Here is a 57,671-nt window from a genome sequence, read left to right as displayed (position 1 = left end):
AGCAGTGAATTATGTCGGGGTTTTTATCAACCGATGTCAGTTGGCTGTCAGGGTAGGTGTGCTGTAAGTAATTACGAATAGCACCACCGCCTAGCCCTAGTTCTAAAATCTTTTTAGGTTCCTCTAAGTCTTGCCAAAGCTTTGCAAGGTATTGTAAATGCGGGAAAAGTAATCTGGCAGGTCGGCGTTTTTCAATGACCGATTGTAGAGTTTCATTGATCAATAACCAGCGTAATTGGTTAAGTTGCCTAACTTGAATACTGTAATTGCCTTGTTTATGCCAATAGATGAGTTGCCCTAATCGGTGGCAGTCCTCAATAAAACTATGTTTTACTGCGCCACTGGGTTCAAGAAAATGTTCCATATTTCGGGCCTTTAGCTATTTATTTATTAAAATAATACAATTATTTCAGCATAGACCAGCAGGCTTAAAGTGCAATTGTGCATTAGTTTTTACAGCCAAGAATAATAATTTAGGTTGGGTCACCAAAGTATTATTCCAACTTGTTAGAAGATCGCGTATCGTAATTCGCATTGCAAAGGCCACGACAGAAAAACAACAGACAGTGGCTGAATTATCACAGGAGTTTTTATGTTTAAAGTGACCACCCCACAAAGCAGCGAAGATTGGCAAGCGTACTATTCATTACGTTGGCAGGTTTTAAGAGCACCCTGGGGCGAGCCGCGTGGTTCTGAGCAAGATGACTTAGAACAAGACGCAGAGCACCGCTTTATCAAAAATAATGACGGCGAAGTATTAGGCGTAGCGCGCCTGCATTTTAATAATCATCAGCAAGCGCAAGTTCGTTATATGGCGGTTGCTGAAGGTAATCGTAACCAGCATATTGGTAGTCGTTTATTACATGAATTAGAAAAAATCGCATGGACTCAAGATGCTGACGAGCTGGTATTGTTTGCTCGTGAGCGAGCCCTTGATTTCTATAAGCGTCATGGCTACGAATTAAAAGAAAAAGCGCACCTTGCCTATGACGATGTACAGCATTGGAAAATGGTAAAACAAAAACCCTCTGAGCCGGGTTGGTTCCGTCATCCAAACTGGACACAAGTACTGCAAAACACGTGGCGTGAGTCGATCCCAATCAGTGATGCGATGGGCATTAAAGTTGAAAGCTATACCGATTGGCAGTTTACTACCCGCGCTGATTTAGATGCGAACTTAAACCTTCATAACACTATGTTTGCGGGTTCAATTTATAGTTTAGCAACCTTAACAGGGTGGGGCGCAACTTACCTTGCGCTGAAAGAAGCAGGCCTTGAAGGAAATATCGTGTTAGCTGATGCCAACATTAAATACCTTAAACCACTCAATAACGACCCTCGTGGTAGTGTTGAGCTGGCTGGCTGTAAAGGCAAATTAGCTGATTTAGAAGAAAGTGGTAAAGCAAGCTACCACGTGCCAGTAAATGTATACGATGGCGATGTGTTAGTAGCAGAATTTGAAGGTCACTTCATCGTTAAAAAATAACGACTATTTAGAGCGAGCTAACTAAAGCTCGCTCTTCTTACAGTTAAAGTAAGTCAGTTAACAGAATACCCACACCAAAACGTTCAATATCGGCGTTGTAATCAATCAAGCTCTCACCATAACCATTAAAATATTGTGCGTAGCCACGTAATCGGCCCCAAAGAGGAAAAGACCAATCTAATTGGATTGCACCACGGTTATCTGAATTTAAGTTATTACGGGTCATAAAGCTAAATTCATGCTCGTTGTAACGATATGCACCTGAAAACTCAAAGTAACCCATGTATTTGTAGATATCTGGATTATCATCGCCACGGGCTTCTAGCTCATCGTCCTTTTTATCTTCAGGAATGCGATACCAAGGCTTAAAGCTAAAAACAAAGCCATCTTTTTCCCATAGGAAATCGGCATAGATACGGTTCCATGAACGTGAATTAGGCTGGCTGCGGCCATTCGATTGATGTGAGGCACCAATTGCAATTGCCATTTCATCGCCCCAAAGCACATGCTCAGGATCAAGGTAGTTCACCCAGAAGATCTCTGGTTCGTAATTTGTTTCACGAAACGGTGATGAAATATCTTTGTTGTAAAACTGCCAAAACGATTGCATGGTAAACGCAAAGAATACGCCCTGATCTTTATCTGAAAAGCCTTCGAAGATAGGCACTTTAATTGAAAGTTGATATTTCACTTCAAGATTATCAAGTGGCTCGCCATCAGTTTGCTCAGCAAGATCTTTTAAACCATCAAAAGGACGTTCATTCGGGTTAGATACGTATGAAAGCGGTAATATGTAGTTACGCTTATGCGGGGTGATCACATTACGGTTTTTCTTGCTTACTTCTTCACGGGCTTTACGTTTGTCTAAAGCGGTGAGCTTTTTACTCTCGTCTAAGTCTGAGCATTTTTTACGAAGTTCTTCGAGTGTTTGTTTACCGTCACCGCCAATCGCTTCGTTCAAAATACACTGCTTTACGAGTTCTAGCGCGTCATCTTGTTCGTTAGTTTGTGGTTGTTCAGTTTGAGCAAATACAGGTACAGAAAATAAGCCAGCTGCTGCCAGCCAAATGCGCCATCCCATTGCAGTTCCCTTTCAGTAGACTTGTAAGTAGGTATAATTATAACGATTTTTACATAAGTAACCGTGAACTTGTACTGAATTGTTAAAATTTTAGGTAAATAGAGAGCCCCAAGCTAAGCTTGGAGCCCTGCTGTAACGGCCTAAGGGCATAAGCCGTTGACTCTCACGCAATGAGAAGGGATGAGCTTATAGCTCAAATACGGTGGTAAAAAACTTATAAAGTTCGGTACCTTGATTCACGCTTGCTGAAGCAAAATGCAAAATAGCAATGGCGTCTTTATCAAAACTTAATGTTTGTAGCGGCTGCTCAGAAAGGTAGCGCTCCATTCTTAAAATGCGGGCGATAGGCTCACCAGCTTTAATATGGCCACCCAGTGGGGCAAGATACTCGACCATGCCACCCATAGGTGCGTAATAAGCTACATAATCTTCAAGCATGCAGGCATAACGTGTCATCGCTTTTGGATGATACGCAGCATCAACTAATACCTCTTTTTGATTGAGGTAACTTAAAATGCTATTTGCATCTTCAAGTGCCGCACTTAAATCGATTTTTTCTTGGCTACCAAGTTCAACAGTGAATGCTTCGACTTGAACAGCAAATTCACGGCCTTGTTTGGCAAGCTCTTCAGATAGTGACCACCATGGGCAGAAACTCGCTTCATCCATCGCGCCATCAAAATCACTTGGGATCAATAACACATGCTCGATGTTGAAGTAACTTGCGCTGTCTTTGGCGTATTCAGGGCAATATAAGTGCTTACTTGAGATAGGCCCTGTGTGAAGGTCTAAAACGATATCAGCCTGATGCGCAAGCTTTTGTAAGTTAAGGGCAATACGCTTACCCGTTGTTAGGCTGTAATCAGGACCCGTTAATTGACAGTCGATGTCAGCAACGAGTGCCTGTTTAAACGCCGCTTTAAGGGTCGTATCATCACTGTCTTTATGCTGTTCAGCAATCTGTGACGGTAACGCTTTATTAAAGCGGTACATGCGGTTCCAGTTGGTGCCAGTAATTGGATCGAAGCGACCTAAAGTAAACTCACCTGATTTTTGGTTGCAACCAATAGGGTTAGCATAAGGAACTAGGGTAATATCGCCACGCAGATTGAGTGATTTTAGCTGCTCAAGCAATTGATAAATTACTGCATTACCTTGTACTTCAGCACCATGCATATTGGCTTGTATATACACGTTTGGTCCCGTGCCATCGCCTTTTAAGCGATACACAGGAATTGTCAGTGGTAGGCCGTTGGCAATCTCGCCAACCACAATATTCTCTTGGCTGATTAACTCTTTACTCATGGCGATTACCTTAAATAATAGCTGGCATCTTCAGCGCTACGGATACACTCAATATTGCCTTGTTCAAGGATGTATTCAGCCGCTAATTCGTGGCATAAAAAGTACGGCATGCTTTCGGTAAAGCCGTATGCACCACATTGGCTGAATACCAACCAGTCTTGATCATTTAAATCGCTCGCTAATTGGTGCTCACCTAAGCAATCAAGGGCGGTGCAAAGCGGGCCGTATAAAGTCATTGCCGCAGGCTCAGCCGTTGACTCGCGTAGTAATGCCGCAGGAAAATCTTGGTTTGTTACAGCAGGGCGAAGTAAATGGTTAATACCGCCTGATAAAATCACTTGTTGTTGATTGTAATTCTCTTTGCGCTCAACAACCGGCGTTGCGTAATGGCCGCATTCGCCCACCGCATAGCGGCCAAGTTCCATCCAAAGCTCTTTGACACCTGCATCTGCTTTAATAGCCGCCAGAGTCTCGATAAGTGCAGACCAATCGAGTCGGTTAGCATCTTGCGTATAAGGAATACCTAAGCCACCCCCTAAATCGAGAATATTAAGGTTAATATTTATTGAGCTTGCTAGCTGTTGTAATGGCGCAATCATCGCACGCCATAGCTCGGCGAGCTTGTCAGTACTTAGCATATTGCCCCATTGGAAAATATGCAGGCCATCAAAGTTAAGAGCTGGGTAATCACTTACAGTCAGTGCTTGCCACTCATCACAGCCCAAACCAAAAGGAGTAAGGCTATCACCACCAAGAGGGTTCTTTTCGCCGTCTGGCCAACGAAGTTGTACGCGCAATAGAACTTGCAGCTGGCAATTTGCTTTTGTTGCTTGTTCGTTTAACCAGCGAACTTGGTTAATGCTCTCGGCCACGAAGGTACGTACGCCGCGAGCAATAAAATGTGAAATTTGTTTAGGGCTCTTTGCAGGCCCTGTGTTGAGCACGCGCTCGCTATCGATGCCTTGAGCAAGCACTTGCTCAAGTTCACCTTTACTTGCAACATCAAAGTTAAACCCTGCGCTGTCTAAACATTGAATAATGCGAGACAGCGGGTTGGCCTTTACGGCATACCAAAGCTTCACATCGGTTTGCGCAGTCAGTTGATTTAAATGTGCAGTTAATTTATCTAAATCATAGATAAAAAATGGCGTATCAAGATGTGTTGAAACTTGTTCAACAGCTTGCTTGATGGGCGTGCTCAAAAAGCTCATTAACGTAAAACCTCTTCTAACAGTAATGATGCATCGCTTTGTTCATCACGGTATTTCACGATCAATGCACAAGACATGCTTAGGCCTTGCTCGCGAGCCCATGCATTTGAAGCTGGGCGAGAGCCTGGGATCACAATCGCGTTTTCTGGGATGGCTTCACCTTTGTCTAGCTGGCGTTCGTTAACGCAATCGTAAACAGGAATAGTTGCCGATAAACGAACACCTGGCGCAAGTACAGCACCTTTTTTCACAACCACACCTTCAACAATAACGCAGCCTGCGCCGATGAATGCGTCATCTTCAATAACCACAGGGCTAGCACCAATTGGCTCAAGTACACCACCTAATTGTACTGCAGCACTTAGGTGAACATTTTTACCCACTTGTGCGCATGAACCCACTAATGCGTGGCTGTCGACCATAGTGCCTTCGTCGATGAACGCGCCAATATTCACATATGCTGGTGGCATGATAATGGTGCCTTTGGCAACGTGTGCGCCACGGCGAACACTGCTACCACCTGGTACCATACGCACGCCAGCATCGGCTGCAAAGCCTTGTGGTGCTAAGTTGTGCTTATCAACAAAACCACCTGGGAACTCAGTATTAGTGCCGTTTTTAAAGGCTTCTAAAATGCCTTGTTTAACTTCAACATTGGCGTGCCAGTTGCCGTTCTCGTCTTGTGTTGCTGCGCGAACTGCGCCTGATTCTAAGTTGTTTAATAATTCTAACCAGCTCATGATAAAACCTGTTTTTAGTTCCAAGATAAAATAGTGTTGTTTGCGTGGGTGATGCTGTCTGTTTGCTCAAGCTCTAAATGCGTAAGCGGCGGACGTAAATGCGGGGTATTTATTTTACCTTGCAGGTGCATCAGTACTTTTACGGGGATTGGGTTTGCCACAGCGAATAAACTTTGGATTGCTTGCGACCAATCGGTGAATAGATTTGGGTATTGACCACTTAAACTGCGTTTAACAAACTCATGGGTTTGACTCGGCCAAGCATTCGCGGCAACCGAAACTAAACCTTTTGCACCCGCTTGAGCAAAATATGGCATAAGTGCATCATCGCCACTGAAAATAGCCAGTGTTGGTGATGCCGTTCTAAAGCCTTCAAATTTGCTAATGTCGCCACTGGCTTCTTTTAAGGCCCAAAGATTTTTGTGCTCAGCAAGGTTTGTGATCACCTGCGGTGAAATCTCAACTGCACTGCGTCCTGGTACGTTATACAACATACAAGGGTGGTTACTTGCGTCTAGTAGGCTTTTAAACCAATGTGTTTGGCCAACAACCCCAGGTTTTGCATACAGAGGTGAACCTAACAGGTAGCCATGAATAGGTAGTTGGTTGCAGTATTCAACCCAAGCAATTTGTTGCTTAAGGTTCATGCCGCCCACAGCAACCATGAGTGGGACACTTGGTGCTAATTGACAAACATGTTCAACAATGGCTTGTTGCTCTTTGAGTGAAAGCGCCAGTCCTTCACCGGTACTGCCAAGCAATAAAATGCCGTTATTTGCATCTTGCTGCTCCGTAACCAGTTGTTCAAGGGCCGTGTAATCGACCTCGCCAGATTCAGAAAATGGCGTGACAAGCGCTGTCCACAATGGATAGTCGTTTAAATCAAAATTGTTGATCATCTCTCACGAACTTATAAGGTATTCGAAGAGTTTATGCGGGAACATTTGAATGGAGCCGCATGTCGTCGTTCGAACAAGGTATAATTCGAAGAGCGAATGGGCTTAAAATAATAAAGACGCGAAGGCCTTATTATACTAAGACCAGAAGCTCTCCACCAAACTAATCAATAGCGCTTTGCTATTGTTGGTGACAGTCGCTGGGATTCAGCCCAGTCGCCCGAAATAAGCACCTCACAAACGGTGTTACTTCTCGGCGTTAATTCCCCTCACGTATGATCAACAGAGTCTGTGCTCTTCCCATACGCTACCTGAATAACGCACCTCTTCCAGCCCTTTATGCTCGCTTTAAAGGTTAAAGCCAACATAGTTAAATAGGGTATTGGCGGCGATTAAAGCATTTTAGCCATCTAGGTGTCAAGGCGAAGGATTTGTTTTTTAGTGACCGATTTTGCAACATGGTTACGTATAAGCGTGTTTTTACGTACACTTAGCGTTAACCAAATAAATTGGAAAAATGATGGAAAAATTTAACGATATTTATCAGCGAGCCGTATCTCGAAAAGGCAGCGAAGAAATGCTGCATGCATTGTTATCAAACCCGCTCGATGATACTGATATTGCCAAAATGCATGACGATTTATGGTTAGAAGAGTTTACGCGTAAAGTCTTTCAAAGCGGTTTTTATTGGTCTGTTATCAATAATAAATGGGCTGGTTTTCGTGATGTGTTTTGGGATTTCAGCGTAGAAAAGTTGTTGATGATGCCGCCAGATATGCTTGAGCAAAAAGCCAGTGATGAGCGAATTGTTCGTAATTTTAAAAAAGTACAAACGATCCCAGAAAATGCGTACATGATCCACGAAGTTGCCGAGAAACATGGTAGTTTTAGCCAATTTATTGCAGATTGGCCAACTGACAATATTATTGGTTTGTGGGCCTATCTTAAAAAGCATGGTGCGCGTTTAGGGGGAAATACTGGCCCATACGCTTTGCGAGCGCTTGGTAAAGATACCTTTTTGCTCTCTCGCGATGTAGAAGCTTATTTGCGTGCCCATGAGTTGATTGATGGCGGCTTACAAACTAAAAAATCGTTACAAGCAGCACAAAATTTTTTCAATGAATTACAACAGCAAAGCGGTTACAGCCTGCAGGCACTAAGCCAACTAGTGGCCTATGGTGTAGGCGATAATCGTGTAGGTGTAGCAACACGTTAAGGACAGTTATGAAACTGCAAACCCGATACACAGATATTAGTGAACTGCTTGCTATTAAAGATATGCCGAGTGCCGTTGCTAAGCCGCAATTACTGCTATTTAATGACAAACTCGCTGATAATTTTGAAATTAAACACGACAGCGAATTTTTAGCTAAATTACTATCTGGTTCAACAATAGATAAAGATGTTGCACCGGTTGCACTTGGTTACTCAGGTCATCAATTTGGTCATTTTTCACCGCGTCTTGGTGATGGTAGAGCGCATTTGCTTGGTGCTATTGCAGATCACAATGGCACGCAGTGGGACTTACAGTTAAAAGGTGCAGGAGCAACGGTATTCTCACGTGGTGGTGATGGTCGCTGTGCCATTGGTCCAGCTGTACGAGAGTACATTATGAGTGAGGCACTTCATGCGTTAGGTATCGCTACTACGCGTTGTTTAGCTGTGGTTACAACTGGCGAAACGGTATATCGCCAGCCACCTCGCCCGGGTGCAGTTGTCACTCGCTTAGCTAAGAGTCATATCCGTGTTGGCTCATTTCAATACTTAGCTACACAAGGTGATATAGAAGGGCTAGAAAAGCTAGTCGATTACGCAGTTGATTGTCACTTTCCTGACATCAGCAGTAATGGTGAGCAGCGTTATATTGAATTTTTAACCGCCGTGTTAGATAAGCAAATAGAGCTGGTTATCAGCTGGATGCGAATTGGCTTTATACATGGCGTTATGAATACAGATAATACTTTGATTAGTGGTGAAACCATTGACTATGGCCCCTGCGCGATGATGAATCAGTTTGACTTAGACACGGTGTTTAGTTCGATTGACCATCAAGGGCGCTACGCATTTGGTAATCAGCCGAATATTGCCAATTGGAATATTGCGCGTTTAGCTGAAAGCTTAATTCCTTTATTTACTGATCAAGATGCTGCCGTTGAGCAACTCTCACCGGTTGTGAATGGTTTTGCTGCTAAATTTAATGATGCATTTAATACTATGTGGCAGCAGAAATTAGGATTAGCAGGTCAGCAAGAAGGCGATCACGCTTTAGTTTCAGAGTTACTGGGGTTAATGAAGCAACACCAACTTGATTACACCAACACTTTCAATGCACTTACTGAATCTTTAGTGACAGACTTTGTTATAGATTCTAATTTAAAAGGATGGGTTTCAAAATGGAGGCTCAGAACATCAGCTGAAAGTTACAACACAATGCGAGCCGTTAATCCTGCAGTCATTCCGCGTAATCATAATATTGAAATGATCTTGGCTGAGTATGAAAAGGCAGGATCTAGTTCATCAATCAATGAGTTTTTAAAAGTCATTCAAAAACCATATGAGTATGAGGAAGAATTTGCCGCATGGTATCAACCTCCGAAGGAAGGGGATTGTAATTACCAAACTTTTTGTGGTACTTAAGGGTTAATCTTTATGGTTGATAACAATTGTAAATGCTCATTTTTTTAAATCTGAGTGTTCGTTGATTGAGCAAGTTAGCTGCCAGTGTTATGATTTATATCAATAAAATAGCACTAAAGTTTTGCTTTTTAACGAAAATTTACAAATAAAGTTGCTTTCAACTTGTTGATTTAAAAATAACCAATATAATAATGTAATTGGGAATGGACTTTTATCGGTTTTGAAGTCAGTAGATTAGGCTGAATCGACTTTCACCTAATCATAACAAAGCGATCTAAAGGCATTGTTACGCAAAGTTATTTAGATAACCTATTATTTGGGTAATTGACTGAAATTACTCGGCAAGATTTTTGTTCTGTACCGAGTTCGTTAAGTTTTGATTAACTATTAGTCGACTACTCTGTTTAAACTGATTGAGCTGGTTTGACTTAGCTACAATTTTAATTGTGAAAATGGGAAGGAAACAATGAAATTAAAATCACTTACTATTGCTTTAGCACTTGCTGCAACTAGTGCTTCAAGCTTCGCTGCCGAAAAGCAAGGTTTCTACATCGGCGCATTTGGCGACTACTATGATAATTCTTGGGAAAATGTCCGCGACTACACTCCAGGTGGCCTTGATGTTGATGACTCTACAGGTTGGGGTTTAGAGCTAGGTTACCGTTTTAGTGATTACTGGAGTGCTCGTTTAGAATATGCTGACATGGACTTCGATTGGAAAGCTGATCTAAATGACGGTACTTCTGTTAGCGGTACTGAAAGTGGCAAACGTTACGGTATTGACGCTTTATATCACTTAGGTGGTGGTCCATTCTACGGTATTTTCGGTCTTAAAAATCTTGATGCGGTTGACGAAGATCTAATGTTCGCAAACGTAGGTGCTGGTTACCAACACTACTTCACAGATAACTTCGCGTTTAACGCTGAAACATCTTTATACCAAGGTCTTGACCGTGGTTACACAGATGTTGGCGCTAAATTAGGCCTAAGCTATATCTTCGGTGCGCAAAGCTCAGCTTCTGAGCCAGTTGAACCTGCTCCAACAGTTGTTCCTGTTGCGGTTGAGCCAGTTGATAGCGATGGCGATAACATTCCTGATGCTGATGACCAATGTGCAAACACGCCAATGACTGACGCTGTTGATGGTACTGGCTGTACATTATATGAAGATCGTGAAGTAACTAAGAGCTTACTAATCACGTTCCCTAACAACACGTCTAAAGTATCTCAACAATACTTAGATGATATTGACCGCGCTGCTAAGTTCTTAAAAGAGCACCCAGGTACTGACGTAGTACTTGAAGGTCACACTTCATCAGTAGGTAAAGCTGACTACAACAAGTGGTTATCTAAGAAACGTGCTGATGCTGTTGCTAAGAAACTAATCGAAGACGGTATTGACCCAATGCGTCTTACTACTGTTGGTTTAGGTGAAGAGCGCCTTAAAAACCCAGCAAATACGCCAGAAGCTCATGCTGAAAACCGTCGTGTTGAAGCGAAAGTAACTGTAATTGAGCGTGTAAAAGTAGAGCGTTAATCTAACCCTTTACGCAAATTTGAAAACCCAGCCTAGTGCTGGGTTTTTTCATTTCTAACACCTCTAAAGTAAGTAGATAGGAATGATTCTTAATAAATATTCATTTGAATAGCGTTTTTTTCTAGTACTATTCATGCTATTTATAGTGAATATTAAACTCCTTACTTACAGCATGGATTTTCATCTATACTTAAAAGCTTTATAATTAACCGTCAGAATACTATAAGTACTGGGTCTTAATTGGTATTTAGCTTAATACTACCGAGTACTTTCACGTCACCAAGAGGGCAATATTGTGCTACAAGAATATCGTAAACACGTAGAAGAACGTGCCGCGTTAGGTATCGTACCAGCGCCATTAGATGCTCAGCAAACGGCTGATCTTATTGAATTAATCAAAAACCCACCGGCAGGCGAAGAAGAGTTTATCGTTGATCTTCTAGTTAACCGCGTACCACCGGGTGTTGATGATGCTGCTTACATCAAAGCTGGTTTCTTAGCTGCAGTTGCAAAAGGTGAAGCGAGCTCTCCACTTGTATCAAAAGAAAAAGCAGCTGAGCTACTTGGTACTATGCTAGGTGGTTACAACATCGCACCTATGATTGATCTTCTAGATGACGAAGCGTTAGCGCCGATCGTTGTTAAAGGTTTATCAAACACATTATTAATGTTCGATGCTTTCTATGATGTAGAAGAAAAAGCGAAAGCAGGTAACGAATTTGCTAAGCAAGTAATCGAATCGTGGGCAAATGCAGAATGGTTTGTAAACAAGCCTGCAGTTGCTGAAAAAATCTCAGTTACCGTATTCAAAGTAACTGGCGAAACAAATACAGATGACCTTTCTCCTGCACCAGATGCATGGTCTCGCCCTGATATTCCACTGCACGCTTTAGCAATGCTGAAGAACGAACGTGATGGTATCAATCCTGAAAAACCAGGTGAAGTTGGTCCAATCTCACAACTAGAAGAGCTTAAAACGAAAGGTTTACCTCTTGCATACGTTGGTGATGTAGTTGGTACGGGTTCTTCTCGTAAATCTGCAACTAACTCAGTACTTTGGTTCATGGGTGATGATATTCCTCACGTACCAAACAAACGCGTTGGTGGTGTATGTTTAGGCGGTAAAATCGCTCCTATCTTCTTCAACACAATGGAAGACTCTGGTGCATTACCAATCGAACTTCCTGTTGATGAGCTAAACATGGGTGACCAAATCGATATCTTCCCATACGAAGGTGTTGTTAAGCGTCACGGTACTGATGAAGTAATCTCTACTTTCTCTCTTAAATCAGACGTAATTCTTGATGAAGTGCGTGCTGGTGGTCGTATTCCACTAATCATCGGTCGTGGTTTAACTGATAAAGCGCGTGCATCACTAGGTATGGAAGCTGAAGATATCTTCCGCAAGCCTGCTCTTGTAACAGATTCTGGTAAAGGCTTCACATTAGCTCAGAAGATGGTTGGTAAAGCATGTAACATGCCTGGCGTACGTCCTGGCCAATACTGTGAGCCGAAAATGACAACTGTTGGTTCTCAAGATACAACAGGTCCTATGACGCGTGACGAACTTAAAGATCTAGCATGTTTAGGCTTCTCTGCAGATTTAACAATGCAGTCTTTCTGTCATACATCAGCTTATCCTAAGCCAATCGACGTAAACACTCACCACACACTTCCTGATTTCATCATGAACCGTGGCGGTGTATCACTTCGTCCAGGTGACGGTGTAATCCACTCATGGTTAAACCGTATGTTATTACCAGATACAGTAGGTACTGGTGGTGACTCGCATACTCGTTTCCCTCTAGGTATTTCATTCCCAGCGGGTTCAGGTGCGGTAGCATTCGCAGCAGCAACTGGTGTAATGCCTCTTGATATGCCTGAGTCAATCTTAGTACGTTTCAAAGGTGAAATGCAGCCAGGTATCACATTACGTGATCTAGTACATGCTATCCCTTACTACGGTATTAAAGAAGGTCTTCTTACTGTTGAGAAGAAAGGTAAGATCAACGAATTCTCTGGTCGTGTACTAGAAATCGAAGGTGTTGAGCACCTAACAGTTGAGCAAGCTTTCGAGCTTTCTGATGCGTCAGCTGAGCGTTCAGCGGCAGGTTGTACAGTTAAACTTTCTAAAGAGTCTATCGCTGAATACCTAGAGTCAAACATCGTAATGCTTAAATGGATGATCTCTGAAGGTTACGGTGATGTTCGTACTATTGAGCGTCGTATCAATGCAATGCAAGAGTGGTTAGCTAACCCTGAACTTATGGAAGCTGATGCTGATGCAGAGTACAAACACGTACTTGAAATCGACCTAGCTGATATCAAAGAGCCAATCCTTTGTGCTCCAAATGACCCAGATGATGCACGTCTTCTTTCTGACGTAACAGGCGAGAAAATCGATGAAGTATTCATCGGTTCTTGTATGACTAACATCGGTCACTTCCGTGCTGCAGGTAAACTACTAGATGGTTTCAGTGGTCGTATCCCAACTCAACTTTGGGTTGCACCACCAACGAAGATGGATAAAGACCAGCTTACTGATGAAGGTTACTACGGTATCTTTGGTCGCGTAGGTGCACGTATCGAAACTCCAGGGTGTTCACTATGTATGGGTAACCAAGCACGTGTTGCTGATAAAGCAACTGTTGTTTCTACCTCTACGCGTAACTTCCCTAACCGTCTAGGTACTGGCGCTAACGTATTCTTAGCATCAGCAGAGCTTGCAGCAGTAGCGGCAATCTTAGGTAAATTACCTACACCTGCTGAGTACCAAGAGTATGCAGATAAGATCAATGCAACTGCAGCTGATACTTATCGTTACCTGAACTTCCACCGTATGCCTCAATACACTAAAAAGGCAGACCAAGTGATCGTTCAGCAAGCTGTATAATTAGTAATAATTAAATTTACTAGTATAAAAGCCCGCACCTAGCGGGCTTTTTTATTAAGTTTTTGTTCAGTTTGGTTTGTAAAATTAATACATTTGTCTACACTGATTATTGTTAAAAGTTAACAGTTGTAACTTTGTGTTTAATGTTGTAACCAAGGAAGGCGGGCATCATTTCTTGGCTGCATAGATTTTGCAAATCAAGGAATTGAACAATGAAAGCACTTCTTCTTTTACTCCCCCTCAGTGGTTCGGCTCTTGCTGTTAACCCCTCTTTTAGTGAAGTCCGACTCGGTTTTGAAACGATTAGCTATAGTGAGACTCTCAATGATGTAGCAGGGTTTGGCAAGTTGAGCCAGTCAATTGATGTGACCAATCCCGCAATACGACAGATATCATACACAGGGATTGATGATGATTGGGGATTCTATATTGAAAGTGCTGCAACAATTTCTACTGAAATTGAAACTGAAACTTGGCATTTGGCAGAGTTTGGCGATATTCAAGAAAATGCATTTAAAACAAAAGCGAATGAGATCGGTTTTAAAGGTGCTTATAATTTTTCAAAAGCCATACAGTTTACTTTAGGCACTAAGTTTTTTACTTCTAGTTTTACACGCTCAAATTTTGCTTTTGTGCAACCAGGTGCGGCTGCATTTGATGAGGCACTGATTGCTATCTCAGATGATCCAGATAACCCCGCTCGTTTTACCTTACCGGGTATGAATAACGCGAACAATGTGGGCGACCAACAAGATTATAACTCCCAGCTACGCCCCGTGGTCTCTGTGTCAGAAGATCAAATGGGTATCTTGCTTACTTTAGGTGCCCGTTACGATAGTCGTTTAAAAGACAGTTTTAATAAGTACAGCTGGTATGCAGAAGCTGAATTGAGTACACCCATGTACTCTGAAATTCAAAATACTCAATTTGAAACAACTACATTAACCGACAGTTTTAATGGCTGGGGTGTGTTAGGACGAGTCGGGCTACGTTATCAAATAATGTCACATATTGCGTTAATGGGCGGTATTGATGCGCAATACAAATCTCGCGATATAGTGACTAAGAATCTTGAAAATGGTCAACGTCTGCGCGTACCTGAAGTCGAATATAGTAATGTGTCTTTTGCAGTTGGTTTGCAGTGGAGCTATTAATGAACAAGTTCGCCATAATTAGCTCATTACTTTTATTCTCTTTATCAGGGTGTAAAACCATTGATTCTGTTCAGCAAGATTTAGGTTCTCTTGCGAGTAGTATTACAGGAGAAGAACAGGCGACCCCCGAACAAATACAGGCAGCCTATGAAAAAGCCCAAAGTGTTTTCCAAGAAGCACTTACAGCTTATAACCAAATAGATACGGAGAACTTAGCGCAATTTGATGAGGAGCGTGTAGCTAAGGCTCGTAAAGTATGGGCGGTGCTTGAGCCTGAGTTTAATGAACTGCGTTTAGCTCCTGAACATGCTTTAAAAAGTGCGTCACTGTTCTCATCTGACACGGTTGCAGATGAAGTCATGTCTCAAAGTCAGGAGGTCATTTCCTTGGTTACTGAAGCGCAGCTTGCCAAGCAAAGGATCACATCGGTTTTACAGCCAATTAGAGATGAGTTTGCCATTTTAGATCAATTGGATGCTGAAACATCTTATGAAAAGCGTTATCGAGAGCTCGATAAGCAACATCAACAATTAAAGGAAATGCTCATTGACGGGCAAGAGCAGCAAGTTGCTGAGTATGTACCTAAGCTATTAGAGCAACTCATTGATTTAGAAAAAGACGCCGTTGTACAGTTTTATTTCTCTCAGTATATCGAAAAAATTTATGGGCTAGCTAACTCAAAAAAAGTCGATATATTTCCGACAGTTTATCAGGACGTTCGAAAACAATTAGAGCAAGGTGAAACATTTAGTAAAGCTAACTATCGTGAGTACGAGCAAATTAAACAACACGCTGCTTTATTGTCATTACAAATCGATCGTATTAATAGTCTCTATGCTGAGTACTTAGCCCAAAAATCGGCTATTGATAAAGACACTGTTGAAGCGCACATGCTGAGTCTAGAAAGTGAAATTTATGCATTGACCATGGCTGCTGGTTTGGGTGATCTGAGAGGCCTCTCTTTTCAGGAACAGCTTCAACAAGTAAGAAAAGCAATTAATTGAGTAAACCAAGAGCCACAGTTCGCTGTGGCTTTTTATAAAGTTTCCCTTTCTATGAGCAATTAAACTTGTCGTAAATTGTGCAACCTAAAACAGCCACATTTGTGGCTGTTTTTATTTTTTAGATTAAATATTCTAAAAAATGTCTATAACGATCTTAAAATTATCCAATATATCTTGCTGGTTTACATAAAAACGCAAATATTCCCTGCTAATTGGATTAAAATCCTCGCCAATATTCTCAACGTATTAAGGCGAGATTGAAATGACTACATTAAACAACCAGAACCTTCTACAACTTCGTTTTGTAAGCCAAGCGCACATTGACGCAGTTAAGCCTTCTTTTGCTAACCTACCTGCTAACCCATACGCAGATGGTGAATTTCGTAAGCGTCGTTATTCAGTAATCAAAGTTGTTGATGGTGAATTAAAACTACAACCAACAAAAGCATTCGTGCAAGATGACTCAATCAATACCTTCCAAGGTAATGTTGAGCGTACCTATGAAAATCTAGAAGATAGCTTATTAGCGACTGATGGCATGAAGCAAATCGTTAATCAGTTCCGCGATATGACAGGTATCAGCGATGATCGCGATATTGAAATTCACCAATTCAGAATGCTTGCGATCGACAGTGATACACCCGCTGCTCCAGAAGGTGTTCACCAAGATGGTTTTGATCACGTATGTGTGTGTGGTGTATCACACGAAAACCTAGAGGGCGGTGAGCTGCTTGTTTATGAACACCAACAAGCTGAGCCATGTTTCAAAATGGAAATCAAAGACGGCATGTTCGCACTGATTAATGACCGTGAAGTATGGCACAACGCTACACCAATGAATAAATTAGATGCAAGCAAAGAAGGTTACCTTGATTGCTTCGTACTAACTGCGTAAGGGTAAATCATGAACTTAACGCAATTACGTCGCCAGTTCCCTGCACTTATGCAACAAGTTGCAGGTCAGTCACCGATTTTCCTTGATGGTCCGGGAGGCTCGCAAGTACCACAGTCAGTGCTAAGCGCTATGAGTGCATATTTGGGTTACTACAACTCAAACTTAGGCGGCGCATTTTTCTCAAGTGATAAAACGGTAGAGTTAATGGCAAATGCTCGCCAAGCTGCAGCCGATTTATTAAATGCGCCATCTAAAGAGCAAATCGTGTTTGGTGCAAACATGACAAGCTTAACGTTTAGCTTTAGCCGTGCCATCTCGCGTGATTGGACTGCTGATGATGAAATTATCGTCACCAATGCAGATCACTTCTCAAACGTATCATCTTGGCAGCAAGCTGCTGAAGATAAAGGCGCGACAGTAAAAACTACCCTTATCAACGAAGCTGATTGCAGCCTAGATATGGCACACTTTGAAAGCCTTTTATCTAGCAAAACAAAGCTTGTTGCTGTGACATATGCGTCGAACACGACAGGCTCAATTAATGACATTAAACGCATCGTTGAGCTTGCACATGCTGTTGGTGCGCTAGTTTATGTTGATGCCGTACATTACGCACCTCATGAGCTTGTAGACGTACAAGCACTTGATTGTGACTTCTTGGCCTGCTCTGCATATAAGTTCTTTGGTCCTCATCTTGGTATCGTCTATGGTAAACGTGAGCACCTTGAAGGTTTCACACCATATAAAGTTGAACCTGCAAAAGATGTTGCGCCAGGTCGCTGGGAAACGGGTACACAAAGCTTTGAAGCACTAGCTGGATTAATTGCTGCTGTTGATTACATTGCTGCAATTAGTGAGCTTGATGATACTTATTCACGCCGAGAAAAATTAGCTGCTGCATTTGCTATGACTAAACAGCACGAAATGACATTGAGTAAGCATTTCTTAACTCGTTTAGCTGATTACCCACGCATCAAGTTATTTGGAATTGATGATCTAGAGCGTGTAGCTTACCGCACACCGACTTTTGCTTTAACGTTTGAAGGCATCGAGCCACGTGTTGTGTCTGAGTTTTTAGGTAAGCAGCATATTTGTGTGTGGGATGGTAACTTCTACGCCCAAGGCTTATGTAAGCAGCTAGGTGTATTAGAAACAGGCGGCGTAGTACGCATTGGTTGTATGCATTACAACACAATTGAAGAGCTTGATAAGGTTTTTGATTTATTTGATCAATTACTAGCAGATTAAAGCTGAGCTTTAATTAAGCTATAAGCAGCCCGAGTGGGCTGCTTATTACCGCTAGGATTGTGGTTGGCCATATATTTGTTCCGCGCGGTTGAATAAGACCCACGAGGTTAAAATATACTTATCATTTGAAATAGGCTTATTACCACGGTGCGTGTGGGTAAAATAGCCCGGTGCTACGACCATAGAACCCTGTTTAGGCGATATTTTTCGTTGTTGATAGTAAAACTCTGTTTCACCACCTTCTTCTACATCATTTAAATAGAACATAAATAACAGCACACGATGCAGAGCTTCGTTGTGGCCAGCTTGCGGGTATACCTCGCTATGCCAATAAGGGTAGCCACCTTTATTGATATCGTATTTCTGTGCTTGAATTGGACCCATGCGGAAAATTTGCTGCACGAGTAATGGCAATTGTGGTTTGCCGACTTCTTCAAAGTTATCCTGTGTTAAGTCAACAGGTTTGCCCGTTTGCGGATGGTAAACCTTTAAACCAAAGGCACCAATCATCATAAAAATATGCTCTTCAAGGTATTTGAAGACGTAACCCGCAGTCGTTTGTTGAATATGCTTTAGTTGCTCAGCGTATTCGGGGTGGTTATTAAGGTATAAATCGCGGCTGTCTTTTTTCGCTAAATCTACTCCGCCTGAGGTAATGCCTTGTTTTAAATGCGGGCTTTGTTCAAATACCGTGATAAAGTTGTCGCAAAATTCTTTGCTGAGGGCGTTTTCGTATACGCGAATAAAGTCCGTCATGAGCTACCTTTAGTTTATATTTTTTATAGGGTTACTATGTTTACTGAAATTATCACACCACGCTTTAGCGAAACAGATGTGCTAGGGCACATCAACAATACCGTACTCCCTGTATGGTTTGAAGCCGCCCGAGCGCCTATTTTCAGGTTTTTTACGCCCGATTTAAACCCTTATGAGTGGAAACTGATCATTGCTAAGGTTGAAGTAAGCTTTGTGGGTGAGTTGTTTTATGGTCACGATGTCACAGTGAAAACCAGTGTTGAGCACATCGGCTCTAGTTCATTTGTACTGCGCCAAGAGGCTTGGCAGCAAGATAACTGCTGTGCCGTTGGTAAAACTGTACTAGTACGTTATGACTTTGCAAATAAATGTTCGCAAAAACTTAATGAGCAAGAAAGGGCTGACCTTACAGCGCATTTAATCGCTGAGTAATACCCCATTTTTTGCCGACATTTATGAACGCTTGGGGTAAAATGCGCCTTCATTATTTTGACTGAGTAATTTTGGGTTACACGCAATGCTGTTAATGATCGACAATTATGATTCGTTTACATACAACCTAGTGCAATATTTTCAGCGCTTAGACCAAGATGTATTAGTTAAACGAAATGATGAGATCAGCATTGCTGAGATTAAACAACTTAACCCAGAGCACATTGTACTATCGCCTGGGCCATGTTCACCAAACGAAGCGGGTATTTCTTTGCAAGTGGTTGAACAACTAAAAGGCCAGTTGCCAATTCTTGGTATTTGCTTAGGTCACCAAACTATTGCTCAGGCTCTAGGTGCTGATGTTATTCGTGCAAAGCAAGTGATGCATGGTAAAACCTCGTTAGTTAAGCATACCAATCAAGGTGTGTTTAACGGTTTGGCAAATCCACTGACGGTATGCCGGTACCATTCTTTAGTGGTGGATAAACAAAGCCTGCCTAGTGACTTCACTATTACCGCATGGACAGAACAAAATTCTGATTTTGATGAAATTATGGGGATCATGCATAATGATTTAGCACTTGAAGGAGTGCAATTTCACCCCGAAGCAATTTTGACCCAACAAGGGCTTGAATTACTTGCTAACTTTTTAACTCGCTTCTAACCTTAGGCTAGTGAATTAACAAATATGACCGACAATACGCCTGTGCAAATGACCGAAGAAAACCGACAACAAAGGACTGCGATGGTGCTTAATGAGCGCGCGCACGATCTTTTGCTTGGTCACAGTTTTGCACAGCGTCAAATTGGCTATATTCACACCCTCGAAATTGATTATGGCGAATCAATGGAACAGCGAACTCTATTAGAAGTAGAAGTTGCTGCTGAGAAAAAACGTCAAAAGAGCAGTACAGCTCACCATAAATACCGTGCACAGGCGAGCAAGCAATTACACCAAGTGATTGAGGCTGCCATGCATAAGCAGCTTGAAGACATTGATTCAGTAATTCATGAAACTATAGGGATTCAAGATAGCGTACCTGCTATTTTAGATATTTTAGCTGTGCGTTCGGCCTCAGTAGGTCGACTAGAGCCGTTAGTTAAAGATTTGAGTTGGTTAGGTCGTGAGCTCGTTGCGTTTGTGAATTTACCTTTCTATCGAAAACAACGTAATAAACACACTTCAGTTCAAGTCGATAACCCACTGTTAGCGCTTCGCTACATTGGTTTAGATAACTTAAAGTTTGTCGTGCCAACCTTTGCGGTACGTCATTGGATGCCACACAGTACAGAGCCATTTCCACTACTAAAGCGTCGACTTCGTGATAACTCAATGGCGTGTGCCATTGCTGCTCAAGAACTTGCTAAATTAAATGGTGTAAATGAGGTGCACGCGTTTACCTTAGGTATGCTACTCGACGTGGGTAAGATAGCGCTAGTACGTATATACCTTCGTATTTTTGAGTTAGTTTGGCAGCGCCAAGTAACGAAAGCCCGTGATGAGCAAAAGAAAGATCTACACACAGCTTTATTAGAGCTAAAACCGGATCCTTTATTTTTAAGCACCTTGCTAAATAAGCAGTCGATGAAGGTAACAGCCACCGTAATTGAGAAAATGGCTTTTAGGTATTTGCCATTTAATGCGGTAATGCAGCAGTTAACTACACCTTTAGCTAAAAACGATGAGTATTTGCCGCTTACCAAGGTGATTTTAAAAGCCCGTTGTTACGCTCAGTATTTAAGTTTAAATGAGCATCAACTAGTCGAAAATGACGAAACCGAACGTTGGTTTGCACACTTCGATTTCACTAAAGAAGAGCTTGATCAGCTAGCAAAATGCAATTTTGATCGCTTTCATATTCAAATTAATTAAAAAAATTGTTAATTTTTTTGCGACTATTCATTCATTGTTTATCAATCCGCAGCGACAAATTTTTTCTCTTTAGCCTCTGCTTGGCTCACTAGCCGTACGCCTTTTTGTAGTATTTAGAACAAAAAGTAGCCTTCAAATAGTTATTCACTATCCATGAAAAAATATCTCAAGCCCTTTATTTTCAAGGGTTACATGAAAGTTTTCTAAGAGACAGGATGAAAATTTTCTGGAATAATGGATGAATGAAAATTGAACCAAAGAGTAATTTTGGTGATTTTGCGCTAAGCTCAATCGGCTAAGTAAAATGGCTTAGTTTAGCTTTAGAGCGCCACCTTACTCTGAGTGTGCTTACAATTATGAGGATATAAAATGACAGTCAATCGCGAATTATTTGATCAAGTAATGGTTCCTAACTATGCACCATCAAGTGTTATTCCAGTTCGAGGCGAAGGCTCTCGCGTATGGGACCAAGAAGGTCGCGAATTTATCGATTTTGCGGGTGGTATTGCTGTTAACTGTCTTGGCCATTGTCACCCAGCTCTTGTAAGTGCATTAAAAGAGCAAGGCGAAAAAATTTGGCACTTATCAAATGTAATGACTAATGAACCAGCGCTTCGCTTAGCTAAAAAGCTAACTGACGCAACGTTCGCTGAAAAAGTATATTTTGCTAATTCTGGTGCAGAAGCTAACGAAGCGGCACTTAAACTTGCACGCCGTTTTGCACTTGATAACTTTGGTGAGCAAAAGTCACAAATTATCTCATTCAACAAAGGTTTCCACGGCCGTACCTTCTTCACAGTAACAGTAGGCGGTCAAGCTGCATACTCTGATGGTTTTGGTCCAAAACCTGGTGATATCGTTCACTGTGACTACAACGATTTAGCAGCATTTGAAGCGCTTATCTCAGACAGCACATGTGCAGTAATGATGGAGCCTCTACAAGGTGAAGGGGGTATCATTTCTCCAACTGCTGAGTTTGTTGAAGGTGTTCGTGAGTTATGTACAAAGCACAATGCACTACTTATCTTTGATGAAGTACAAACAGGTGTTGGTCGTACGGGCGAGCTTTATGCTTATCAAGGTCTAAATGTAACTCCTGATATCTTAACGACTGCAAAAGCGTTAGGTGGTGGTTTCCCTATCGGTGCGATGATCACCACAACTGATATCGCTAAGCACTTAAAAGTAGGTACTCATGGTTCTACTTACGGTGGTAACCCACTTGCGTGTGCAGTAGCAGAAGCTGCATTCGACACAGTAAATACTCCTGATGTACTTAACGGCGTTAAAGAAAAGTCAGCGTTATTCCGCGAGTTACTAACTGCGATTAACGAAAAGTACAATGTATTCACTGAAATCCGTGGCGAAGGTCTATTAATTGGTGCTGTAGTAACAGAGCAATTCAAAGGTCGTGCAAAAGAGTTTTTAGTAGCTGGTACTGCAGAAGGCGTTATGTCTTTAGTGGCTGGCGCTGATGTTGTTCGTTTCACTCCGTCACTTGTAATTCCAGAAGCTGATATCCGCGAAGGTATGGCTCGTTTCGAAAAAGCAGTTGCAAAAGTCGTTAACGGCTAAACGAAACAGTCATTTCAGGGCAAGTTAAGCTTGCCCACATTTCTTAATTTACCGTTATTTATAAGGGAGCAAGCGGACTTATGATGATCCTTCGCCCAATCCAGCAAAGCGATTACCAAGCGTTAGTAAAGATTGCTGTTGAGTCAGGCCATGGCTTTACGTCTTTGCCTAATAATGAAGAGTTATTACAAAAGAAAATTGATCATTCTGTCAGCTCATTTGCAAAAGCAGCACAGCAGCCAGGTGATGAAGGTTACTTGTTTGTTCTTGAAGATAGCGAAACGGGTGAAGTTGTAGGGACTTCGGGTATTGAAGCCGCTGTTGGTTTAGATGATGCTTTTTATCATTATCATTTAAGCAAAGTAATTCATTCTTCTCGTACGCTAGACGTGTATAAAGCCGTTGATATTTTAACCCTGTGTAATGATTACACCGGTGCAACTGAGCTATGTACATTATTCTTAAAAGATGGCTACCGTAAAAACAATAACGGTAAATTGCTTTCAAAAGCGCGTTTTATGTTTATTAATCAACATAGAGAGCGTTTTGCTGACACCGTCATTGCTGAAATGCGTGGTGTGTCAGACGAAAGCGGCGAAAGCCCATTCTGGCAATGGCTAGAAGAGCACTTTTTCTCAATGGACTTTCCAACGGCAGATTACTTAACGGGTATTGGCCAGAAAGTATTTATTGCTGAGTTAATGCCTAAATACCCAATTTACGTCAACTTACTGAGCAAAGATGCACAAGCTGTGATTGGTCAAGTACATGACAACACACGCCCTGCGATTGAACTATTAAAGAGCGAAGGTTTCACCTTTAATGGTTATGTAGACATTTTTGATGCAGGCCCAACTGTTGAAGCAAAGGTAGATAACATTGCTACAGTCAGAAATGCCCACACAGTTAAAGTTGAAATTGGTGAAAGCCATGGCGACACCACGGTATTGTTAGCAAATGATAAAATTGCTGATTTTAGAGCAACCGTGACTCAAGTTAGCCTATCATGCGATGCCGATAGCATCACAATCTCAAGTGAACTAGCAAAAGCACTTCACTTAGAAGCGGGTGATTCAGTATCACTTGCAGAACTATAGAATTCAGGAGACATATTAATGACTCATGCAGCGCAATTTATTAATGGTCAATGGCAAGCAGGCCTTGGTCATACTTTTCAGTCTGTAAACCCAGCAAATAACGATGTAATCTGGCAAGCAAACACTGCCACCGCAGAACAAGTAGACGGCGCAGTCGCTGCTGCACGTGAAGCGTTTTACAGCTGGGCTGATAAAACATTTGCAGAGCGTTTAGCGATTGTAAAAACATTCGCAGAAACACTGAAAGAGCACAGCGAAGAATTAGCGATTGCTATCGCACAAGAAACAGGTAAACCACTTTGGGAAACACGCACTGAAGCAGGTGCGATGGTGGGTAAAATTGCTATCTCTGAAAAAGCATTTTTAGAGCGTACAGGCGATGTTGAAAACCCAATGCCACAAGGTCGTGCGATGATCCGCCACAAGCCGCATGGTGTTGTAGCTGTGTTTGGCCCTTATAACTTCCCTGGTCACTTGCCAAATGGTCACATTGTACCTGCACTATTAGCAGGCAATACCGTGGTATTTAAACCGTCTGAGCTAACGCCAGCAGTTGCTGAGTTAACGTTAAAGTTATGGCAAAAGGCGGGTCTCCCTGCAGGTGTAATCAACCTTGTGCAAGGTGAAGTAGAAACGGGTAAAGCGCTTGCATCTCATAAAGGGATCGACGGTTTATTCTTTACTGGCTCTTCGCGCACTGGTCATATTTTACATGAGCAGTTTGCTGGTCAACCGGGTAAAATCTTAGCTTTAGAAATGGGTGGTAATAACCCGCTTATCGTTACTGATGTTGCTGACACTAAAGCGGCTATCCACGATATTATTCAATCAGCGTTTATCTCTACAGGTCAACGTTGTACGTGTGCGCGTAAGTTATTCTTACCTGCAGGCGAGCAAGGTGATGCCATCTTAGCGGGTCTTATTAAAGCAACTAAAGCTATTAAAGTCGGTGACTACGACGCAGAAGAGCAACCTTTCATCGGGTCAATGATTTCTTCAGCAGCAGCAGCTGGTATGGTCACAGCACAACAGCAACTTGTTGAGCTTGGCGCTGAAGTGTTAGTTGAGCTAACGCACAAAGAAAATACCGGCTTTGTGACACCGGGTATTTTAGAGTGTACAAATGTCGCTAACTTCCCAGACGAAGAGCACTTTGGACCACTGCTTAAAGTATTCCGTTTCACTGATTTTGATGCCGCTATTGATAAAGCGAATGACACAAGCTTTGGCTTATCAGCTGGTTTATTAAGCGACAGCGCAGCAGATTACGACCATTTCCTACGTCGTATTCGCGCAGGTATCGTAAACTGGAACCGTCCTATCACAGGTGCATCAAGTGCAGCACCATTTGGTGGTATTGGTGCATCAGGTAACCACAGAGCAAGCGCATATTATGCTGCTGACTATTGTGCATACCCTGTCGCTTCGGTAGAGCTTGAAAAAGTAGCAATGCCAGCGACATTAAGCCCAGGCTTAAAAATCGATTAATAATCGTAAATTATTATAAAAAGCAGCTTCGGCTGCTTTTTTTGTATGAGATGCTTGGCAAAGGTAGCAATTAAAAGCGCTTTCTGCTTAAATCTAAAGAGATAGTTTTTTATTAGGTGTGCAGTCGTATGGTTTTAGATAGGCAAGGGTACGATGATCTTGTCATGTATCTCACTCAAAATTTAGCGCTTTTTGAGAAGCCGGGTCAAATTAAACCAGGAGCTCCAACAGTGTTAGAGCTGATTGAAGACGTGATAGCAGAAAATGTCATGTTACTTTGCGAGCAACACACAGAGCTTAATACTGAACAACGCAGCCAAATTGTTCGCGAAGTCGACGGTATCGTATATGACTTACAAGAAGTGCTGAGCAGCGTTACAAATCACACAGTAACCGTTGAACAACACGCGTTTATTGATGAGTTTGCTGGATTAGTGAAAAACTTATTCGATAGTGCTGTTGTCGAAAGTGCCTAACTTATAAAGCACAACACAATTTCTAGTCTTTAAGCGAGCAGCTCAAAGTTTGTAACTCGCTTTCCTTTAAAGCTCACCTCTTATCCCTTGCATCTGTGTGTGACTTGCTTACAATCAAGCAAAATAACTTTAAGAGATAAAGCACATGCAAGCGAATGTAAAATGGGTAGAAGGCGATACGTTTATTGGCCTTTCAAATTCAGGTCACAATGTAGTTTTTGATGCAGGTAGCGATAGCGCTGCGCCAAGCCCAATGGAAATGGTTTTAATGTCAGCGGGTTGTTGTTCATCTGTTGATGTTGTTAGTATTTTAAAAAAAGCAAAACAGTCATTTTCTGATGTGCAAGTTAAGCTATCTGCAGAGCGTGCTGAGTCAGCACCTCGCGTGTTTACCAAGATTAATCTACACTTTGTGGTTACCGGTGATAATGTCTCTGAAAAGCACCTTGCAAGAGCGGTACAATTATCTGCTGAAAAGTATTGTTCTGTAGCCTTAATGCTTGATAAGACAGTAGAAATTACGCATAGTCATGAAGTTGTGCAAGAACAGGTAAAATAACGCTTTTTCCGAGCAGGAAATTCGTATAAAATCCGCGAACTTTTATTTCTGCTGGTGCAGGTTTCACTCGTTTTAAGGTTGGTTTAGCATGAATAAACCCTTCGATAAAATTAAGCTTCATGGCTTTAATAACTTAACTAAGAGCTTAAGTTTTAGTATTTACGATATTTGTTACGCAAAGACGGAACAACAGCGTAAAGAATATATTGAATATATCGACGAACAGTACAGTGCTGATCGCCTTACCGATATTTTAGGTGAAGTTGTGGATATTATTGGCGCAAACATTCTAAATGTTTCTCGCCAAGATTATGATCCGCAAGGCGCCAGCGTAACAATCTTGATCTCTGAAGAGCCAATTGAGCAACAAACAACGTATGACGTTGATGAAGCGCCGGGTCCTCTTCCTGAAACAGTGGTAGCACACTTAGACAAGAGCCACATTTGTGTTCACACATACCCAGAAGCACACCCTGATGATGGTATTTGTACGTTCCGTGCTGATATCGAAGTATCAACGTGTGGCATTATTTCGCCATTAAAAGCGTTAAACTTCTTAATTCACAGCCTTGAGTCTGATGTTGTAACAATTGACTACCGCGTACGTGGTTTTACTCGTGACGTTGATGGTGTAAAACACTATATCGATCACGCGATTAACTCAATTCAGAACTACATGACTGAAGATACCAAAGAAGCGTACCAAATGATGGACGTGAACGTGTATCAAGAGAACTTGTTCCACACGAAGATGATGTTAAAAGAAACTGACTTGAATACTTACCTATTCGGTGTTTCTACAGCAGATCTTTCGGAAGAAGAAGAAGAAGTTATCTACTCTAAGCTGACCCGCGAGATGCAAGAAATCTTCTACGGTCGCAACTTACCAGACACTGAGTAAGTCACTATAGCTTTAAAAAAACGGCGCGTAATGTAAGTTACGCGCCGTTTTTTTATGCCTCATTGACTGCACTCATCTGTACTTATATGCTGATTAAAAGGCCAATTTAAGGATAGATATGTCAGTTGTTCTCTCGCAGTCAGTATTTTTAGCAGAGCAAGTTCGTGACCATGAAGGACCCGCAGCTAAGCGCTCTGGCGTTACCTTGTATGAGCTTATGGAGCGAGCAGGGCAGGCGACTTATCAGCAAGCTATCAGCTATTTTCCTAAAGCAAGTACATTCGTTGTGTTAGCGGGCGTTGGTAACAATGCCGGTGATGGTTATGTTGTTGCTCGCTTAGCTAAACAAGCGGGCAAACAGGTTACGGTTATTGCAGCAATATCTGATAAACCTCTTAAAGGTGATGCGCTCAGTGCTCAGCAAGCTTGGCTTGACGCCGGAGGAGCAATAACCGCTGATGCCAGTGCTATTGAGCAAGCAGATATTATTATTGATGGCCTGCTTGGCACTGGTATCCAAAGCAAAGTGCGCGAGCCCTATTCAACCTTGATTAAAGCAGCTAACGAAAGCCAAGTGCCGATAGTTGCTATTGATCTCCCCTCAGGCATACATGCCGACACAGGTGCCGTACAAGGAGTCGCAATAAAAGCCGCACTCACTGTGACTTTTGTGGGGGTTAAGCAAGGTTTAGTGACAGGGCAAGGTCGGGCACATGCAGGGACATTAGAGTTCAATGATTTAGGTATTGAAGATGCCTTTTTAAAACAGACATCACCCACGGCTGAGCTTATCAATTATCTGAACCAAGCTAGGCTTCCTGAGCGCGATAACAACAGCCATAAAACCAGCCATGGTAAATTGCTGTGTGTTGGTGGTAATGCCGGCACTGCAGGCGCTATTCGTTTAACTGCAGAGGCAGCGCTTCGCACCGGTGCGGGTATGGTCAAAGTGTATACCCATAGTAGCTCTATTCTACCAGTGAGTATTGGCCGGCCAGAACTAATGGTGACAGATACAAACCTGATTAGCGCCCTAGAGTGGGCAACCTGTGTTGCTATTGGCCCTGGACTTGGTCAAGACACTTGGTCGGAAACAACCTTTGAAGCAGTAATGCAGTATTGCTTTACTAATAACAAGCCACTGGTTATTGATGCAGATGCACTTAATTTAATGGCTCAGCATGCTTCGTCATTCCCATTAGCTAATACAGTTATCACACCACACCCCGGTGAGGCTGCAAGGTTACTTAACTGTCGCGCTAGCGATATTGAAGAAAATCGCTTTCATGCAGTAAAGCAGCTCGCACGAAGCTATACCACTACTTGTGTACTCAAAGGTGCTGGCAGTTTAATTGCTGATAATAACCAAACATGGGTGTGTACCGACGGTAACCCTGCACTTGCGGTTGGCGGCAGTGGCGATGTATTAACAGGTATCATAGCGGCATTGATCGCACAGGGGCTTACTCCTCAGCAAGCAGCTTGCTTGGGCGTAATCTTACATGCAAAAGCCGGAGATATTGCCGCAGAACGTGAAGGCGAAAGAGGCATGTTACCGAGTGATTTATTTATCGTTGTAAGGAGGTTGATAAAAGAGTTGGCAAGTAGCACTAATTAGGGTCTGTAAGGCGAAATGTTTCGCCTTAGTCTAACACTATCCTAGCTTGAACAAGCCAGTATTGAGTGAGCATTTTCATTGAATCAACTAAATCATAATAGCTAGAAGGCTTGGTCATAAAGGCGTTCGTACCTAAGCTATAACATTGCTTAATGTCAATTTCTGAATCAGAAGTTGTAAAAATAATGATGGGGATATGGCGGTAAAGCTCCGATTTTTTTAGTTCAACTAGCGCTTCTTTTCCACCCTTTCGTGGCATGTTTAGATCTAACAGAATAAGGCTAGGTAGAATTTTGTTTTTATCTAGCGACTCAAGTAATTGCATGCCGTCATCAACAAATTGAATTTTATTTTCATCGACATTGTTTTCAACAAGGGCATCTCGGATGAGCTCTTGATCATCGAGATCATCATCCGCAACTAAAATATAGCTCACAGAGCGTAATTTTTTGGTAAATAATTTGTCGTTAAACATTACTAGCTCCTGATTTCATCAAATGTAGCTCACCTATTCCATGTAGATACTTTTTAATAAAAACAACAAATTAAATAATTAGTTACTTGAGTAGTATATACTTTAGTTAAGCAAGTGTTATATTAACTTTCTTATACCCATAATACAAACATAAGTTTATTAATAATCTAATGTCATTAAATCATACTAGTACGAACAGAGTGACAGCTCTACGCGAAAATTTGAACCTTTCTCAACAAGAGTTTGCCGATAAAATAGGTATAACTCAGGGGGCGTTATCACAGTTGGAGGCTGGCAAGTCGACCCTGTCTCTCAGTACTATCACTAAAATCAGCCAAGTGTTTAATGTCGATTGTAACTGGCTTATTTTAGGTATTGAGGGGTATGATGAATCGAACTTTCAGAGTTATCAAAAAGCCTTAGAGACTTCATTTATCCCACTTGTTAATGAAGAAGCTCACGCTGGATATATAGAACAGTGTAGTGATGAAGGCTATATTAAAACTCTGGATGTTTATAAAATCCCAGGGTTTGAAAATGGTAATTATCGTCTATTCGAAGTTGAAGGCGATAGTATGATGCCAACTATCCGCCCTAGAGAAACGCTGATCACTGAGCAGGTCAAGGATATTAAGCAGTTAGAGAATGGTTCGGTATGTGTTGTTGTCACTAAAGATGGCATTGTAGCTAAACGTCTCTTTAGCCATAACACAGACCCTATCAGTTACTTATTTAAGAGTGATAACCCTGAGTACAAAACATATTCAATTCAGGGAAGTGATATTCTAGAAATCTGGCGTGTAAAAGCAAAAATAAGTTCAATAACAGATCAAGATTCACAGATTCAAAGTCAGCGTTTCCAGTCTATTGAAAATGAAATTAGACAACTTAAAGAGCATATTAGTAGACTGTTACCGCCACAATCGTAGCGGTAACAACTAAAGCTGACTTAGTTTTATGTCTCTTAGTGGTAAGTTAACGTAAAACTGAGAGCCTTCATTGATATTTGCTTCTGCTGTAATTGTTCCATGGTGCCGTTCTACTATTTTCTTACAAATAGCCAAGCCTAACCCTGTTCCTTCGTATGCTTGTTTAGAGTGAACCCGTTCAAAAAGGTTAAAGATTCTGTCTTTAAACTCGTTATTAAAACCTATTCCATTATCAATGACAGCGATAACAATATGCTCGTCTGTTCGCTCAACTGACTTAATCCCTATGATGGGTGGTTGATGTGGGTGACTAAATTTAAGCGCATTAAGAATTAAGTTTTGAAATAAACGCTGGATTTGTCGTTTATCACCATAGATTTCACCGATATCTTCTATATGAAACATCGCTGACTTATCAGCTATAATTAGCTCAAGGTCATCAAGAATATCATCAAAAACATCTTGTGCTGAAAAGCTACGAAACTCTTCGCCTTTTCGATTGATTCTAGAAAAGCTCAATACTCCTTTGATAAGTTTTTGCATTCTTTCAGCAGAGTCCATCATACGTGAGATATAAGAAGCGTTTCTTTCCCCAATTAGTTCTTTAGAGTTTTGTAGGCGATCGCCGAACATCTGTATTTTTCGTAAGGGCTCCTGTAAATCATGAGACGCAACAAAAGCAAAACGTTCTAACTCTTTGTTAGACTCTTCAGATTTTCTAAGTGCGATTTCAAGGTCTAGCTCAGCCTGTTGTCGAGTGAGTATTTCCGACTTTAAAGCGGCGGTTCGCTCATTAACTTTAGTTTCTAGTAAGTCGTTTAACTTTTTAAGGCGCTCAGATTTTTCGATAACATGATTAACCAGGTGATTGCGAAACTTTATAGCGCAAGATATTTCGTTTGCCTTCCAAGGTGAGCATTTATTACGTACATTTTCTTGCCATAAACGAAACGAACTACGAGGCATAAGGCGATGACTACCGTCGTCAAGGAATTCGATTATCTTTTCAGGTTTCCCTCCCCAATTTTTTGTTTCAATCACCTCTTTACGAAACCACATAATAAATAGGTTTTCATTAGTAGAAACAGGCATAGCTAGCACGCCGCTAGCAATATTAGCAAACTTATTAAATTCAGCATTCTCATTAGATAAATGATGGTTATGATATAGAAGCTCATCTTCTAAGTGGTTGCTTTTTAACCATTCAAATAAATGGTAAATATCATCATTTGCGGGTACATCGCCAAAGCTTTCAATATCTTTTTCTAGCCGCCATGCAACACCATCAGCACTTAGCATGCTGAGTAAAGCTGGAACTTGTTTACGTAAGCCATCAATAAAAAAGACTTCTTCAGACATATGCTCTGCTATTTCTGCACTGATGGCGGTGGCTTTAGCTTCTTGAATTGCTTCGATTGATTGTGTTTTAAGGGATATAATATATGAGAGCATCAATCCCATATATTGTGCAACTTGTCGTGCTTCAAATGGGACGACATGGCTTGTATAGTGGTGACAAGCAATTAAGCCCCATAATTTACCAGCAATAATAATACTGATAGACATTGATGCTTTAACACCCATATTGCGTAAATATTGACAATGAATGGGGGATACACTTCTGATTATACATGTGCTTAAATCTACCGGCTCGTCATGTGGGTAGATTGGTGATACTTCAGCATCAACATCTGCAAGTAACCTTATAGGATTACGCAAATATAAAGCGCGTGCTTGCTTTGGAATATCTGACTCAGGAAAGTGTTGGTGTAGAAATGAGTTTAACTCATCTTTTTTGGCTTCTGCTACGACTTGGCCATTATATTCATGGTCAAACTGATAGAGCATAACGCGATCAAAACCGGTTAAGCTACGGACTTCTTCTACTGCCGTTTCGAATGATGAGCTTAGCTCTTTTTTGTCAGCTATTAGGTGAAGAGATTGCTTCATCAAGTAATTCATCGGGTCAATACTTGAGTGCTCTTTCTTTGTATCAAACTCAAGTTCAATGAGTAAATATTTATCGTTACGAGAAATAGCCCCTTTAATAGAGGTCTCAGACGACTTCCCTTTTAGCTCAATCTTGAGTGGGTTGATAGCATGAAAGTCTTTTTCAGCTTTATTTTTCTCTATGATATTAGATGTATTTGCTTCAAAGAAATTAGTTATATGTGAGCCTACTAAGCGATCTTTTTGTGTATCTAAAAGCGATAAAATATTTTCGCTGAAATAACATATTTTGAGTGTTTCAGGATCAACAACTAGCAAAAACCCATGCGGTTGGATGGAGCCTGGAATATGAATGGGTTCTTTATGACAATTGTCTAATGAGACTTTAAATGTATTGCTCAATTTATATCTCCAAGTGCTTGAGAGATTAAGCTAAATGCCTCATTTGCCCCCAATAAAATGTCATCTGTCGAGTTTGGGTATTGGTTATGATACTGTTTTAGTGCGTGGATATACTCAGCCCACTTTTGCTCCCTAAGCTCACCATAACTATAAAAAAAATGGATCCCTTCAAGCTCATTTATCCATTTATGCTTTTTAAGTGCTTTATAAATGTGACCTCCACCCATGGTGGCTCCCTCCATTACATACATCATTCCGAATGCATGGGACACATTGCAGATATTTTTTAGATCATCGTGTTTATAAAAATTAACAGATGGTGCGTCTTGAGATGCTTGTAAGTAAGCAATATCTTGATTTAACCAGCTCAGTTTACTGCGGCCAACAAGCAGTTGTTTTGTGGTACTAAAGGTTGATATAGCACCCTCCATAATAGAGTAGCTACTATGCATTGCGATTAAAATTTTTAAATACGATTGTTGGGTCATATTTTTATCGAACAATACAGCACCTAGTTGTTTTTCTACACGAGAGTGAAAGAGGTCGGTACTATTTTTTATAAAAGTATGAATATTACTTTGATCGCTGTCGCAAGCTATTTCGGTGGCGTTTGATAAAGCTGAACCCATTGTTATCCTGAACGTATTTGGTGCATTCGAGTTATAATCACACCAGTATATACTTAGGTACAAGTATGTAAAATATAAAATTAAGCAGGATTATGAAAACTACTATTTACCGAAGGTTCAAATGACTTGTCTAATTAGAAGTTCTTTGTTTATTTAAAGAGTAAGTAAATGAAAGCAAAAAACCCAGCCGGAGCTGGGTTTTTTAAGCGAAGTGCTTGGGCAATAATTACATCATGCCGCCCATACCACCCATGCCGCCCATGCCGCCCATATCTGGAGCAGCTGGCTCATCTTTCGGGATTTCAGCAACCATTGCTTCAGTTGTGATCATTAGACCCGCGATTGAAGCGGCGTACTGAAGTGCAGAACGCGTTACTTTAGTTGGGTCTAAGATACCCATTTCGATCATGTCGTTGTACTCGCCTGATGCTGCGTTGTAACCGTAGTTACCTTCACCGCCTTTTACTGAGTTAACAACAACAGATGCTTCGTCACCTGCGTTAGTTACGATTTGACGAAGTGGTGCTTCCATCGCACGTAGTGCAACTTTAATACCGTGGCTTTGGTCTTCGTTGTCGCCAGCAAGTTCAACAAGTTTGCTTGCTACGCGAACTAGTGCAACACCACCACCTGGTACAACACCTTCTTCAACCGCTGCGCGAGTTGCGTGTAGTGCATCTTCAACGCGGTCTTTCTTCTCTTTCATTTCGATTTCAGTTGCTGCGCCAACTTTGATTACTGCAACACCGCCAGCTAGTTTAGCCATACGCTCTTGTAGTTTCTCTTTATCGTAGTCAGACGTCGCTTCTTCGATTTGTGCTTTGATTTGTGCAACACGACCATTGATGCCGTCTTCTTCGCCTGCACCGTCGATGATTGTTGTATCATCTTTAGTGATCACAACGCGCTTCGCTGTACCTAGGTCTTCGATTGTCGCTTTTTCTAGCTCTAAACCGATTTCTTCAGAAATAACAGTACCACCTGTTAATACTGCGATGTCTTGCAGCATTGCTTTACGACGGTCGCCAAAACCAGGAGCTTTAACCGCAGATACTTTAACGATACCGCGCATGTTGTTCACAACAAGTGTTGCAAGTGCTTCACCTTCAAGGTCTTCAGCAATGATAAGTAGTGGCTTGCTAGCTTTAGCAACAGCTTCTAATGTAGGTAGTAGCTCACGGATGTTAGATACTTTTTTGTCTACAAGCAGAATGAATGGGTTGTCTAGCTCTACAGCGCCTTTTTCAGCGTTGTTGATGAAGTATGGAGAAAGGTAACCGCGGTCAAACTGCATACCTTCAACTACGTCTAGTTCGTTTTCTAACGACTGACCTTCTTCAACAGTGATAACGCCTGAATCACGGCCTACTTTTTCCATTGCTTCTGCAATGATGTCACCGATTTCTTTATCAGAGTTAGCAGAAATAGTACCTACTTGTGCAATTGCTTTAGTGTCTGCACATGGAACAGAAAGTGCTTTAAGCTCTTCAACTGCCGCAGTAACTGCTTTGTCGATACCGCGCTTAAGGTCCATTGGGTTCATACCCGCTGCAACTGCTTTTAAGCCTTCGTTTACGATAGCTTGCGCTAATACTGTTGCAGTTGTTGTACCATCACCAGCAGCGTCATTCGCTTTAGACGCTACTTCTTTAACCATTTGTGCGCCCATGTTTTCGAACTTGTCTTCAAGCTCGATCTCTTTAGCTACAGATACACCGTCTTTAGTGATTACTGGCGCGCCGAATGATTTGTCTAATACAACGTTACGGCCTTTAGGACCTAAAGTTACTCTTACTGCGTTTGCTAAAATATTTACGCCAGTTAGCATTTTGCCACGTGCGTCACCTGCAAAAAGTACTTCTTTTGCTGCCATGATTAAATTCCTCTTAAATTCTGTAAACGGGTTGCTAAACGAAAAGTAGGATTAGCCTACAATGCCTAGAATGTTATCTTCACGCATGATCAGGTACTCTTGACCTTCGATCTTTTCAGCTTTTTCAACATAAGAGCCGAACAGCACAGTGTCACCGGCTTTAACTTCTAATGCTCTTACTTCACCGTTGTCTAAAACACGGCCATTACCAACAGCGATAACTTCTCCGCGAGTTGATTTTTCAGCTGCAGAGCCAGTTAATACAATACCGCCAGCAGACTTAGTTTCTTCTTCTAGACGCTTAACGATGACGCGATCATGTAAAGGACGAATGTTCATTTATTTAGTTCTCCTAACAGTTTCTGAACAGTACAGAAAAAATCTTGTGTTATTGCAGGGGAGTGCTAAGCCACCCGTTGCGTTTCATTGCCTTCATTAATGGGGGTGGCTTAAAAAAATCCAAGTACAAAAATTAAAAAATTTTAATCTTTTCGCTCAAATTCACCATCAATAGTTGTAGGTTGATGGTTTGGCTCTTCATGAGTGGTTGTTTTACTATGATATTGGAAGTGTGCAGAGCCTTGATTTGCCTGCGAACTCATACGCACAGTCGCTTGGCTGGCAAGTCCTGCAGCCAGTTTGTTGCGGATTGCTGGCGTAAGTAGTAAAAAGCCAAAGAAGTCAGTCATGATGCCTGGTGTCATTAATAAAACACCGGCGATAATGACACATAATCCAGTAAATAATTCTTTTGCAGGCATTTGCCCTTGTGCCATTTGTAATTGCACGTTTTGAATCGCGCCCATACCTTGCTGCTTCACTAATTTTGCACCGACAATCGCGGTCACAATTACAAGCGCTATGGTGGCAAAGCCGCCGATCACTTCACTCACTTGGATGAGTAACGCGATCTCCACAATCGGCACTAAAATAAATAACAAAAACAAAAATCTAAACATAACGCTCTCTAAAAAATGTCATTCTCTTTCGAGTCAGTGAAATATAAATTGGGGTGAGCAGGTCATTTTTCAAGACGGAACCTAGGATCACCTTGCTCGCTACACATTATAGTTACTATCGGATACTATGGTGCGACTCACGTAATCAAATAAAGGTTCCTTATGACTACGCATTTTCGACTTATTTTTACTACTTGTGCAAATGAGGCTGAAGCCCGTCAGTTGGCACAACATCTAGTTAAAGAAAAGCTAGCTGCTTGTGTGAACATTTTGCCTACTATTGAATCTATTTACATGTGGGAAGGCGAGGTGACTCAAGCTATTGAGAGTAAGTTACTGATCAAAACTAAGTCAGAAAAAATGAATGAGGTGATCCAAACTATCAAGAAATTGCATAGTTATGAGGTGCCTGAAATTCAGGTCGTTGATGTGGCTACAGGCAATTTAGCCTATTTTAATTGGATGGATGAGGTACTTAATTAATGCGATCGTTCCTTTTATTACTTTGTGCATTGTGGCTAATGCCAGCAAGCGCAAGTAATAACAATTTACTTGGAAATCTACTACAACCTGCGGAGCAAACATTTCTCCCAGTTGATCAGGCTTTTGTTTTCGATTTTGACCAGCAAGGCAAAACCTTATTTATTGGCTGGGATATTGCGCCTGATTATTACCTTTATAAGAAGAAAGTCGAAATTATTGCCAAAGGCGCAGATATTGAAATTCCTGATCTTGGCAAGGGCGTGATTATTGAGGATGAATTTTTTGGTAAGACCGAGGTATTCTTTGATTCGTTAAGTGTGGTTTCTAAGCTTAGTAACGTCACAGAAGGTGCGGTTGTTAAAGTGCGTTTTCAAGGCTGTGCTGAGGCGGGGTTATGTTATCCGCCAGAAGTTAGAACCATTCCTTTATCTTTGATTGCAGGTGAGCAAGTATCACAGGCTGCAGATGCGGGGAATGCATTGGCTGCATTAACACAAGCAGCCGATACTAATGAAGCGTCATCAGCCCCTTCTCAAGAACTTTCAAAACCAGCTGGTGAGCAGTCATATACCGATAAGCTGGCATCGCAAGGTTTACTAACTAACCTAGTAATCTTCTTTTTAGTTGGTGTTGGTCTTGCCTTTACGCCATGCGTATTCCCAATGTTTCCGATTTTGTCGAGCCTTATAGCGGGTCAGCAGAATTTATCGACTAAAAAAGCGTTCTCGCTGTCGTTTGTATATGTACAAGGTATGGCCGTTACTTACGCAGCACTGGGCTTAGTGGTTGCATCATTAGGTGGGCAAGTACAAGGGTATTTACAGCATCCTACTGTACTAATTAGCTTTAGTATCTTATTTGTATTATTGGCAATGTCGATGTTTGGCTGGTACGAAATCAAATTACCTAGCGGCATGATGAATAAGCTCACTCAGGTTAGTAACCAGCAAAAAGGCGGCAACTATGTTGGCGTATTTATGATGGGTGTATTGTCTGGTTTGATTGCCTCACCGTGTACAACAGCACCATTGTCAGCTGCTTTACTTTATGTGGCGCAAAGTGGTGACTATCTTGTCGGTGGTTTAACACTTTATGTGCTCAGTTTAGGCATGGGCTTACCGTTATTATTACTGGGGACTTCTGGCGGTAAATTACTACCAAAAGCCGGTGGTTGGATGGAGCAAGTGAAAACCCTATTTGGTTTCATTATGCTAGTTGTACCACTTATTCTGCTTGAGCGTATTGTTGATATTGAAATCATTTGGTTAATGGCGGGTTTATTAGCTCTTGCTACAGCGCTTTATTTACACCATTGGCAAAGTGGTCAATCACAAGGCAAGCTAAAAACAGCATTGTGGTTTGCTGCAACCTTATTGGTTGTGACTGGGGCGAGTTTAACGAAAAATTATTTTTGGCCTAGTAAAGCGGTGGTTGCTGAAGCTGCTGTACAAACTCATGGTTTTAGACAAGTTGCTAATCTAAGTGAATTAAAAGAAGAAATTGCACAGGCAAGTAGCGAAGGGCGCTTAGTAATGGTCGACTTATATGCCGATTGGTGTGTTGCGTGTAAAGAGTTTGAGCATTACACGTTTCCTGACGCTAAAGTGCAAGAGCAATTTGCTCACTTTGAGTTAATTCAAATCGATTTAACACAAAGCGATGCAAAAACCATAGAGCTAATGGAAGAATACACGGTATTCGGTTTACCGAGCATTTTGTTCTTTGACAGCCAAGGTAATGAGCTTTTAGAGCAACGGGTAACAGGCTTTTTAAATGCCAAAGACTTTGCAGAACATTTAGCAAAAGTTCGAAATAGCGCTAAATAAACGCAAACGTGCAAGAAAATAGCAAAACGCCACTCATCTGAGTGGCGTTTTTGTATCTGCATCGTAAAAAATACTTATTTTAAGTGAAAAATGGCAAATTCACTGATTGAAGCTCAATTAATCAGCAGGAAAACGCTTAGAATGACACTGTTGTGTGCCTTGCTATGCTTGACTTTGCCACGAATAGGGAGTGATTAGACCAGTATTTTGCTGCTATTTACGTCGAAATATCTATAATAGGTGGTTAACGTGAGAAATAGTTGCTATTTTACATCAGTACGCTTAGGTTAAGCGTGGGTTTATGATGAATATGGTTAAACTGCTTACTTATAGGATATATCGCGTATTATGGCTGCAAAATTCAAACTTTTAGTTCTAAATGGGCCAAATTTAAACATGCTTGGCAAGCGTGAACCAGAAAAGTACGGTACTCAATCTCTTGATGAGATTATAGCTGAACTTAGTCAGGTTGCTGCCGGTCTCAATGTTGATTTAACGCATTTCCAAAGTAACAGTGAAGCTGCATTAATAGAACGCATTCACGATGCATGGCAAACGGTTGATGCAATTATTATCAACCCTGCTGCATTTACGCATACAAGCGTAGCCTTACGGGATGCATTACTTAGTGTAAACATTCCCTTTTACGAGGTGCATTTAACTAATGTGCATGCTCGAGAAGCATTCCGTCATCATTCGTATTTTTCGGATGTGGCACAAGGCGTCATTATTGGATTAGGAGCAATGGGTTATAAGGTGGCACTTGAAGCTGCTGTTAGCCGGTTGCAAAACACACATTAATTTTTAAATAACTAACAGGCGGGTCGTTCAATGGATATTCGCAAGATCAAAAAACTTATCGAATTAGTAGAAGAATCTGGTATTGCTGAATTAGAAATCACTGAAGGTGAAGAGTCAGTACGCATCAATCGTAACAATATGTCTGCAGCACCTGCAATGCAGTATGCACCACAACAGTTTGCAGCACCTGCGCCAGCAGCGGCACCAGCTCCAGTAGCAGAGGCTCCAGCAGCAGAAGCGGCTGCTCCAGCTGCACCGACTGGCCATCAAGTTAAATCTCCTATGGTTGGCTCATTCTACTCAGCGGCTTCTCCAGAAGCATCACCATACGTAGAAGTAGGTTCTAAAGTAAATGTTGGCGATACGTTATGTATCGTTGAAGCAATGAAGATGATGAACCAAATCGAATCTGATAAAGCAGGCACAGTAAAAGCTATCTTAGTTGAAAATGGCGAGCCAGTAGAATTCGATCAACCTTTATTCATCATTGAATAATAGCGCAACAAAAGGCCAACTCTATGTTAGATAAAGTAGTCATTGCAAACCGAGGTGAAATTGCACTTCGCGTACTGCGCGCCTGCAAAGAGCTTGGGATCAAAACTGTTGCTGTGCATTCAACGGCAGACCGTGATCTTAAGCACGTGTTACTGGCAGACGAAACAATTTGTATTGGTAAACCAGCAGCCACTGAAAGTTACTTAGATATTCCGCGCATTATTGCAGCGGCAGAAGTAACAGACGCAGTTGCTATCCACCCAGGTTATGGTTTCCTTTCTGAAAATGCAGACTTTGCTGATCAAGTTGAGCAAAGCGGCTTTGTATTTATCGGTCCTAAAGGCGACACAATTCGTTTAATGGGTGACAAAGTTTCTGCAATCGAAGCGATGCGTAAAGCCGGTGTACCTTGTGTACCAGGTTCTGATGGCCCATTAACGGCAGACAGTGAGCGCAACATTCAAATCGCTAAGCGTATTGGTTACCCTGTAATCATTAAAGCAGCAGGCGGCGGCGGTGGTCGTGGTATGCGTGTTGTTCGCAGCGAAAAAGAACTGATTGATTCAATCGCTCTTACTCAGCAAGAAGCAAAGCAGTTCTTTGGTAATGGCATGGTTTACATGGAAAAATTCCTTGAAAACCCTCGTCACATCGAAGTTCAAGTACTTGCTGATGGCCAAGGCAATGCAGTTCACTTAGGTGAGCGTGATTGTTCAATGCAACGTCGTCACCAAAAAGTTGTTGAAGAAGCGCCAGCACCAGGTATCACAGCTGAAATGCGTAAGTTCATCGGTGACCGTTGTACTCGTGCATGTATCGAAATTGGTTATCGCGGTGCAGGTACGTTCGAATTCTTATACGAAAACGGCGAGTTCTATTTCATCGAAATGAATACCCGTATTCAGGTTGAGCACCCAGTAACAGAAATGGTCACTGGCGTTGACTTAATCAAAGAACAGCTAAAAATTGCAGCTGGCCAGCCATTATCATTCACACAAGAAGATGTGGTTATTCGTGGTCATGCAATTGAGTGCCGTATTAATGCGGAAGACCCAGACACCTTTATTCCATCACCAGGTAAAATCACGCGATTCCACCCTGCTGGCGGTTTAGGTATTCGTTGGGACAGCCACATCTACGCAGATTACACAGTACCACCTCATTACGATTCAATGATTGGTAAGCTGATCTGTTACGGTGAAAACCGTGATGTAGCTATTGCTCGTTCACGCAATGCGTTAAACGAATTAGTGATCGATGGCATCAAGACCAACACACCACTGCACAAGAAAATCTTGGCAGATGAGAACTTCCAAAACGGTGGTACAAACATCCACTACCTTGAGAAGAAACTAGGTCTGTAAACAAAATTCTGTTTAAGCTAAAAAGCCGGCAACTTTGCCGGCTTTTTTTTGTCAAATTAGGCATAAGAGCGGCTCTCGCCTTACAAAATTATTCTGGTATGATTAACAAAGTAATGTGTTTTTAGTTTTTCATGAGGTAATAATGACCGACAGTGTTGGTTTTCCACTCGCTGATGAAGTAGCAACGGTTAATATGGGTAAGCAACTTGCAACCTTAATGGAGCAAGGAGCAGTCATCTATTTACATGGTGATTTAGGTGCCGGTAAAACGACATTAACCCGTGGTATCGTGCAAGGTTTCGGTCATCAAGGTAAGGTTAAGAGTCCAACTTATACACTGGTTGAGCCTTACCAATTAGCTAAAGCTGATGTCTATCACTTTGATTTATATCGCTTAGGTGACCCTGAAGAACTTGAATATATGGGAATTCGTGACTATTTTTCACCACAGGCTATTTGTGTTGTGGAATGGCCTGAAAAAGGCGGCGAATTTATTCCAACACCGGATCTTGATATCACCCTACGCTATGAAGGCGAGGCGCGTGCCATTGCAATTAACAGCTTAACCGAACGTGGTCAGTCAATTGTTCAGCAACTTAAGAGCGCGCAAGAATAAACATATAAAAATAAAGGTGTATTAGTAAAAATGGGTCGTTGTACGTTTAAACTATTAACTACTTTGATGTTATTGGTTGTGAGCCAAATTGCGCTTGCACAAAATACTATTAATAGCGTACGTGTGTGGCCTTCACCTGACAGCACTCGTGTGGTCTTTGATTTAAACGATAAACCTGATTTCAGCTATTTCATGCTGAAAAATCCAGCTCGTTTAGTCATTGATTTAAAAAATACCGACAAACTAGATAGCTTGCCTGCTATTCCTAAAAAGCATCAGATTGTTTCAAAACTGCGTTACTCAAAACCTAAAGACAGCAAAAGTGTGCGCTTTGTTTTTGAGCTAGCCCGTGCCAGCAAACCAGTGGTATTTGCTTTACTGCCTACCGATCCATACAAGCATCGTTTAGTGGTTGACCTGGTTGATAAAACACCGAAGGCAGAGCCTGTTGTTTCGACTAACACCAATGTGAAAAAGCGTGAGCTTCATCAAGAGCGCGATATTGTTATTGCCATTGACGCAGGTCATGGTGGTGAAGATCCTGGTTCAATTGGTCCCTCAGGCACTTATGAAAAAGATATTACGCTACAAATAGCGAAGCGCTTAGAGCGAATGATTGATGCTGAAAAAGGCATGATTTCGCGCATGGTGCGCCGCAGTGACTACTTTGTAAATTTAAACACCCGTACTAGCATTGCCCGTAAGAAAAAAGCTGACTTCTTTGTGTCGATTCATGCGGATGCCTTTACCAGCCCGCAACCAAACGGTGCCTCAGTGTGGGTGCTATCACTACGCCGTGCAAATTCAGAAATTGGTAAATGGATTGAGGATAAAGAAAAACACTCAGAGCTTTTAGGTGGTGCAGCTGGGGTATTAAAAGATACCGCAAGCGAAAAATATTTAGCGCAAGCACTGCTAGATATGTCGATGGATCACTCGATGAAAACAGGCTTTAGTGTCGCGGAAGAAGTGGTCAGCGAATTACGAAAAGTGGCTAAAATGCATAAGAAACGCCCGCAAGCGGCGAGCCTTGCAGTATTAAAGTCACCAGATATTCCGTCTATTTTGGTTGAAACAGGGTTTATTTCGAATCCACGCGAAGAGCGAATGCTAAAAACGGCGCAGCATCAGGAGCGCTTAGCTAAAGCAATTTTCACCTCGATTAAAAATTACTATATGCAAAACCCGCCAGATGACTCGCTATTCGCTAAGTTAAAATCGCAGTTTCCGACTAAGCACAAAGTTCGCCCTGGTGAATCGTTAAGTATTTTAGCAAGCAGATATAACACCTCGGTGAGTAAGCTAAAAACGGCCAACAACTTAAAATCGAATACCTTGTTCATTGGTCAAGAGCTTGATATTCCTCAAAGCTAGTCAATTTTCGTGTTAGGAACACTATGAGTATAGAAATACTACCCGCGCGATTGGCTAACCAAATTGCTGCGGGTGAAGTGGTTGAACGCCCAGCATCCGTTGTTAAAGAGCTGGTAGAAAATAGTTTAGATGCTGGCGCAACGCGCATTCAAATAGATATTGAGCGTGGTGGTCATAAGCTTATTCGCATTCGCGATAATGGCTCTGGCATTAATAAAGATGAGCTAACATTAGCCTTGTCGCGCCATGCTACGAGTAAGCTTAAGTCACTCGATGACCTAGAGAACATCTGTTCACTTGGCTTTCGTGGTGAAGCGTTAGCATCAATTAGTTCTGTTTCTCGCTTAACCTTAAGCTCAAAGCCAAAGCAGCAAGAGGCTGCATGGCAAGCGTTTGCTGAAGGTCGCGATATGGCGGTGCAGATTAAGCCAACCGCACACCCTGATGGCACTACCATTGAGGTGAAAGACTTATTCTTTAATACCCCTGCGCGCCGTAAATTTCTTCGCACCGAGAAAACCGAGTTTTCACATATTGATGAGCTCATAAAACGCATTGCGCTGAGTCGTTTTGATGTTTCTATCACCCTGACCCATAACGGTAAAGTAGTGCGCCAATATCGTGCTAAACCAAACCCTGAGCAAGCAATAGCGCGTGTCGCTCAAGTTGCTGGTAAAGCGTTTAGTGAACAGGGGCTACATATTCAATCAGGTGAGGCCGGTTTGATGCTGCGAGGTTGGGTATTACCCGTGGGCTCAACTAATAGCACGCAATATACCTATGTGAATAATCGCATGATGCGCGATAAACTCATTCTGCATGCAATTCGCCAAGCCTTTGAAGAAGTCGCAGGCTCTGAAGAGCTACCAGGTTTTGTCATTTATATTGATATTGACCCACGTCAGGTCGATGTAAACGTGCACCCAGCAAAACATGAAGTGCGTTTTCATCAAGGCCGTTTAGTGCATGACTTTATTCTACAGGCAATAAAACAAGTGGTGGTGCCGCTTCAGCACGAAGCTGGTTTTACAGAGCATAATGACACTGCTTTTCAGCATGCTCCGTTTGATGAGGCGCACTCAAGCAGCACACAGCCAAGTTTTACTCAATCAGCGCCAACAGAGCAGTATGATTACCCTAAATCTGAATTACAGCCGACACGTTCAGCGAGTTATTCAGGGGCAACAGGAGCAGGGCGCTCTGGCGGTGGGTTTAGTAGCGACAGTCAAGGTCGCAGTAAAACATCGCACCAAGATGTCAATGCATTTTATCAAGGGATCAGCGAGCAACATGCTGCGCATTTTGACCAAGTACGCCCTGAACCAAGTGTTACAGCACCGGTTGTAGAGCAAGCAAAACTTGCCAAGCTTATTCATGTACGAGAAGGCGAGTGCGTATTTAGTGAAGACAACCAACTCTTTGCTGCGCACTTTAAGCATGCATTAGCACTCGACTGGCAAGCGCACGTAGAGCAAGCAGGTAGCCTTGATGGCAAAGCCTTGTTGTTACCTGTGCGAGTAAATGCAAGTGCTGATGATATTCGTGCTTTAAATGCTCAGCAGTCGTGGTTTACATTACTTGGTTTTGATTTAGTCATTGAAAAACAGTTTGTGATGGTGAAAAAGCTTCCGCCTTGTGTCTATTTACTTGATGTAAGTGATGCTATTGAGCGACTTATTGCTGGCTGTAAAGCCTCACCAAGTTCACTCGATGAATGGTTAGCTTGGTTAGCTCAGCAAATCCCAGCACGCTATTACGCAAGCCAAGCCTTTTTGGAGCAAGTGGCTCGGTTAGAAAATAATCCACAAACTATGCAACGTTTACGTCAAAAAGCAGTTAAAATAGAACTATCTCAGTTTTTAAACTAAGCAAGGTATTTAGGCTTGAATAACTTACCCGTCATTTTTTTAATGGGACCAACCGCTGCAGGGAAAACAGATTTAGCAATTTCTTTGTGTGAGCATTTAAACACAGAAATAATCAGTGTTGATTCAGCATTAGTCTATAAAGATATGGACATCGGCACCGCAAAGCCAAATGCCGAAGAGCTTGCTCGTGCGCCACATCACTTAATTGATATTATCGACCCAGCAGATAGTTATTCAGTGGCAGATTTTCGCCGTGATGCAATTGAAAAGATTGATCTATTTCATCAGCAAGGTAAAGTACCTGTATTGGTTGGCGGTACAATGATGTATTTTAAGTCGCTTATTGATGGCTTATCACCGTTACCAGAGGCATCACCTGAAGTACGTGCTGAACTCGAAAAGGAAGCAAAGCAGTTTGGCTGGCCACATTTGCACAAAGAACTTGTGAAAATCGATCCTGATGCAGCAAAAAAAATGAGCGAAAATGATTCGCAAAGAATTAATCGTGCATTAGAAGTGTATCGTATTACAGGTAAAACAATGACTGAGCTGCAAAAACAAAAGCAGCCTGAGCTTCCTTATACTTTCCATCAATTTGCCATTGCACCTGATGATCGCAGTGAATTACATCAGCGAATTGAGAAAAGGTTTAAAATAATGCTCGATCAGGGGTTTGAAAATGAAGTTTCATCCCTATATAAACGTAAGGATTTACACCCAGACCTGCCTTCGATTCGTTGTGTGGGTTATAGACAAATGTGGGATTACATTGCTGGCGAAATTGACTATGATGAAATGGTCTTTCGTGGTATTGCAGCCACACGGCAGTTAGCCAAGCGACAACTCACTTGGTTAAGAGGTTGGCCTGAAGTAACTTGGTTGACCACGGGTGATGAAGAAAACTTGCAACGTGTAGTAAGTTCGCTAAGCTAGTAGTAGCTGGAAGTTTTTTAGCTTTGTTAAATTAGTTCAGCTACTTAATTATAATAACACCTAGAACGAAGGAAAATAACATGGCAAAAGGCCAGTCGTTACAAGACCCATTTTTAAATGCGTTACGTCGTGAGCGCATTCCAGTATCAATCTTTTTGGTTAATGGCATTAAATTGCAGGGTAAAATCCAGTCATTTGACCAATTTGTTATTTTACTTGAAAACACCGTAAATCAAATGGTGTATAAACACGCTATTTCAACTGTTGTTCCAGCGCGTTCTGTTAACTTCCAAGGCGTTCAAGGAAGTGATGATTCAGAAGAGCAAGAATCTGGAAATTTTTAAACTTAGGAGCGTAATGCTTGTTTGACCGTTATGAAGCCGGCGAACAGGCAGTTTTAGTTCATATCGACTTACCTAAAGAGGGGGATCGCGAAGATCTTCACGAATTAGAGTTGTTGGTATCTTCTGCTGGTGTTAGTAGTTTGGCGATTGTGCAAGGCAGTCGTCAAGCACCACATCCGAAACTTTTCGTCGGGACCGGAAAAGCAGAAGAAATCGCTGAAACTGTCAAAATCCACAATGCAGATGTCATCATTTTCAACCATCAACTTAGCCCGTCACAGGAACGTAATTTAGAAAGCGTTTGCCAGTGCCGCGTTCTTGATCGTACGAGTTTGATCTTAGATATTTTTGCGCAGCGAGCGCGTACTCACGAAGGTAAGCTTCAGGTTGAGTTAGCTCAGTTACGCCACATTTCTACTCGCTTGATCCGTGGTTGGACCCACCTTGAAAGACAAAAAGGTGGGATAGGTTTACGTGGTCCGGGTGAAACCCAGCTCGAAACCGATAGACGATTACTGCGCGCAAGAATTAAAAACATTCGTGCCCGTTTAGATAAAGTGGCTGTTCAACGTGAGCAGGGACGACGTGCGCGTACGCGAAATGAAATCCCAACGGTGTCACTGGTAGGTTACACCAATGCGGGTAAATCAACGTTATTTAACCGTATTACAGACTCAGATGTGTATGCTGCTGACCAGTTATTCGCAACCCTAGATCCAACCTTACGTAAGTTGGATATCGGCGATATAGGTCCAATTATTTTAGCTGATACGGTAGGTTTTATTCGTCACTTACCACACGACCTTGTTGCAGCATTTAAAGCAACCTTAACAGAAACCCGTGAAGCTGATTTACAGCTACATGTTATCGATGTGGCAGACCCTCGTCGAAAAGAAAATATTGAGCAAGTACAGTCTGTTTTAAAAGAAATCGAAGCAGATGAAGTGCCGCAATTATTGGTTTATAACAAAATTGATGCGCTAGATGACGTTGCGCCACGTATAGATAGAAACGACGAAGGTCAGCCAGTACGAGTCTGGTTGTCGGCGCGCACAGGCGTTGGTTGTGAACTGCTAAGTGAGGCAATTAATGAGTTACTTGCCAAAAAGATGTTTGCTGATGAGCTAAAATTACCACCACAACATGGTCGTATTCGCGCAGCATTATTCAACTTAAATGCAGTTCATCAAGAGTGTTTTGATGAGCAAGGAAACTGGTTATTATCGGTACGCTTGCCAATGGCAGAATGGAATCGCTTGAAAAAAGAGATGGGACAAGACCTAGACTCTTTCGTAGTGACTGATTAAAAATCACCAGCATTTGTCTTTTTTAGTATGAGAAATGCTGTAGATTTGATAGATTTAACCTAATTCATTTAGATAACAATGGAGTATAGCTATGGCCTGGAATGAACCGGGTAATAATGGCAATGATAAAGATCCGTGGAATAATAAAGGCGGAAAAGATCAAGGCCCACCTGATTTAGACGAGGTAATGCGTAAGTTCGGCAACAAGTTTGGCGGTTTATTTGGTGGTAATAAGCCAGGTAAAAACGGCGGTGGACTTGGTGGCGCAGGCATTTCTTTCATCCTTATTATTGCCATCATTGTATGGGCATTAAGTGGTATTTACACGGTAAAAGAAGCTGAGCGCGGTATTGTTTTACAATTTGGGCAATACGATCGCATTGCAGAACCTGGCTTACGTTGGAAAATGACCTTCATTGAACGCGTGATCCCTGTTGATATCGAAGCGGTACGCTCGTTATCTGCTAAAGGTTTTATGCTTACCGAAGACGAAAACGTGGTAAATGTAGAGTTTGAAGTACAGTACCGTGTTATCGACCCACATCTTTACAAGTTCAGTGTTACTGATGCTGACCACAGCTTACAACAAGCACTTGATAGTGCATTACGTTATGTAATTGGCCACGTAAAAATGGACCAAGTACTAACAACAGGTCGTGAGTTAGTGCGTCAACAAACGTGGGATGAACTTAACAAAATCATCGAGCCATACAATCTAGGTATTATTGTAAGCGATGTGAACTTTAAAGATTCACGTCCGCCGGGTGAAGTAAAAGACGCGTTTGATGACGCTATTGCTGCACAAGAAGATGAAGAGCGTTTCATCCGTGAAGCAGAAGCCTATGCTCGTGAAATTGAACCTCGTGCCCGTGGTCAAGTTACTCGTATGACGCAAGAAGCAGAAGCGTACCGTGAACGTATTACATTAGAAGCACAAGGTGAGGTAGCGCGTTTTGAAAAGCTATTACCTGAGTACCAAGCTGCTAAAGAGGTAACTCGTAAGCGTCTTTACATCGATGCGATGGAAGAAGTGCTAGGTAACAGCTCTAAAGTGTTAGTTGATGTTGAAGGTGGTAATAACATGATGTATTTACCGCTTGATAAAATCATGGAAAAGCAAGGTACAGCAACGCGTGTTGCATTACCAAGCTCAAGTGATATCAAAGACCTTCGCAATAAAATAAACACGTCGCGTAACAGCACGGTAAATTCAAGCAATGACCGTTTCGCAACTGACCGTTTTAATGAGGGGAGATAAGCAAGATGAAAAATTTTAGTTTAGTAATACTTGCCCTTGCAGTTGTGCTGTCTTTCTCAGCGATTTTTGTTGTGCAAGAAGGCGAGAAGGCAATCGTACTGTTATTCAGCAAAGTTGAAAAAGACAGTGACGACAAGGCTGTAGTATACGGCCCAGGTTTACACCTAAAAGTGCCTTTCTTTAGCCAAGTACGTCGTTTAGATGCACGTATTCAAACGCTAGATGGTGCACCTGACCGTTTCGTAACAAGTGAGAAAAAAGACTTAATCGTTGATTCTTATGTTAAGTGGCGCATTAATGACTTTAGTGCATTCTACCTGCGTGCCCGTGGTGATAAGCAATACGCTGAAACACTACTCAAGCAAAAGGTGAACAACGGTCTGCGTACTAATTTCGGTTCTCGTACTATCAGAGAGATCGTTTCTGGTGAGCGTAGTGAGCTGATGGAAGAAGCATTAGTTCAAGCGTCTGAAAGTGCACAAGAGCTAGGTATTGAAGTACTTGATGTACGCGTTAAGCAAATTAACTTACCACAAGAAGTGAGTAGTTCAATCTTCCAACGTATGCGTGCTGAGCGTACTGCGGTTGCAAAAGAGCACCGTTCTGAAGGTCAAGAAAAAGCTGAAACAATTCGTGCAGAAGTCGACCGTCGTGTAACAGTAATGCTTGCAGACGCTGAGCGTAATGCACGAACAGTACGTGGTCAAGGTGATGCCGATGCAGCCGCTATCTATGCTAACGCTTATAACAAAGACGCTGAGTTCTTCGGTTTTGTGCGTAGCCTAGAAGCTTACAAAAACACCTTTAAAAATAAGCAAGACGTGATGGTGATTTCACCTGATAGCGACTTCTTTAATTATATGAAAGGTACAAAAGCACAGTAATTAATATTTGTGTGATGAAAAGCCCTGCTTTATGTAGGGCTTTTTTGTTTTTGCGCGTGATTAATTTTTATCCTGAACTATTTTATAAACCCCTGTTCTGCATGTAGTTGTTTAAGTAATTAAGAAGGTAAAAATTCATGCGCAGAAAAAATAAGCTAAACGGGGTGATCTTTCACCTCGTTTTCTGATAAAATCTCGTCCTAATTTTTTCTAAGTGAATTTGCAATGGGTAAAAACGTTGTTGTACTAGGCACCCAATGGGGTGACGAAGGTAAGGGTAAGGTAGTTGACCTCCTTACAGACAAAGCATCTTTAGTAGTTCGTTATCAAGGTGGTCATAACGCAGGCCATACTCTGGTAATCAACGGTGAAAAGACGGTTTTACACCTTATTCCATCGGGTGTATTACGTGACAATGTTAAGTGTGTGATCGGTAACGGTGTTGTTTTATCACCAGAAGCATTAATGAAAGAAATCGGCATGCTAGAAGAGCGTGGCGTACCAGTACGTGAGCGCTTATTAATCAGCGAAGCATGTCCATTAATTTTACCTTTCCACATTGCATTAGATTTAGCCCGTGAAAAAGCACGTGGCGATAAGCCAATTGGTACTACAGGTCGTGGTATCGGTCCAGCTTATGAAGATAAAGTAGCACGTCGTGGTTTACGTGTAGGTGACTTATTCAACCCTGAACAGTTTGCTAGCAAGCTTAAAGAAGTATTGGAATACCATAACTTCACATTAGAGCATTACTACAAAGCTGAACCAGTTGACTTCCAAAAGACATTTGACGATGCAATGGCTATCGCAGATATCTTAAAAGCAATGGTTGTTGATGTTACTGAGCTTCTTGATCAAACGCGTTTAGCGGGCGACAACATCTTATTTGAAGGTGCGCAAGGTACATTACTTGATATCGACCACGGTACTTACCCGTACGTAACATCATCAAACACTACAGCTGGTGGTGTAGCAACAGGTGCTGGTTTTGGTCCATTACACCTTGATTACGTGCTAGGTATTATTAAAGCTTACACTACACGTGTAGGTTCTGGTCCATTCCCTACAGAGCTTTACGACGGTCTTGATAAGCAAGATCCAGTTGGTAAGCACTTAGGTGACAAAGGTCATGAGTTCGGTGCAACGACAGGTCGTTTACGCCGTACAGGTTGGTTAGATGCAGTGGCAATGCGCCGCGCAGTGCAAATCAACAGCATCTCAGGTTTCTGTTTAACTAAACTAGACGTTTTAGACGGTTTAGAAACACTAAAAATCTGTACAGGTTACCAGTTAGAAGATGGCACAGTAACGAACGTTACACCATTAGCAGCTGAAGGTTATGAGAAAGTAACACCAGTATATGAAGAGATGCCAGGTTGGTCAGAAAACACAGTAGGTGCTACGTCAGTTGATCAATTACCACAAGCGGCACTTGATTACATCAAACGTATTGAAGAAATCACTGGTGTTCCAGTTGATATCATCTCTACTGGCCCAGACCGTGTAGAAACTATGGTATTACGCAGCCCGTTTGCATAATCGTCATAGTGACTGAAAAAAGAAGCTGCCTCGGCAGCTTTTTTTGTGCCCAAAATTCACTCTGGAATGATAATTGTATATTATTTGCTAAGACTGACTTTATTTAAGTGATTTTGATGCGTGTTTTATTGCCTTTAACATTACTCTTCTCAAGCCTAAGCATGGCTGAAGAGCCTATAACAGCTGTGCCTCTGTACACAGAGAGCGAGTTAATTGGCTTGATCAATAAAAATGCACACCTAGCACGTGTAAAGGCAGATGATTGCCAGTTAGTGCAAGATATCGAGGCACGAGCCAATAAAATGGCACTGCCATCATATCAGTTCCTGTATGGCGATATGCTAGCTTATGCTGTGTGTGTAGACCGTAATGTAGAGTTAGGGGTCTATTACATGCGTCAGGCTGCTCAACAAGGGCTAGGCGCGGCATTAGAGCAACTTGGTCGCTACTACGATGTAGGCCAGTTAGTGCAGCAAGATAAAGCGATGGCGGTAACCTATTTACGAGAAGCATCAGCCCAAGGCAACTTAAAGGCACAAATGCGACTGGTTAACCTATTTAATCAAGGTTATGGCAGCCCGCGCGATTATGAAGATGCCTACCGTTGGTTATTTCATTCAATGGTTGCCGATAAAGCAACTCACAAGAAAGTCGAAAATTTACTCGCTAAGCTTGCCGAAAAAATGCCAGACAGCGTCGTTGCACGCGCCCGTTTACCTATGTAAGCAAATAAAAATACATGCAAATAAAAAGGCCAGCTAATGCTGGCCTTTTTTTATTTCTCTTCTTTAGTTTCTTTTGGTTTGCCGTTGTTCGGGTCTTTTAGTACCGATAATTTAGGTGGCTGTAGTGCCACAATACGCTCACCTACTTGCGGTGTTTTTTCCATATTTGTAGTGAACGGGCGAATTTTAATAGGTGAATCGTCATCATCACTTTTCTCACCATTTAAAATAAACAGCGGGATAGCTTCGCTATTAACGTCTTTGTATTGCTCCCAACTAAACTCTTCAGAAATACGTGTTGCACTTACCTTGCCGCCTTTGGCAATTAAGCTACTTAAGCGCGCATAGGCGCCATTGTCGCCAAACAAAATTTGTCGCGATAAGAAGGTCGCACTGTCTTTATTTGCTTTAGCGTGGTTTGTTGAAGAACGCAGTGAAAACACATCTTTCTCGTCGAGGAAATGCGAGAAGTACTGAACGCCTAATGCGTTGTGGTGGCGGTTAGGCGAAAGCGCGAGTACGCTACGAATCGTCGTTAACGGTAAATAGCGCTCAGCATGCTCTGACTGCGGATTACCATAGTAACAAGGTAAGCCATCCATGCGTGCCATTTTGCAGTTCTCCCATGCAGGATCAGACAAGTGCACCGGAATGTTTTGATCTTTTAAGCCGCGTGCGATGGCTCTTGCTACATGGTTGGCACCAATAATCAAAATTGTATTTGGTGCAGGTTGGCGCACTTTTAACAGCTTTGCCAATGGTGTTGCCGTTAAGCTTTGTAGTACTACAGTGACAATGATCACTGTGAATATGAGTGGTACCATTTTTTCAGCATCGGCAATGCCAGCTTCCACCATACTTAACGCGAATACAGAGCCTACCGCAGCTGCAACAATACCTCGCGGAGCAATCCAAGCCAGCACTAAACGAGACTTGATAGGCAAGTCGGTTTTAAAAGTCGATATTGCAATACACGCTGGGCGAGCCACAAAAAGCACGATGGCTAAGAAAATAAACACATCGCTATGTAACATCATTAAATCTGATAGCTGTAGGCGGGCTGCAAGTAAGATGAATAACGATGAAATCAAGATCATCGAAAGGTCTTCTTTAAACTCAAGTACAGAGTCAATTTCAAGTTCGTCTTGGTTGGCAAGCCAAATACCAAACACGGTAACAGCGAGTAGACCAGATTCATGGCTTAGATGGTTTGAAACCGTAAAACTGATGAGTACTAAGGCAAGAATACCAAACTTGTGTAACTCAAACGGCAGCCATTCTCTACGAATAAGCAGCGTTGTAAGCCAGCCTGCAACCACACCAATGGTTAAACCTACACCGAGAGTTTTAAATAACGCGATAATGGTATGACTTAGTACTTCGCCTTGACCTACCAGCATGACAGCTTCAAAAACCAATACAGCAAACAAGGCACCAATAGGGTCTATTACTATGCCTTCCCAGCGTAAAATGCGGTCTATGTCTTGGTTTGGTCTCATAGAGTTTAATAACGGTGCAATAACCGTAGGGCCTGTTACAACAAGTACCGCACCAAGTACAGCGGCTACACGCCAATTAAGTTCTAGAATCCAATAGGCACTTAAACTTATCACCAAACAAGTTGTGATCATTCCGATTGAACAAAGGTTACGAACTACCTTGCCAATCCCTTTAAGTTCTCGAAAGTGCAGAGTGAGTGAACCTTCGAATAAAATCACTGCCACACTTAAAGAAACCACTGGGAATAATAAATCTCCCAACAATGCATCTGGTTCAAGTACGCCACTAAAAGGCCCGAGAATTAAACCTGTTAGTAGTAAAAATAAAATAGCCGGTACACGAAACGCCCAAGCTACCCATTGTGCTAATACTGAGCACAAGGCGATCCCTGCTATAAAAATTGCTGACATAGAATGAATTATCCTTTAGTTACTACAATTTAAAATGCCAACGCCTTAGATAATCGCGTCATTAGTTGCTGACATTATTAAAATAATGCTTGCCTATTAAAGCCTACTCACCGTCATGGATACAAGCAAACTCGTTGCTTCAAATACGATTTTAGTCGTTATTAATACTTTTTGGGTGTGTTTATGAAATTAAACCCTGCTAGGCTCGTTAAAAATTATTACACAATAAAATTGCGCGCCTAAGGTACTGTTAATAAATGTATATTTTCTATGTTTATGGTAAGTATAAAAGTTATGACTACTTTTTGCACTTGATCTTTGCCCCTGATTTCCCGTATTATAGTTCGTGTTCAAACAATTTGATATCTAAATAGTTATTAGCTTTAGAGACACTCTTTATAGCTTAGCTTTCTGAAAAGATACTTGTTTGCGACATTATTAGTGTTTTATACACTTTGTTTTCTAATTAAATAGAAATGAGCTCTAAGTTGTTCAGTACATATTTATTACGTGTTGAATAGAATATAAGTTCATTATCTGGTCAATGTTTAGCTCCCATCGTGGCAGCTAAATCTCGGTCATACAATCTACACCCTATCTGTTGGTGTACCAGATTGTATAGGCTCTATGTATGTTGTTATTAATAAAAGCCGCACACAGCTTTTTACAGCGATACATAAACAACACTTATCTTTTTTTATCAACTTATGGTTTATAACCGTTTGGTCTACTGACTGAATAAAAGTTGTGCTATATCTAATCGCAGTACTTGCGTGGCGTAGTCGTGTGCATAGATAAGTAGTTTGGCAAAGTGATAATAGTCAGTGCGTTTAGTAAAGCTAAGCGCGAGTCTTTTAATCAGTGGCAAATTGGCACTGAACAGATAGTAAAATGGAAAGTTGAACAGTTATGCAAAAGTTAAATTGGCGACGTATAGTACTAAAAGTAGGTAGCGCATTAATCGCACCCGAACAAGACGGGTGTCGCTCTCGTTATTTACTGACCATTGCACAGTTCATCGTTCGCTGTCGAGCGCAAGGTATCGAAGTTATTTTAGTATCATCGGGTTCGGTAGCTGCTGGTTCGCATTTATTCCCTGAACAAGAAAAGCGTTCAGTGACGATGAAAAAAGCAATGGCTGCTGCCGGTCAGACAGAAATGATGGCGATGTGGGATCGCTTCTTTGATTTCCCATCAGCACAGATTTTATTAACTCATGGTGACTTACGTGACCGTGAGCGTTACACAAGTATCCGTGAAACCGTTTTCACCTTACTTGAGCATGGTGTATTACCTATCATTAATGAGAATGACACGGTAACAACCGACGATTTAAAAGTTGGCGACAATGATAACTTGTCGGCAATGGTAGCCGCAGCTGCGGATGCCGATGCATTGATGATTTTTTCGGATGTTGATGGTCTATATGACAAAAACCCGAATTTGCATGAAGATGCAGTTCTATTGCCTGAAATTGATAGCATCGATGAATCAATTTACGCCATGGCCGGTTGTGCAACCAGTGCCGTTGGTACAGGTGGTATGAAAACGAAAATCGAAGCGGCTGAAAAAGCCACTTCACATGGTATTACAACCTTTATTTTAAATGGTTTTAAAGAAGAGACATTTAACCGACTGCTTGCGGGTGACAACCCAGGTACTATCTTCACACCATATGAAAAACCAATGCAAGAAGCAGTGCATTGGATGACTCACACAGCAAATGAGCAAGGTGAGGTTGTCGTTGAAGGTTCATTTGATGAATCATTAAAAGATGAAGACGGTTGTATTCGTAGCGATGAAATCGTTGCAGTACACGGAGAATTTGGCGTAGGCGATACCATTTTAGTTCGTAGTGATGATGGTACGCGCCTGGCAAAAGCAACAGCGAATTATAGTAGCTGTTTATTGAATTTTATTGCTGACAACGAGCAAAGTGAATTTAGCGAAAAAATGCAAGATTCAATCGGCCCAGTTGTTTCAGAGAAAGATATCGCATTATTGGAGAAGTCATGAGTTTAATTACGGATATTTCGAGTCAAGCTGCAAAAGCTGCAACCCAGTTAGCTTTACTTGATACTGCTACTAAGAATCAAGTGTTAACTGAGATGGCAGAGGCGCTACGCGAAAGCAAAGCCTTTATCATCAAAGAGAACGAAAGCGATTTAGCGGCAGCACGTGATAACAACCTTGCAGCATCGATGATTGACCGTTTAACGCTTAACGATGAGCGTATTGAAGCAATGGCCGAAGGTATCGAAGTAATTGTTAGCCTTGATGATCCTGTAGGTCAATTACGTGAAATTTCAGAGCGTCCAAATGGTATTAAGATCAGCAAGATGCGCGTACCACTTGGTGTTGTGTGTATGATTTATGAAGCACGTCCAAATGTGACGGCTGATGCCGGTGCGTTATGCTTTAAATCGGGTAATGGTGTTATTTTACGTGGTGGTAAAGAAGCACTACGTAGCTCGCAAGCAATCGCAAGTGTAATGCATAAAGTACTTGAAAAGCATGGTTTACCTGCTGCGTTGATTTCAGTGATCCCAGATCCAGACCGTGGTCTACTCATGGAGCTGATGCAACAGCGTGAAACAATTGATTTAATCATTCCGCGTGGTGGTGAAGGTTTAATTAATTTTGTAACAGAAAACAGCACTATTCCAGTGATTCAGCACTTTAAAGGTGTATGCCACCTTTATGTAGATAAAGACGCTGATTTAAACGTTGCAATCAATTTACTATTAAATGGTAAAACTCAGCGAACTGGTGTGTGTAATGCCCTAGAAGGCTTAGTGGTTCACCAAGATATCGCTGATGAGTTTTTAAACCTGTGTGCAGTTGTTCTTCGTCAAGAAGGCGTAAAAGTAAATGCAGATGCGAAAGCTGCCGAGTACTTTGATAATGCAACAGTACTTGCTGACGACGAGTTTGGTGAAGAGTACTTAGATTTAGAAATCGCAATTAAGGTTGTGCCTGACTTTGCTGGTGCCATTGATCATATTGCTAAATTTGGTTCAAACCACACTGAAGTGATTTGTACTAAAGACCAAGCTGCAGCTGAGTTATTCCAACGCAGTGTGGATGCATCTGTGGTAATGGTTAATGCGTCATCGCGTTTTTCTGATGGTTCACAGTTAGGTTTAGGTGCTGAGATTGGTATCGCGACAACTAAGCTACATGCTTATGGTCCAATGGGTCTAGAGTCACTTACAACTGAAAAATACTTAGTGAATGGCGAAGGCCAAATTCGTGAATAATCACTAAAAAGTAATTGCTTAAAAAGCCGGGCTTTGCTCGGTTTTTTTTGTGTTTAAAATAAAACGAAGACGGTAGAAAGACTAATAAAGTCGCTTTAATTTAGAATTTATTGGTTTTTATTAAAAATTTGGCAGATTGCCTAAAGAGAGGTAGGAAAGTGGTGGAGCTAAGCAGGATCGAACTGCTGACCTCCTGCGTGCAAGGCAGGCGCTCTCCCAGCTGAGCTATAGCCCCACATTCCTAAAAACAGGATGCTTAAGTCTTGCGTCTCAAGCGGGGTGAACTTTAAATATTTTTGCATTTGTGGTCAAGTATTTTTTTTAAAATGTTCGATTTTTTACTCTGTTGTTTTATTTTTGGTAGACTAAAGCGCATTCACTGTTCAAGGCTTATCCAATAATGAAAAAAATAGCATGGCTTTTGGTTGTTTTACTTGCCGGTTGCGCAAGCCAACAAGAAGCGCCTCCTTTTGAAATCAATAATAAGCAGTTTTACGAAAAAAATGATGAGCAAGGCAATAAAATCTTTGCCTATGTGGTGTCAGTTAAAGCACAGGGCAGACGCCCGATTAATCTCGATAAGCCAATGACACGCAGGCAGTTTA

52 protein-coding genes, 1 tRNA gene and 1 riboswitch (2 of these 54 cut by a window edge) are annotated in these 57,671 nt (G+C 41.8%); of the genes, 38 read left to right on the top strand and 15 right to left on the bottom strand.

From position 1 onward, the window contains the following. On the bottom strand, positions 1–364 hold the 5' portion of the coding sequence (locus tag WA256_RS15290) for a spermidine synthase (RefSeq protein ID WP_054563460.1). 326 nt of this gene lie to the left of the window's left edge; only the first 364 of its 690 coding nucleotides appear in the window; it begins with the start codon at positions 362–364; its stop codon lies beyond the left edge, outside the window. A gap of 228 nt (positions 365–592) precedes the next feature. Here WA256_RS15290 and WA256_RS15285 point away from each other — a divergent pair, with 228 nt between their 5' ends. Beyond that, positions 593–1,486 carry a bifunctional GNAT family N-acetyltransferase/hotdog fold thioesterase gene (locus tag WA256_RS15285; protein ID WP_062566662.1) on the top strand — a complete coding sequence of 298 codons (894 nt, stop codon included), beginning with the start codon at positions 593–595 and terminating at the stop codon, positions 1,484–1,486. Positions 1,487–1,529: 43 nt separating this feature from the next. Here the strand turns inward: WA256_RS15285 and WA256_RS15280 are convergent, their stop codons facing one another. The 5 genes from WA256_RS15280 to dapA form a co-directional block, all read right to left on the bottom strand. Beyond that, positions 1,530–2,567, bottom strand: a complete 1,038-nt coding sequence (locus WA256_RS15280) for a phospholipase A (RefSeq protein WP_054563462.1) — start codon at positions 2,565–2,567, stop codon at positions 1,530–1,532. Positions 2,568–2,753: 186 nt separating this feature from the next. Beyond that, positions 2,754–3,872, bottom strand: a complete 1,119-nt coding sequence (locus WA256_RS15275) for a succinylglutamate desuccinylase/aspartoacylase family protein (RefSeq protein ID WP_335992570.1) — start codon at positions 3,870–3,872, stop codon at positions 2,754–2,756. Between the two features lie 5 nt (positions 3,873–3,877). Then, entirely contained in the window at positions 3,878–5,083 is a 1,206-nt protein-coding gene (locus WA256_RS15270) for a PLP-dependent decarboxylase (RefSeq protein WP_335992569.1), read from the bottom strand. After that, positions 5,083–5,823 (bottom strand): 2,3,4,5-tetrahydropyridine-2,6-dicarboxylate N-succinyltransferase, encoded by a 741-nt coding sequence (locus WA256_RS15265; protein ID WP_054552405.1) that lies wholly within the window; start codon positions 5,821–5,823, stop codon positions 5,083–5,085. The genes WA256_RS15270 and WA256_RS15265 overlap by 1 nt, the downstream gene beginning before the upstream one ends. A 14-nt stretch (positions 5,824–5,837) precedes the next feature. Next, a complete protein-coding gene (gene dapA, locus WA256_RS15260) occupies positions 5,838–6,722 on the bottom strand; it encodes a 4-hydroxy-tetrahydrodipicolinate synthase (RefSeq protein ID WP_335992568.1) in 885 nt (294 codons plus the stop codon). 137 nt (positions 6,723–6,859) lie between these two features. Next, positions 6,860–7,056, bottom strand: a riboswitch (Lysine riboswitch). 183 nt (positions 7,057–7,239) lie between these two features. Between dapA and WA256_RS15255 the strand changes: the two genes are divergently transcribed. The 8 genes from WA256_RS15255 to WA256_RS15220 all read left to right on the top strand — a co-directional run bounded on the left by WA256_RS15255 (position 7,240) and on the right by WA256_RS15220 (position 18,087). Next, positions 7,240–7,935, top strand: coding sequence for a DNA-3-methyladenine glycosylase I (locus WA256_RS15255; protein WP_335992567.1), 696 nt, complete (start codon positions 7,240–7,242; stop codon positions 7,933–7,935). 8 nt (positions 7,936–7,943) lie between these two features. Then, positions 7,944–9,356 carry a protein adenylyltransferase SelO gene (locus WA256_RS15250; RefSeq protein ID WP_335992566.1) on the top strand — a complete coding sequence of 471 codons (1,413 nt, stop codon included), beginning with the start codon at positions 7,944–7,946 and terminating at the stop codon, positions 9,354–9,356. Positions 9,357–9,822: 466 nt separating this feature from the next. After that, entirely contained in the window at positions 9,823–10,893 is a 1,071-nt protein-coding gene (locus WA256_RS15245) for an OmpA family protein (protein ID WP_054563468.1), read from the top strand. A 295-nt stretch (positions 10,894–11,188) separates the two neighbouring features. Further along, complete coding sequence (acnB, locus tag WA256_RS15240) at positions 11,189–13,786, top strand: bifunctional aconitate hydratase 2/2-methylisocitrate dehydratase (RefSeq protein WP_062566654.1); 2,598 nt, start codon at positions 11,189–11,191, stop codon at positions 13,784–13,786. A 212-nt stretch (positions 13,787–13,998) separates the two neighbouring features. Continuing rightward, positions 13,999–14,940, top strand: coding sequence for a hypothetical protein (locus tag WA256_RS15235; protein WP_054563470.1), 942 nt, complete (start codon positions 13,999–14,001; stop codon positions 14,938–14,940). Next, on the top strand, positions 14,940–15,944 hold the full coding sequence (locus tag WA256_RS15230) for a hypothetical protein (protein ID WP_063529148.1): 1,005 nt from the start codon (positions 14,940–14,942) through the stop codon (positions 15,942–15,944). The genes WA256_RS15235 and WA256_RS15230 overlap by 1 nt, the downstream gene beginning before the upstream one ends. A gap of 262 nt (positions 15,945–16,206) precedes the next feature. Beyond that, entirely contained in the window at positions 16,207–16,839 is a 633-nt protein-coding gene (locus tag WA256_RS15225) for a 2OG-Fe dioxygenase family protein (RefSeq protein ID WP_054563473.1), read from the top strand. Between the two features lie 9 nt (positions 16,840–16,848). Continuing rightward, positions 16,849–18,087: a cysteine desulfurase-like protein gene (locus WA256_RS15220; protein ID WP_287202327.1), complete on the top strand. Its 1,239-nt coding sequence runs from the start codon at positions 16,849–16,851 to the stop codon at positions 18,085–18,087. A gap of 51 nt (positions 18,088–18,138) precedes the next feature. Here the strand turns inward: WA256_RS15220 and WA256_RS15215 are convergent, their stop codons facing one another. Next, complete coding sequence (locus WA256_RS15215) at positions 18,139–18,843, bottom strand: 2OG-Fe(II) oxygenase (RefSeq protein WP_054563475.1); 705 nt, start codon at positions 18,841–18,843, stop codon at positions 18,139–18,141. A gap of 36 nt (positions 18,844–18,879) precedes the next feature. On the opposite strand from WA256_RS15215, the gene WA256_RS15210 reads away from it, so the two are divergent. From WA256_RS15210 to WA256_RS15165, 10 genes are all read left to right on the top strand, one after another. Continuing rightward, the gene (locus WA256_RS15210; RefSeq protein ID WP_335992565.1) at positions 18,880–19,275 is read left to right on the top strand and encodes an acyl-CoA thioesterase; all 396 of its coding nucleotides are present in this window, start codon (positions 18,880–18,882) and stop codon (positions 19,273–19,275) included. 85 nt (positions 19,276–19,360) lie between these two features. After that, positions 19,361–19,939, top strand: a complete 579-nt coding sequence (locus tag WA256_RS15205) for an anthranilate synthase component II (protein WP_054552416.1) — start codon at positions 19,361–19,363, stop codon at positions 19,937–19,939. A 48-nt stretch (positions 19,940–19,987) separates the two neighbouring features. Next, the gene (locus WA256_RS15200) at positions 19,988–21,148 is read left to right on the top strand and encodes an HDOD domain-containing protein (RefSeq protein WP_058584015.1); all 1,161 of its coding nucleotides are present in this window, start codon (positions 19,988–19,990) and stop codon (positions 21,146–21,148) included. Between the two features lie 369 nt (positions 21,149–21,517). After that, on the top strand, positions 21,518–22,723 hold the full coding sequence (locus WA256_RS15195) for an aspartate aminotransferase family protein (RefSeq protein ID WP_054563477.1): 1,206 nt from the start codon (positions 21,518–21,520) through the stop codon (positions 22,721–22,723). An 80-nt stretch (positions 22,724–22,803) separates the two neighbouring features. Continuing rightward, positions 22,804–23,820 (top strand): arginine N-succinyltransferase, encoded by a 1,017-nt coding sequence (astA, locus tag WA256_RS15190; protein ID WP_063529878.1) that lies wholly within the window; start codon positions 22,804–22,806, stop codon positions 23,818–23,820. Positions 23,821–23,838: 18 nt separating this feature from the next. Beyond that, entirely contained in the window at positions 23,839–25,308 is a 1,470-nt protein-coding gene (gene astD / locus WA256_RS15185; protein WP_062566651.1) for a succinylglutamate-semialdehyde dehydrogenase, read from the top strand. A gap of 128 nt (positions 25,309–25,436) precedes the next feature. Then, a complete protein-coding gene (locus WA256_RS15180) occupies positions 25,437–25,784 on the top strand; it encodes a DUF3802 family protein (RefSeq protein WP_054563480.1) in 348 nt (115 codons plus the stop codon). Between the two features lie 145 nt (positions 25,785–25,929). Next, on the top strand, positions 25,930–26,343 hold the full coding sequence (locus tag WA256_RS15175; RefSeq protein WP_055020887.1) for an OsmC family protein: 414 nt from the start codon (positions 25,930–25,932) through the stop codon (positions 26,341–26,343). 88 nt (positions 26,344–26,431) lie between these two features. After that, positions 26,432–27,244, top strand: coding sequence for an adenosylmethionine decarboxylase (speD, locus tag WA256_RS15170; protein WP_054552422.1), 813 nt, complete (start codon positions 26,432–26,434; stop codon positions 27,242–27,244). A gap of 118 nt (positions 27,245–27,362) precedes the next feature. Continuing rightward, positions 27,363–28,862 (top strand): NAD(P)H-hydrate dehydratase, encoded by a 1,500-nt coding sequence (locus WA256_RS15165; RefSeq protein WP_335992559.1) that lies wholly within the window; start codon positions 27,363–27,365, stop codon positions 28,860–28,862. Positions 28,863–28,887: 25 nt separating this feature from the next. On the opposite strand, the gene WA256_RS15160 is transcribed toward WA256_RS15165, so the two are convergent. Beyond that, complete coding sequence (locus WA256_RS15160) at positions 28,888–29,337, bottom strand: response regulator (RefSeq protein ID WP_130167205.1); 450 nt, start codon at positions 29,335–29,337, stop codon at positions 28,888–28,890. 200 nt (positions 29,338–29,537) lie between these two features. Here WA256_RS15160 and WA256_RS15155 point away from each other — a divergent pair, with 200 nt between their 5' ends. Next, a complete protein-coding gene (locus tag WA256_RS15155; protein ID WP_165385106.1) occupies positions 29,538–30,266 on the top strand; it encodes an XRE family transcriptional regulator in 729 nt (242 codons plus the stop codon). Positions 30,267–30,275: 9 nt separating this feature from the next. On the opposite strand, the gene WA256_RS15150 is transcribed toward WA256_RS15155, so the two are convergent. From WA256_RS15150 to WA256_RS15130, 5 genes are all read right to left on the bottom strand, one after another. Next, complete coding sequence (locus WA256_RS15150) at positions 30,276–32,618, bottom strand: ATP-binding protein (protein ID WP_130167207.1); 2,343 nt, start codon at positions 32,616–32,618, stop codon at positions 30,276–30,278. Beyond that, positions 32,615–33,247 (bottom strand): biliverdin-producing heme oxygenase, encoded by a 633-nt coding sequence (locus tag WA256_RS15145; protein WP_248529526.1) that lies wholly within the window; start codon positions 33,245–33,247, stop codon positions 32,615–32,617. The genes WA256_RS15150 and WA256_RS15145 overlap by 4 nt, the downstream gene beginning before the upstream one ends. A 226-nt stretch (positions 33,248–33,473) precedes the next feature. Then, on the bottom strand, positions 33,474–35,120 hold the full coding sequence (gene groL, locus WA256_RS15140) for a chaperonin GroEL (RefSeq protein WP_062566647.1): 1,647 nt from the start codon (positions 35,118–35,120) through the stop codon (positions 33,474–33,476). Positions 35,121–35,171: 51 nt separating this feature from the next. Continuing rightward, positions 35,172–35,459, bottom strand: a complete 288-nt coding sequence (locus tag WA256_RS15135) for a co-chaperone GroES (RefSeq protein WP_036973362.1) — start codon at positions 35,457–35,459, stop codon at positions 35,172–35,174. Positions 35,460–35,602: 143 nt separating this feature from the next. Continuing rightward, positions 35,603–36,079, bottom strand: coding sequence for an FxsA family protein (locus WA256_RS15130; protein ID WP_054552425.1), 477 nt, complete (start codon positions 36,077–36,079; stop codon positions 35,603–35,605). Positions 36,080–36,241: 162 nt separating this feature from the next. Between WA256_RS15130 and cutA the strand changes: the two genes are divergently transcribed. From cutA to WA256_RS15055, 15 genes are all read left to right on the top strand, one after another. Next, positions 36,242–36,562, top strand: a complete 321-nt coding sequence (cutA, locus tag WA256_RS15125) for a divalent-cation tolerance protein CutA (protein WP_054552426.1) — start codon at positions 36,242–36,244, stop codon at positions 36,560–36,562. Further along, positions 36,562–38,388 carry a protein-disulfide reductase DsbD gene (locus WA256_RS15120; protein ID WP_335992552.1) on the top strand — a complete coding sequence of 609 codons (1,827 nt, stop codon included), beginning with the start codon at positions 36,562–36,564 and terminating at the stop codon, positions 38,386–38,388. The genes cutA and WA256_RS15120 overlap by 1 nt, the downstream gene beginning before the upstream one ends. A gap of 348 nt (positions 38,389–38,736) precedes the next feature. Continuing rightward, entirely contained in the window at positions 38,737–39,189 is a 453-nt protein-coding gene (aroQ, locus tag WA256_RS15115) for a type II 3-dehydroquinate dehydratase (RefSeq protein ID WP_062566645.1), read from the top strand. 30 nt (positions 39,190–39,219) lie between these two features. Continuing rightward, positions 39,220–39,684: an acetyl-CoA carboxylase biotin carboxyl carrier protein gene (gene accB, locus WA256_RS15110; protein ID WP_335992550.1), complete on the top strand. Its 465-nt coding sequence runs from the start codon at positions 39,220–39,222 to the stop codon at positions 39,682–39,684. A 23-nt stretch (positions 39,685–39,707) separates the two neighbouring features. Then, positions 39,708–41,048: an acetyl-CoA carboxylase biotin carboxylase subunit gene (gene accC / locus WA256_RS15105; protein WP_054552430.1), complete on the top strand. Its 1,341-nt coding sequence runs from the start codon at positions 39,708–39,710 to the stop codon at positions 41,046–41,048. A 142-nt stretch (positions 41,049–41,190) separates the two neighbouring features. Next, positions 41,191–41,664, top strand: coding sequence for a tRNA (adenosine(37)-N6)-threonylcarbamoyltransferase complex ATPase subunit type 1 TsaE (gene tsaE, locus WA256_RS15100; protein WP_335992547.1), 474 nt, complete (start codon positions 41,191–41,193; stop codon positions 41,662–41,664). A 66-nt stretch (positions 41,665–41,730) separates the two neighbouring features. After that, positions 41,731–43,038, top strand: a complete 1,308-nt coding sequence (locus WA256_RS15095; RefSeq protein WP_335992579.1) for an N-acetylmuramoyl-L-alanine amidase — start codon at positions 41,731–41,733, stop codon at positions 43,036–43,038. A gap of 23 nt (positions 43,039–43,061) precedes the next feature. Beyond that, complete coding sequence (gene mutL / locus WA256_RS15090) at positions 43,062–44,906, top strand: DNA mismatch repair endonuclease MutL (protein WP_332394108.1); 1,845 nt, start codon at positions 43,062–43,064, stop codon at positions 44,904–44,906. Positions 44,907–44,921: 15 nt separating this feature from the next. Beyond that, a complete protein-coding gene (gene miaA, locus WA256_RS15085) occupies positions 44,922–45,839 on the top strand; it encodes a tRNA (adenosine(37)-N6)-dimethylallyltransferase MiaA (RefSeq protein WP_082710980.1) in 918 nt (305 codons plus the stop codon). A gap of 80 nt (positions 45,840–45,919) precedes the next feature. Then, positions 45,920–46,183, top strand: a complete 264-nt coding sequence (gene hfq, locus WA256_RS15080; protein WP_054552435.1) for an RNA chaperone Hfq — start codon at positions 45,920–45,922, stop codon at positions 46,181–46,183. Positions 46,184–46,200: 17 nt separating this feature from the next. Next, positions 46,201–47,490: a ribosome rescue GTPase HflX gene (gene hflX, locus WA256_RS15075; RefSeq protein WP_054563491.1), complete on the top strand. Its 1,290-nt coding sequence runs from the start codon at positions 46,201–46,203 to the stop codon at positions 47,488–47,490. Positions 47,491–47,581: 91 nt separating this feature from the next. Further along, the gene (gene hflK / locus WA256_RS15070) at positions 47,582–48,748 is read left to right on the top strand and encodes an FtsH protease activity modulator HflK (RefSeq protein ID WP_054563492.1); all 1,167 of its coding nucleotides are present in this window, start codon (positions 47,582–47,584) and stop codon (positions 48,746–48,748) included. A gap of 5 nt (positions 48,749–48,753) precedes the next feature. Next, entirely contained in the window at positions 48,754–49,632 is an 879-nt protein-coding gene (gene hflC, locus WA256_RS15065) for a protease modulator HflC (protein ID WP_062566639.1), read from the top strand. A gap of 225 nt (positions 49,633–49,857) precedes the next feature. Continuing rightward, positions 49,858–51,171 (top strand): adenylosuccinate synthase, encoded by a 1,314-nt coding sequence (locus WA256_RS15060; protein WP_054552439.1) that lies wholly within the window; start codon positions 49,858–49,860, stop codon positions 51,169–51,171. A gap of 116 nt (positions 51,172–51,287) precedes the next feature. Next, positions 51,288–51,896, top strand: coding sequence for a tetratricopeptide repeat protein (locus WA256_RS15055; protein ID WP_054563494.1), 609 nt, complete (start codon positions 51,288–51,290; stop codon positions 51,894–51,896). Between the two features lie 50 nt (positions 51,897–51,946). Here the strand turns inward: WA256_RS15055 and WA256_RS15050 are convergent, their stop codons facing one another. After that, a complete protein-coding gene (locus tag WA256_RS15050) occupies positions 51,947–53,806 on the bottom strand; it encodes a cation:proton antiporter (RefSeq protein WP_130167212.1) in 1,860 nt (619 codons plus the stop codon). Positions 53,807–54,715: 909 nt separating this feature from the next. On the opposite strand from WA256_RS15050, the gene proB reads away from it, so the two are divergent. Both proB and WA256_RS15040 read left to right on the top strand, forming a co-directional pair. After that, positions 54,716–55,822, top strand: coding sequence for a glutamate 5-kinase (proB, locus tag WA256_RS15045; protein WP_054552442.1), 1,107 nt, complete (start codon positions 54,716–54,718; stop codon positions 55,820–55,822). Continuing rightward, positions 55,819–57,066: a glutamate-5-semialdehyde dehydrogenase gene (locus WA256_RS15040; RefSeq protein ID WP_058583963.1), complete on the top strand. Its 1,248-nt coding sequence runs from the start codon at positions 55,819–55,821 to the stop codon at positions 57,064–57,066. The genes proB and WA256_RS15040 overlap by 4 nt, the downstream gene beginning before the upstream one ends. Positions 57,067–57,225: 159 nt before the next feature. Here WA256_RS15040 and WA256_RS15035 read toward each other — a convergent pair. Beyond that, a tRNA-Ala gene (locus WA256_RS15035) sits at positions 57,226–57,301 on the bottom strand. A gap of 165 nt (positions 57,302–57,466) precedes the next feature. On the opposite strand from WA256_RS15035, the gene WA256_RS15030 reads away from it, so the two are divergent. Then, positions 57,467–57,671: the 5' portion of a hypothetical protein gene (locus tag WA256_RS15030; RefSeq protein WP_054563498.1), read on the top strand. The gene runs 182 nt beyond the window's last position; only the first 205 of its 387 coding nucleotides appear in the window; it begins with the start codon at positions 57,467–57,469; its stop codon lies off the right edge, out of view.

This window comes from Pseudoalteromonas sp. CH_XMU1449-3, assembly GCF_037027245.1.
Classification (GTDB): Bacteria; Pseudomonadota; Gammaproteobacteria; order Enterobacterales; family Alteromonadaceae; genus Pseudoalteromonas; species Pseudoalteromonas shioyasakiensis.
This window is presented reverse-complemented; position numbering and strand designations above follow the sequence as displayed.

Excerpts from the sequence above, each read along its gene's own strand:
- WA256_RS15285 (WP_062566662.1), top strand. The coding sequence starts at position 593 with ATGTTTAAAGTGACCACCCCACAAAGCAGCGAAGATTGGCAAGCGTAC.
- WA256_RS15280 (WP_054563462.1), bottom strand. The coding sequence starts at position 2,567 with ATGGGATGGCGCATTTGGCTGGCAGCAGCTGGCTTATTTTCTGTACCT.
- WA256_RS15275 (WP_335992570.1), bottom strand. The coding sequence starts at position 3,872 with ATGAGTAAAGAGTTAATCAGCCAAGAGAATATTGTGGTTGGCGAGATT.
- WA256_RS15270 (WP_335992569.1), bottom strand. The coding sequence starts at position 5,083 with ATGAGCTTTTTGAGCACGCCCATCAAGCAAGCTGTTGAACAAGTTTCA.
- WA256_RS15265 (WP_054552405.1), bottom strand. The coding sequence starts at position 5,823 with ATGAGCTGGTTAGAATTATTAAACAACTTAGAATCAGGCGCAGTTCGC.
- dapA (WP_335992568.1), bottom strand. The coding sequence starts at position 6,722 with ATGATCAACAATTTTGATTTAAACGACTATCCATTGTGGACAGCGCTT.
- WA256_RS15255 (WP_335992567.1), top strand. The coding sequence starts at position 7,240 with ATGGAAAAATTTAACGATATTTATCAGCGAGCCGTATCTCGAAAAGGC.
- WA256_RS15250 (WP_335992566.1), top strand. The coding sequence starts at position 7,944 with ATGAAACTGCAAACCCGATACACAGATATTAGTGAACTGCTTGCTATT.
- WA256_RS15245 (WP_054563468.1), top strand. The coding sequence starts at position 9,823 with ATGAAATTAAAATCACTTACTATTGCTTTAGCACTTGCTGCAACTAGT.
- WA256_RS15235 (WP_054563470.1), top strand. The coding sequence starts at position 13,999 with ATGAAAGCACTTCTTCTTTTACTCCCCCTCAGTGGTTCGGCTCTTGCT.
- WA256_RS15230 (WP_063529148.1), top strand. The coding sequence starts at position 14,940 with ATGAACAAGTTCGCCATAATTAGCTCATTACTTTTATTCTCTTTATCA.
- WA256_RS15225 (WP_054563473.1), top strand. The coding sequence starts at position 16,207 with ATGACTACATTAAACAACCAGAACCTTCTACAACTTCGTTTTGTAAGC.
- WA256_RS15220 (WP_287202327.1), top strand. The coding sequence starts at position 16,849 with ATGAACTTAACGCAATTACGTCGCCAGTTCCCTGCACTTATGCAACAA.
- WA256_RS15215 (WP_054563475.1), bottom strand. The coding sequence starts at position 18,843 with ATGACGGACTTTATTCGCGTATACGAAAACGCCCTCAGCAAAGAATTT.
- WA256_RS15210 (WP_335992565.1), top strand. The coding sequence starts at position 18,880 with ATGTTTACTGAAATTATCACACCACGCTTTAGCGAAACAGATGTGCTA.
- WA256_RS15205 (WP_054552416.1), top strand. The coding sequence starts at position 19,361 with ATGCTGTTAATGATCGACAATTATGATTCGTTTACATACAACCTAGTG.
- WA256_RS15200 (WP_058584015.1), top strand. The coding sequence starts at position 19,988 with ATGACCGAAGAAAACCGACAACAAAGGACTGCGATGGTGCTTAATGAG.
- WA256_RS15195 (WP_054563477.1), top strand. The coding sequence starts at position 21,518 with ATGACAGTCAATCGCGAATTATTTGATCAAGTAATGGTTCCTAACTAT.
- astA (WP_063529878.1), top strand. The coding sequence starts at position 22,804 with ATGATGATCCTTCGCCCAATCCAGCAAAGCGATTACCAAGCGTTAGTA.
- astD (WP_062566651.1), top strand. The coding sequence starts at position 23,839 with ATGACTCATGCAGCGCAATTTATTAATGGTCAATGGCAAGCAGGCCTT.
- WA256_RS15180 (WP_054563480.1), top strand. The coding sequence starts at position 25,437 with ATGGTTTTAGATAGGCAAGGGTACGATGATCTTGTCATGTATCTCACT.
- WA256_RS15175 (WP_055020887.1), top strand. The coding sequence starts at position 25,930 with ATGCAAGCGAATGTAAAATGGGTAGAAGGCGATACGTTTATTGGCCTT.
- speD (WP_054552422.1), top strand. The coding sequence starts at position 26,432 with ATGAATAAACCCTTCGATAAAATTAAGCTTCATGGCTTTAATAACTTA.
- WA256_RS15165 (WP_335992559.1), top strand. The coding sequence starts at position 27,363 with ATGTCAGTTGTTCTCTCGCAGTCAGTATTTTTAGCAGAGCAAGTTCGT.
- WA256_RS15160 (WP_130167205.1), bottom strand. The coding sequence starts at position 29,337 with ATGTTTAACGACAAATTATTTACCAAAAAATTACGCTCTGTGAGCTAT.
- WA256_RS15145 (WP_248529526.1), bottom strand. The coding sequence starts at position 33,247 with ATGGGTTCAGCTTTATCAAACGCCACCGAAATAGCTTGCGACAGCGAT.
- groL (WP_062566647.1), bottom strand. The coding sequence starts at position 35,120 with ATGGCAGCAAAAGAAGTACTTTTTGCAGGTGACGCACGTGGCAAAATG.
- WA256_RS15135 (WP_036973362.1), bottom strand. The coding sequence starts at position 35,459 with ATGAACATTCGTCCTTTACATGATCGCGTCATCGTTAAGCGTCTAGAA.
- WA256_RS15130 (WP_054552425.1), bottom strand. The coding sequence starts at position 36,079 with ATGTTTAGATTTTTGTTTTTGTTATTTATTTTAGTGCCGATTGTGGAG.
- cutA (WP_054552426.1), top strand. The coding sequence starts at position 36,242 with ATGACTACGCATTTTCGACTTATTTTTACTACTTGTGCAAATGAGGCT.
- WA256_RS15120 (WP_335992552.1), top strand. The coding sequence starts at position 36,562 with ATGCGATCGTTCCTTTTATTACTTTGTGCATTGTGGCTAATGCCAGCA.
- aroQ (WP_062566645.1), top strand. The coding sequence starts at position 38,737 with ATGGCTGCAAAATTCAAACTTTTAGTTCTAAATGGGCCAAATTTAAAC.
- accB (WP_335992550.1), top strand. The coding sequence starts at position 39,220 with ATGGATATTCGCAAGATCAAAAAACTTATCGAATTAGTAGAAGAATCT.
- accC (WP_054552430.1), top strand. The coding sequence starts at position 39,708 with ATGTTAGATAAAGTAGTCATTGCAAACCGAGGTGAAATTGCACTTCGC.
- tsaE (WP_335992547.1), top strand. The coding sequence starts at position 41,191 with ATGACCGACAGTGTTGGTTTTCCACTCGCTGATGAAGTAGCAACGGTT.
- WA256_RS15095 (WP_335992579.1), top strand. The coding sequence starts at position 41,731 with ATGTTATTGGTTGTGAGCCAAATTGCGCTTGCACAAAATACTATTAAT.
- mutL (WP_332394108.1), top strand. The coding sequence starts at position 43,062 with ATGAGTATAGAAATACTACCCGCGCGATTGGCTAACCAAATTGCTGCG.
- hfq (WP_054552435.1), top strand. The coding sequence starts at position 45,920 with ATGGCAAAAGGCCAGTCGTTACAAGACCCATTTTTAAATGCGTTACGT.
- hflK (WP_054563492.1), top strand. The coding sequence starts at position 47,582 with ATGGCCTGGAATGAACCGGGTAATAATGGCAATGATAAAGATCCGTGG.
- hflC (WP_062566639.1), top strand. The coding sequence starts at position 48,754 with ATGAAAAATTTTAGTTTAGTAATACTTGCCCTTGCAGTTGTGCTGTCT.
- WA256_RS15060 (WP_054552439.1), top strand. The coding sequence starts at position 49,858 with ATGGGTAAAAACGTTGTTGTACTAGGCACCCAATGGGGTGACGAAGGT.
- WA256_RS15055 (WP_054563494.1), top strand. The coding sequence starts at position 51,288 with ATGCGTGTTTTATTGCCTTTAACATTACTCTTCTCAAGCCTAAGCATG.
- WA256_RS15050 (WP_130167212.1), bottom strand. The coding sequence starts at position 53,806 with ATGTCAGCAATTTTTATAGCAGGGATCGCCTTGTGCTCAGTATTAGCA.
- proB (WP_054552442.1), top strand. The coding sequence starts at position 54,716 with ATGCAAAAGTTAAATTGGCGACGTATAGTACTAAAAGTAGGTAGCGCA.
- WA256_RS15040 (WP_058583963.1), top strand. The coding sequence starts at position 55,819 with ATGAGTTTAATTACGGATATTTCGAGTCAAGCTGCAAAAGCTGCAACC.